The 57,671-nt window shown below is 44.2% G+C and carries 51 protein-coding genes and 1 other RNA gene (1 of these 52 running past the window's edge); 38 read left to right on the top strand and 14 right to left on the bottom strand.

What is annotated here, in order from left to right; genetic code table 11:
• Nucleotides 1-835: the final stretch of a protein translocase subunit SecD gene (gene secD, locus ACED53_RS07935; protein WP_009848282.1), read on the top strand. The gene continues 1,022 nt to the left of window position 1, outside the view; only the last 835 of its 1,857 coding nucleotides appear in the window; its start codon lies off the left edge, out of view; the stop codon is at nt 833-835.
• A 14-nt stretch (nt 836-849) separates the two neighbouring features.
• Nucleotides 850-1,797: a protein translocase subunit SecF gene (gene secF, locus ACED53_RS07930; protein WP_012603308.1), complete on the top strand. Its 948-nt coding sequence runs from the start codon at nt 850-852 to the stop codon at nt 1,795-1,797.
• A gap of 8 nt (nt 1,798-1,805) precedes the next feature.
• On the opposite strand, the gene ACED53_RS07925 is transcribed toward secF, so the two are convergent.
• The gene (locus ACED53_RS07925) at nt 1,806-1,964 is read right to left on the bottom strand and encodes a hypothetical protein (RefSeq protein WP_017099582.1); all 159 of its coding nucleotides are present in this window, start codon (nt 1,962-1,964) and stop codon (nt 1,806-1,808) included.
• Between the two features lie 187 nt (nt 1,965-2,151).
• Nucleotides 2,152-2,955: an inositol-1-monophosphatase gene (suhB, locus tag ACED53_RS07920; protein ID WP_009848284.1), complete on the bottom strand. Its 804-nt coding sequence runs from the start codon at nt 2,953-2,955 to the stop codon at nt 2,152-2,154.
• A gap of 181 nt (nt 2,956-3,136) precedes the next feature.
• Here suhB and trmJ point away from each other — a divergent pair, with 181 nt between their 5' ends.
• From trmJ to ACED53_RS07815, 21 genes are all read left to right on the top strand, one after another.
• Nucleotides 3,137-3,865 (top strand): tRNA (cytosine(32)/uridine(32)-2'-O)-methyltransferase TrmJ, encoded by a 729-nt coding sequence (trmJ, locus tag ACED53_RS07915; protein ID WP_017099583.1) that lies wholly within the window; start codon nt 3,137-3,139, stop codon nt 3,863-3,865.
• A 116-nt stretch (nt 3,866-3,981) separates the two neighbouring features.
• Nucleotides 3,982-4,503 carry a Fe-S cluster assembly transcriptional regulator IscR gene (iscR, locus tag ACED53_RS07910; protein WP_017099584.1) on the top strand — a complete coding sequence of 174 codons (522 nt, stop codon included), beginning with the start codon at nt 3,982-3,984 and terminating at the stop codon, nt 4,501-4,503.
• Between the two features lie 27 nt (nt 4,504-4,530).
• Nucleotides 4,531-5,745: an IscS subfamily cysteine desulfurase gene (locus ACED53_RS07905; RefSeq protein ID WP_009848287.1), complete on the top strand. Its 1,215-nt coding sequence runs from the start codon at nt 4,531-4,533 to the stop codon at nt 5,743-5,745.
• Between the two features lie 33 nt (nt 5,746-5,778).
• On the top strand, nt 5,779-6,156 hold the full coding sequence (iscU, locus tag ACED53_RS07900; protein ID WP_004735094.1) for a Fe-S cluster assembly scaffold IscU: 378 nt from the start codon (nt 5,779-5,781) through the stop codon (nt 6,154-6,156).
• Between the two features lie 101 nt (nt 6,157-6,257).
• Nucleotides 6,258-6,581, top strand: a complete 324-nt coding sequence (iscA, locus tag ACED53_RS07895; RefSeq protein ID WP_004735095.1) for an iron-sulfur cluster assembly protein IscA — start codon at nt 6,258-6,260, stop codon at nt 6,579-6,581.
• Nucleotides 6,582-6,661: 80 nt separating this feature from the next.
• On the top strand, nt 6,662-7,177 hold the full coding sequence (hscB, locus tag ACED53_RS07890; RefSeq protein WP_009848288.1) for a co-chaperone HscB: 516 nt from the start codon (nt 6,662-6,664) through the stop codon (nt 7,175-7,177).
• Between the two features lie 22 nt (nt 7,178-7,199).
• Nucleotides 7,200-9,050 carry a Fe-S protein assembly chaperone HscA gene (hscA, locus tag ACED53_RS07885; RefSeq protein WP_017099585.1) on the top strand — a complete coding sequence of 617 codons (1,851 nt, stop codon included), beginning with the start codon at nt 7,200-7,202 and terminating at the stop codon, nt 9,048-9,050.
• Nucleotides 9,051-9,070: 20 nt separating this feature from the next.
• Nucleotides 9,071-9,409 (top strand): ISC system 2Fe-2S type ferredoxin, encoded by a 339-nt coding sequence (gene fdx / locus ACED53_RS07880; protein WP_017098073.1) that lies wholly within the window; start codon nt 9,071-9,073, stop codon nt 9,407-9,409.
• 92 nt (nt 9,410-9,501) lie between these two features.
• Entirely contained in the window at nt 9,502-9,702 is a 201-nt protein-coding gene (gene iscX / locus ACED53_RS07875; protein WP_004735099.1) for a Fe-S cluster assembly protein IscX, read from the top strand.
• 206 nt (nt 9,703-9,908) lie between these two features.
• Nucleotides 9,909-11,204, top strand: coding sequence for an aminopeptidase PepB (gene pepB, locus ACED53_RS07870; RefSeq protein ID WP_017099586.1), 1,296 nt, complete (start codon nt 9,909-9,911; stop codon nt 11,202-11,204).
• Nucleotides 11,205-11,310: 106 nt separating this feature from the next.
• Nucleotides 11,311-11,745: a nucleoside-diphosphate kinase gene (gene ndk / locus ACED53_RS07865; RefSeq protein WP_004735101.1), complete on the top strand. Its 435-nt coding sequence runs from the start codon at nt 11,311-11,313 to the stop codon at nt 11,743-11,745.
• 422 nt (nt 11,746-12,167) lie between these two features.
• Entirely contained in the window at nt 12,168-13,310 is a 1,143-nt protein-coding gene (locus ACED53_RS07860; RefSeq protein ID WP_009848292.1) for a bifunctional tRNA (adenosine(37)-C2)-methyltransferase TrmG/ribosomal RNA large subunit methyltransferase RlmN, read from the top strand.
• A gap of 466 nt (nt 13,311-13,776) precedes the next feature.
• Nucleotides 13,777-14,733 (top strand): cytoskeleton protein RodZ, encoded by a 957-nt coding sequence (rodZ, locus tag ACED53_RS07855; RefSeq protein ID WP_017099587.1) that lies wholly within the window; start codon nt 13,777-13,779, stop codon nt 14,731-14,733.
• 7 nt (nt 14,734-14,740) lie between these two features.
• Complete coding sequence (gene ispG / locus ACED53_RS07850; protein ID WP_009848294.1) at nt 14,741-15,862, top strand: flavodoxin-dependent (E)-4-hydroxy-3-methylbut-2-enyl-diphosphate synthase; 1,122 nt, start codon at nt 14,741-14,743, stop codon at nt 15,860-15,862.
• Nucleotides 15,863-15,932: 70 nt separating this feature from the next.
• Nucleotides 15,933-17,201 carry a histidine--tRNA ligase gene (gene hisS, locus ACED53_RS07845; RefSeq protein ID WP_017099588.1) on the top strand — a complete coding sequence of 423 codons (1,269 nt, stop codon included), beginning with the start codon at nt 15,933-15,935 and terminating at the stop codon, nt 17,199-17,201.
• Between the two features lie 79 nt (nt 17,202-17,280).
• The gene (locus ACED53_RS07840; RefSeq protein WP_017099589.1) at nt 17,281-17,895 is read left to right on the top strand and encodes a YfgM family protein; all 615 of its coding nucleotides are present in this window, start codon (nt 17,281-17,283) and stop codon (nt 17,893-17,895) included.
• A gap of 10 nt (nt 17,896-17,905) precedes the next feature.
• Nucleotides 17,906-19,066 carry an outer membrane protein assembly factor BamB gene (gene bamB / locus ACED53_RS07835; RefSeq protein ID WP_009848297.1) on the top strand — a complete coding sequence of 387 codons (1,161 nt, stop codon included), beginning with the start codon at nt 17,906-17,908 and terminating at the stop codon, nt 19,064-19,066.
• Nucleotides 19,067-19,224: 158 nt separating this feature from the next.
• The gene (der, locus tag ACED53_RS07830) at nt 19,225-20,706 is read left to right on the top strand and encodes a ribosome biogenesis GTPase Der (protein ID WP_010440555.1); all 1,482 of its coding nucleotides are present in this window, start codon (nt 19,225-19,227) and stop codon (nt 20,704-20,706) included.
• A gap of 132 nt (nt 20,707-20,838) precedes the next feature.
• Complete coding sequence (locus ACED53_RS07825) at nt 20,839-21,759, top strand: metal-dependent hydrolase (RefSeq protein WP_017099590.1); 921 nt, start codon at nt 20,839-20,841, stop codon at nt 21,757-21,759.
• A 290-nt stretch (nt 21,760-22,049) separates the two neighbouring features.
• Complete coding sequence (locus ACED53_RS07820; protein ID WP_017099591.1) at nt 22,050-23,045, top strand: sensor domain-containing diguanylate cyclase; 996 nt, start codon at nt 22,050-22,052, stop codon at nt 23,043-23,045.
• Nucleotides 23,046-23,087: 42 nt separating this feature from the next.
• Complete coding sequence (locus tag ACED53_RS07815) at nt 23,088-23,315, top strand: zinc ribbon domain-containing protein (RefSeq protein ID WP_017099592.1); 228 nt, start codon at nt 23,088-23,090, stop codon at nt 23,313-23,315.
• Between the two features lie 89 nt (nt 23,316-23,404).
• On the opposite strand, the gene xseA is transcribed toward ACED53_RS07815, so the two are convergent.
• Complete coding sequence (gene xseA, locus ACED53_RS07810) at nt 23,405-24,751, bottom strand: exodeoxyribonuclease VII large subunit (RefSeq protein ID WP_017066420.1); 1,347 nt, start codon at nt 24,749-24,751, stop codon at nt 23,405-23,407.
• 271 nt (nt 24,752-25,022) lie between these two features.
• Here xseA and guaB point away from each other — a divergent pair, with 271 nt between their 5' ends.
• The 5 genes from guaB to ACED53_RS07785 all read left to right on the top strand — a co-directional run bounded on the left by guaB (nt 25,023) and on the right by ACED53_RS07785 (nt 31,859).
• The gene (gene guaB / locus ACED53_RS07805) at nt 25,023-26,486 is read left to right on the top strand and encodes an IMP dehydrogenase (protein WP_010440594.1); all 1,464 of its coding nucleotides are present in this window, start codon (nt 25,023-25,025) and stop codon (nt 26,484-26,486) included.
• A 202-nt stretch (nt 26,487-26,688) separates the two neighbouring features.
• Nucleotides 26,689-28,242: a glutamine-hydrolyzing GMP synthase gene (gene guaA, locus ACED53_RS07800; RefSeq protein WP_017099594.1), complete on the top strand. Its 1,554-nt coding sequence runs from the start codon at nt 26,689-26,691 to the stop codon at nt 28,240-28,242.
• 286 nt (nt 28,243-28,528) lie between these two features.
• A complete protein-coding gene (locus tag ACED53_RS07795; protein ID WP_017099595.1) occupies nt 28,529-30,241 on the top strand; it encodes a chitinase in 1,713 nt (570 codons plus the stop codon).
• A 142-nt stretch (nt 30,242-30,383) separates the two neighbouring features.
• Nucleotides 30,384-31,178: a hypothetical protein gene (locus ACED53_RS07790; RefSeq protein ID WP_017098063.1), complete on the top strand. Its 795-nt coding sequence runs from the start codon at nt 30,384-30,386 to the stop codon at nt 31,176-31,178.
• A gap of 87 nt (nt 31,179-31,265) precedes the next feature.
• Entirely contained in the window at nt 31,266-31,859 is a 594-nt protein-coding gene (locus ACED53_RS07785; RefSeq protein ID WP_017099596.1) for a GPR1/FUN34/YaaH family transporter, read from the top strand.
• Nucleotides 31,860-32,035: 176 nt separating this feature from the next.
• Here the strand turns inward: ACED53_RS07785 and ACED53_RS07780 are convergent, their stop codons facing one another.
• From ACED53_RS07780 to ACED53_RS07765, 4 genes are all read right to left on the bottom strand, one after another.
• The gene (locus ACED53_RS07780) at nt 32,036-33,583 is read right to left on the bottom strand and encodes a sodium:alanine symporter family protein (protein WP_009848307.1); all 1,548 of its coding nucleotides are present in this window, start codon (nt 33,581-33,583) and stop codon (nt 32,036-32,038) included.
• Nucleotides 33,584-34,054: 471 nt separating this feature from the next.
• Complete coding sequence (locus ACED53_RS07775; protein WP_017099597.1) at nt 34,055-35,440, bottom strand: MBL fold metallo-hydrolase; 1,386 nt, start codon at nt 35,438-35,440, stop codon at nt 34,055-34,057.
• 177 nt (nt 35,441-35,617) lie between these two features.
• Entirely contained in the window at nt 35,618-36,385 is a 768-nt protein-coding gene (locus tag ACED53_RS07770) for a 1-acylglycerol-3-phosphate O-acyltransferase (protein WP_017099598.1), read from the bottom strand.
• 197 nt (nt 36,386-36,582) lie between these two features.
• Nucleotides 36,583-37,521, bottom strand: coding sequence for a hypothetical protein (locus tag ACED53_RS07765; RefSeq protein ID WP_017099599.1), 939 nt, complete (start codon nt 37,519-37,521; stop codon nt 36,583-36,585).
• A 270-nt stretch (nt 37,522-37,791) separates the two neighbouring features.
• Between ACED53_RS07765 and ACED53_RS07760 the strand changes: the two genes are divergently transcribed.
• From ACED53_RS07760 to ACED53_RS07745, 4 genes are all read left to right on the top strand, one after another.
• A complete protein-coding gene (locus ACED53_RS07760) occupies nt 37,792-39,504 on the top strand; it encodes a bifunctional 2-polyprenyl-6-hydroxyphenol methylase/3-demethylubiquinol 3-O-methyltransferase UbiG (protein WP_017099600.1) in 1,713 nt (570 codons plus the stop codon).
• A 57-nt stretch (nt 39,505-39,561) separates the two neighbouring features.
• On the top strand, nt 39,562-40,290 hold the full coding sequence (locus ACED53_RS07755) for a DUF429 domain-containing protein (protein ID WP_017099601.1): 729 nt from the start codon (nt 39,562-39,564) through the stop codon (nt 40,288-40,290).
• Between the two features lie 98 nt (nt 40,291-40,388).
• Nucleotides 40,389-41,198: a M15 family metallopeptidase gene (locus tag ACED53_RS07750; protein WP_017099602.1), complete on the top strand. Its 810-nt coding sequence runs from the start codon at nt 40,389-40,391 to the stop codon at nt 41,196-41,198.
• 305 nt (nt 41,199-41,503) lie between these two features.
• A complete protein-coding gene (locus ACED53_RS07745) occupies nt 41,504-43,384 on the top strand; it encodes a RimK/LysX family protein (protein ID WP_017099603.1) in 1,881 nt (626 codons plus the stop codon).
• Nucleotides 43,385-43,516: 132 nt separating this feature from the next.
• Here the strand turns inward: ACED53_RS07745 and ACED53_RS07740 are convergent, their stop codons facing one another.
• From ACED53_RS07740 to smpB, 4 genes are all read right to left on the bottom strand, one after another.
• Nucleotides 43,517-44,851 carry a HipA domain-containing protein gene (locus ACED53_RS07740; RefSeq protein WP_017099604.1) on the bottom strand — a complete coding sequence of 445 codons (1,335 nt, stop codon included), beginning with the start codon at nt 44,849-44,851 and terminating at the stop codon, nt 43,517-43,519.
• On the bottom strand, nt 44,835-45,137 hold the full coding sequence (locus tag ACED53_RS07735; RefSeq protein ID WP_009848316.1) for a helix-turn-helix transcriptional regulator: 303 nt from the start codon (nt 45,135-45,137) through the stop codon (nt 44,835-44,837). The genes ACED53_RS07740 and ACED53_RS07735 overlap by 17 nt, the downstream gene beginning before the upstream one ends.
• 972 nt (nt 45,138-46,109) lie before the next feature.
• Nucleotides 46,110-46,476, bottom strand: a transfer-messenger RNA (tmRNA) gene (gene ssrA / locus ACED53_RS07730).
• A 66-nt stretch (nt 46,477-46,542) separates the two neighbouring features.
• A complete protein-coding gene (gene smpB, locus ACED53_RS07725; protein ID WP_004735156.1) occupies nt 46,543-47,028 on the bottom strand; it encodes an SsrA-binding protein SmpB in 486 nt (161 codons plus the stop codon).
• 119 nt (nt 47,029-47,147) lie between these two features.
• Between smpB and ACED53_RS07720 the strand changes: the two genes are divergently transcribed.
• Both ACED53_RS07720 and ACED53_RS07715 read left to right on the top strand, forming a co-directional pair.
• A complete protein-coding gene (locus ACED53_RS07720; RefSeq protein WP_017100074.1) occupies nt 47,148-47,576 on the top strand; it encodes an SRPBCC family protein in 429 nt (142 codons plus the stop codon).
• Nucleotides 47,577-47,579: 3 nt separating this feature from the next.
• The gene (locus ACED53_RS07715; RefSeq protein ID WP_017100073.1) at nt 47,580-47,891 is read left to right on the top strand and encodes an RnfH family protein; all 312 of its coding nucleotides are present in this window, start codon (nt 47,580-47,582) and stop codon (nt 47,889-47,891) included.
• 221 nt (nt 47,892-48,112) lie between these two features.
• Here ACED53_RS07715 and bamE read toward each other — a convergent pair whose 3' ends face one another.
• From bamE to nadK, 3 genes are all read right to left on the bottom strand, one after another.
• Nucleotides 48,113-48,472 (bottom strand): outer membrane protein assembly factor BamE, encoded by a 360-nt coding sequence (bamE, locus tag ACED53_RS07710; RefSeq protein ID WP_009848326.1) that lies wholly within the window; start codon nt 48,470-48,472, stop codon nt 48,113-48,115.
• Between the two features lie 167 nt (nt 48,473-48,639).
• A complete protein-coding gene (gene recN, locus ACED53_RS07705; protein WP_017100072.1) occupies nt 48,640-50,304 on the bottom strand; it encodes a DNA repair protein RecN in 1,665 nt (554 codons plus the stop codon).
• 294 nt (nt 50,305-50,598) lie between these two features.
• Nucleotides 50,599-51,483 (bottom strand): NAD(+) kinase, encoded by an 885-nt coding sequence (gene nadK / locus ACED53_RS07700; RefSeq protein ID WP_009848328.1) that lies wholly within the window; start codon nt 51,481-51,483, stop codon nt 50,599-50,601.
• A 143-nt stretch (nt 51,484-51,626) separates the two neighbouring features.
• Between nadK and grpE the strand changes: the two genes are divergently transcribed.
• The 4 genes from grpE (at nt 51,627) to dnaJ (ending at nt 57,558) form a co-directional block, all read left to right on the top strand.
• The gene (gene grpE / locus ACED53_RS07695; RefSeq protein WP_009848329.1) at nt 51,627-52,208 is read left to right on the top strand and encodes a nucleotide exchange factor GrpE; all 582 of its coding nucleotides are present in this window, start codon (nt 51,627-51,629) and stop codon (nt 52,206-52,208) included.
• A 388-nt stretch (nt 52,209-52,596) separates the two neighbouring features.
• Nucleotides 52,597-53,871 (top strand): dicarboxylate/amino acid:cation symporter, encoded by a 1,275-nt coding sequence (locus ACED53_RS07690; RefSeq protein WP_009848330.1) that lies wholly within the window; start codon nt 52,597-52,599, stop codon nt 53,869-53,871.
• Between the two features lie 337 nt (nt 53,872-54,208).
• Complete coding sequence (gene dnaK, locus ACED53_RS07685; protein WP_009848331.1) at nt 54,209-56,122, top strand: molecular chaperone DnaK; 1,914 nt, start codon at nt 54,209-54,211, stop codon at nt 56,120-56,122.
• Between the two features lie 290 nt (nt 56,123-56,412).
• Nucleotides 56,413-57,558 (top strand): molecular chaperone DnaJ, encoded by a 1,146-nt coding sequence (dnaJ, locus tag ACED53_RS07680; RefSeq protein ID WP_017100070.1) that lies wholly within the window; start codon nt 56,413-56,415, stop codon nt 57,556-57,558.
• The last annotated feature ends 113 nt before the right edge of the window (nt 57,559-57,671 follow it).

The following is a 57,671-nucleotide window of genomic DNA, read 5'->3' as shown; positions in this document are numbered from 1 at the left end:
CCCACAAGTTAACATCTCGCTAGACAGCGAAGGTGGTAGCAAGATGTCTACATTCTCTCGTCAAAATATCGGTAAGCTAATGGCAACCGTATTTGCAGAGTATAAAGACAGCGGTCGTAAAACACCTGAAGGCCGAGTGATCCTAAGTAAGCACGAAGAAGTGATTAACCAAGCGACGATTCAATCTGCGCTTGGCCGTAACTTCCGTATTACAGGTATCGACTCAACGGCTGAAGCTCATAACTTGGCACTTCTACTACGTGCAGGTGCATTGATTGCGCCTATCTCGATTGTAGAAGAACGTACGATTGGTCCATCTATGGGTCAACAAAACATCGATATGGGTATCATGGCGATGGTTTGGGGTATGGCTGCAGTAATGCTGTTTACACTGCTTTACTACCGTACTTTCGGTTTGATTGCGAACGTCGCTCTGATGGCTAACTTAGTGTTGATTATTGGTGTGATGTCGATGATTCCTGGCGCGACAATGACGCTACCAGGCATTGCCGGTATCGTATTGACGGTCGGTATGGCAGTCGATGCCAACGTTCTTATCTTTGAGCGTATACGTGAAGAACTTCGAGATGGACGTAGTCCACAACAAGCGATTCACCAAGGTTATGCAAACGCATTTAGTACAATCGCCGATGCCAACATCACCACACTACTAACAGCAATCATTCTATTTGCTGTCGGTACAGGTGCGATTAAAGGCTTCGCGGTAACGTTATCAATTGGTATCTTGACTTCAATGTTTACAGCTATTATCGGAACACGTTGTATCGTGAACCTGATGTATGGCGGCAAACGCGTTAAGAAACTGTCGATCTAAGGCTAGGAATTAATATGTTTCAGATTCTAAAAGCAGACAAAATGATCGACTTCATGCGTTGGTCAAAGGTTGCCTTTTTATTCTCAATCTTGATGATTGGTACTGCTATCTTCACCCTAACAACGAAATCGTTGAATTGGGGTCTAGATTTTACCGGCGGAACCCTGATTGAAGTGGGCTTTGAGGAGCCAGCAAACCTACCTGATATTCGAAGCGCACTAGAAGCTGAAGGCTTTGGTGATGCTACGGTTCAGAACTTTGGTTCTGCGCGTGAGGTAATGGTTCGTCTACGTCCACGTGATGGTGTTGCGGGCGAAACGCTTGGTAACCAAATCCTGTCTGCAATTAAAGATGGTACTGGTGAGCAAGTTGAGATGCGTCGTATCGAGTTCGTTGGTCCAAACGTGGGTGATGAACTAACAGAAGCTGGTGGCCTTGCTATCCTTGTTTCTCTTATCTGTATCTTGATCTACGTATCAGTGCGATTTGAATGGCGATTAGCTGCAGGTGCTGTATTAGCCCTAGCGCACGACGTTATCATCACACTAGGTGTGTTCTCTCTAATGCAAATTGAGGTCGACCTTACCATCGTAGCAGCCTTGCTAACGGTAGTCGGTTACTCCCTTAACGATACCATAGTGGTATTTGACCGTATTCGTGAGAACTTCCGTAAGATGCGTAAAGGCGAGGCACCTGAAGTGCTGAACAGCTCAATCACACAAACATTGAGCCGTACATTGATCACTTCTGGTACAACGTTATTCGTAGTTATCGCACTGTTCGTTCAGGGCGGCGCTATGATTCACGGCTTTGCGACTGCACTTCTACTGGGTATTACCGTTGGTACTTACTCTTCTATCTACGTTGCATCTGCACTAGCTATGAAGTTGGGTATTACGCGTGAACACCTAATGCCACCACAAGTGGACAAAGAAGGTGAAGAGTTTGACGAAATGCCTTAGGCCGCGGCTTAACAACTTTCGCTAAACCAAAAAAACCGCTGGGCAACTAGCGGTTTTTTTATGTCTGTATATTGTGGGTTAGCTTTTGTATCCGATTGCACATTGCCGTATTTGCCAATACCAATACCAATACCAATACCAATACCAATACCGATACCAAGTGCCAAAGTAGCTAAGTCACTATCTAGTGACGATCTAAATACAGCCGACAGAGCAGTGATTTGTGTTCACTGTAACTAACCGACATTTTGGTCGTATCTCGTATCTCGTATCGCGGATACAAAAAAGCCTCGCAATAGCGAGGCTTTGAAAATCTTCTGCTCTTAACTAAAGAGCATCAACGCAAGGTCTGAATTACTTCAGCATACCTTCGTTAGAGTTCTCACGAACGTGCTTAAGAATAGACTTAACACCACGTGCGCTTGAAGCAACAACATTACCAGAGGTCATGTAATCAGTGCCGCCAGCAAAGTCAGTCATGATAGCACCAGCTTCACGAGCGATTAGATCGCCAGCTGCTAGATCCCATGGCTTAAGGCCTAGTTCTAGGTAACCGTCAACACGGCCAGCCGCTAGGTAACATAGGTCAAGAGCTGGAGAACCAGTACGACGGAAATCAGCACAATCAACGAATAGACCAGAGATGATCTTCATGAAAGATTCAGAGTGTTGTTTTTGCTTGAATGGGAAACCAGTCGCTAGAACAGTACCTTGAAGGTCTTTTAGTTGAGTAACACGCATACGAGCGTTGTTAAGTTGAGCGCCAGCGCCACGTTGAGCTGTGAATAGCTCGTTTAGCATTGGGTCATAAACACAAGCAACTTCTGTACGACCGTTCATGCGAACAGCGATAGATACTGAGAAGTGAGGGAAACCTTTTACAAAGTTGTTGGTGCCATCTAGTGGGTCAACGATCCATTGTACGTCAGAATCTTTACCTTCAGTTAGGCCTGACTCTTCAGAAATAATGCTGTGCTCTGGGTAAGATGATTTGATTGTCTCAATGATCATGTACTCAGCTTCTTGAGCAATGTTAGTAACGTAATCATTGTTACCTTTTAGAGACGATTCGATCTTATCAGTTGTTTCTAGAGATTTAGCAATATGGTTGCCAGCTTTACGCGCAGCGCGTATCGCAATGTTTAGCATTGGATGCATATGGTTTTTCCCACAAGATGTTAAAGAACAGTTTAAAGCGGCGGCGAGTATACCAAAGTTTCCCCAAAAGGGAAGTGGTTATTTTTTGAACTCTTGATTTCACATTCCGAGAAGGGTCTGACCATTTTACTTAGCTATGTGTTAATATCTCGCGATTATTTTTAAAGTGGTGTCATATAGCATGTTAGACAATGTAAAAGTCGTTCTGGTTGGTACGTCTCATTCGGGAAATATCGGATCAGCAGCTCGCGCAATGAAAGTGATGGGTTTGAGTCAGTTAGTTCTTGTAGACCCTCAATGTGAAGTTGACGAGCAGACCTTAGCACTGGCTGCGGGTGCAGGTGACATCGCGGAAAACGCGACCATCGTTTCTACACTGGATGAAGCAGTAAAAGACTGTGGTTTGGTGGTTGGTTCGAGTGCTCGCTCTCGTACGCTTGAATGGCCAATGCTTGAGCCGCGTGAATGTGGACAAAAATTTGCAGTTGAAGGTCAAAAGCACCCTGTAGCGTTAGTGTTCGGCCGTGAGCGTACAGGCTTAACCAATGATGAACTTCAGAAGTGTCATTTCCATGTATGTATTCCTGCAAACCCCGAATACAGCTCACTAAACCTAGCAATGGCAGTACAGACTCTTAGCTATGAAGTGCGTGTAGCACACCTTGATATGGTGGCGAGCCAGTACCAGCCGCAGCAACAAGATGAGTACCCTCGTCACGAAGAACTAGAAATGTTCTATGAGCACCTTGAAAAAGTGATCATTGATACCCAATTTATCTCTATGGCTAAGCCGGGTCAGGTGATGAATAAGCTACGTCGTTTGTTCAGTCGAGCTCGTCCAGAGCTGCAAGAGATCAACACTCTACGCGGCATTTTGACTTCAATTGAGAAGAGCAAAAACGACAAATAAAGCCCATGCAAACCTTAAGGGTGAATACCTGACTAAAATAGTCAACTAAATACTTGACCAATTTAGTCGGGTATGGGAAAATTCCAACCACATAAACAATGTGGATACGGTGTGATATGAAACTTACATCTAAAGGAAGATATGCGGTAACAGCTATGCTAGATGTAGCACTGCATTCGCAAAAAAGCCCAGTTCCTCTGGCTGATATTTCAGAGCGACAAGGCATCTCGTTATCTTACTTAGAACAACTTTTTTCTAAGTTACGTAAAGCTGGCTTGGTTGCTAGTGTTCGTGGTCCTGGCGGTGGTTACCGTTTAGGTGCTGAAGCGGGCGACATCGCTGTCGGAACTGTAATTGCTGCAGTTGACGAATCAGTCGATGCAACTAAGTGTCACGGTCGAGCAGATTGCCAAGGCGGTACTCGTTGTTTAACTCACACTTTATGGCGTGATTTAAGCTCCCGAATCAGCAGCTTCTTAAACGACATTACGCTCGGTGAGCTAATGAAAGATAACGAAGTTTTAGAGATTTCTGATCGTCAAGATATCGATCTTGCGGTTAATAATGGTTTTGCACATAAAAATACGAGCACTACAACGATTAGTGCAGCACCTCACGGTGTTAATGCCCGCTCTTAGCGGTCAGTTTTTACATTGGAGTAGAAAATGAAACTGCCTATTTACTTTGACTATTCAGCTACATGCCCAGTCGATCCACGTGTTGCTGAAAAAATGGTTCAGTGCATGACGATGGACGGTAACTTCGGTAACCCTGCATCTCGTTCACACCGTTACGGCTGGCAGGCAGAAGAATCAGTAGATAATGCTCGTGAGCAAATTGCCGATCTACTAAATGCAGACCCACGTGAGATTGTTTTCACGTCAGGTGCTACAGAGTCAGATAACCTTGCTATCAAAGGTGCTGCGCACTTTTACGAGAAGAAAGGTAAGCACGTAATCACGTGCAAAACAGAACACAAAGCGGTTCTTGATCCATGTCGCCAATTAGAGCGTGAAGGTTTTGAGGTGACATACCTTGAGCCAGAAGCAAACGGCATCATTGATCTAGACAAGCTACAAGCTGCAATGCGTGAAGATACTGTTCTAGTTTCTATCATGCACGTAAACAACGAGATTGGTGTAATCCAAGATATCGGTGCAATCGGCGAATTATGTCGTGCACGCAAGATTATCTTCCACGTTGATGCGGCGCAGTCTGCGGGTAAAATCCCACTAGACGTAAAAGAGATGAAAGTTGATCTTATCTCTATGTCTGCACACAAAGCATACGGCCCTAAAGGCATCGGTGCTTTGTACGTTCGTCGTAAGCCACGTATTCGCCTTGAAGCGCAAATGCACGGTGGCGGTCATGAACGTGGTTTCCGTTCTGGTACGCTTGCTACTCACCAAATCGTGGGTATGGGCGAAGCGTTTGCTATCGCTAAGCAAGACATGCAGAAAGATTACGATCACGCACTAGCACTTCGTGAGCGCCTATTGAAAGGTGTTCAAGATCTAGAAGCAGTAACCGTAAACGGCGACTTAGACCAACGTGTACCACACAACCTAAACGTGAGCTTTGCTTTCGTTGAAGGTGAATCTCTGCTTATGTCTTTAAAAGACCTAGCGGTATCATCAGGTTCTGCATGTACATCAGCAAGCCTAGAGCCTTCATACGTTCTACGTGCTCTTGGTCTGAACGATGAACTGGCACACAGCTCAGTACGTTTCTCATTCGGCCGTTTCACAACGGAAGAAGAAATCGACTACGCGATTGCACAAATCCGTGTAGCGGTAAACAAATTACGCGACATGTCTCCTCTATGGGATATGTATAAAGAAGGGATTGATTTGAACACTGTTGAGTGGGCTCATCACTAATCTCACGGAAATAGAGGATTCGAGGTAACTATCATGGCATATAGCGAAAAAGTAATTGATCACTACGAAAACCCACGTAATGTAGGTTCGTTTGATAAAGAAGACCCAAGTGTAGGTAGCGGCATGGTTGGCGCACCGGCTTGTGGTGATGTAATGAAACTGCAAATCAAAGTATCTGCAGAAGGTATTATTGAAGACGCAAAATTCAAGACTTACGGTTGCGGTAGCGCAATCGCTTCTAGCTCACTAGTAACTGAGTGGGTTAAAGGTAAAAGTATTGATGAAGCAGCTGCTATTAAAAACTCTGAAATCGCAGAAGAGCTTGAGTTGCCACCAGTGAAAGTTCACTGTTCAATTCTTGCTGAAGATGCAATCAAAGCAGCTGTTGCGGATTACAAAAAGAAGCACTAATCGCTTCAATACCGTAATTACGTCGACAAAAAAGTAATATTTGGGAGCATCCTTTGTGCTCCCCCTGAGTTCTCAATTTATATAAAACACAAGGTTGTAGTATGGCCATCACCATGACAGATACGGCAGCAAGCCGAGTTCAAGCTTTCCTAGATAACCGTGGTAAAGGTCTCGGGTTACGCTTAGCAGTAAAAACTACTGGCTGTTCGGGTATGGCGTATGTACTGGAATTCGTTGACGAGCTTAACGAAGAAGACGAAGTGTTTGAGCATTCAGGTGTTAAGGTCATCATTGATCCAAAGAGCCTAGTATACCTTGATGGTACTGAGCTTGATTATGTAAAAGAAGGCCTAAACGAAGGTTTTGAATTCAACAACCCGAACGCGAAAGGCGAATGTGGTTGTGGTGAGAGCTTCAATGTTTAAACGCTTGAATCGTTAAGCGTTGTAAGCGAAGAATAAAATTAGGCTCTGAACAAAGAGCCTAAACTTAGGACCACCTTTACATGAATCATTTCGAATTATTTGGGCTACCACTTCAGTTTCAACTGGATGGTAGCCTTCTTTCTTCTCAGTTTAGAGATCTGCAACGCCAATTCCATCCTGATAAATTTGCGATAGCTTCTGAGCGTGACCGCTTATTAGCCGTGCAAAAAGCGGCACAAATCAACGATGCGTACCAGGTATTGAAGAATCCAATCAGCCGAGCAGAATACCTGCTAGTTCAACACGGTGAAGACATTCGTGGCGAACAACAAACCATGCAAGATCCGATGTTCCTGATGGAGCAAATGGAACTGCGTGAAGAGCTAGAAGATATCGCAGACAGTTCTGATCCCGAAGATGCGCTATTTGCATTTGAAGGCAAGGTTAGCAAAATGTATAAACAACAATTAAGCGCTATCCAACAAGAACTCGAAAGCGAAGCTTGGCTAGAAGCTGCAGACCGAGTAAGAAAGCTTAAGTTTATTGCAAAATTAAAGAATGAAATCGAATTAGTTGAAGATCGTTTGATCGGCTAGTTTGTATAACAAGGACACATCCATGGCACTACTTCAGATTGCAGAACCAGGGCAAAGCGCCGCTCCTCACCAGCACAAGCTTGCTGTGGGTATTGATTTAGGTACAACAAACTCGTTGGTTGCTGCAGTACGCAGTGGCGAGGCGAGCACACTCGTTGATCAACAAGGTCGAAGCATTTTACCTTCCGTTGTTCACTACCAGTCGGAATCTTATACGACTGGCGATGAAGCTCGTGCTAACGCGCAGACTGACCCTAAAAATACCATTATCTCAGTTAAGCGATTAATCGGTCGTTCACTGTCAGATATTCAACAGCGATACCCGTCTCTGCCATATCAGTTTGAAGAAAGTGATAATGGTTTACCTGTGATCCGCACAGAACAAGGCAACAAGAACCCAATCCAGGTTTCTGCTGATATTCTACGAGCGCTTGGCCAACGTGCTGAGTCTACGCTAGGCGGTGAGTTATCTGGCGCCGTAATTACGGTTCCTGCGTATTTTGATGATGCACAGCGTGCTGGTACGAAAGACGCGGCTCAACTTGCTGGTCTTCACGTGTTACGTCTTCTTAATGAACCTACTGCGGCAGCGATTGCTTACGGTCTGGATTCAGGTAAAGAAGGGGTGATTGCGGTTTATGACCTTGGCGGTGGCACGTTTGATATCTCTATCTTACGCCTGTCTAAAGGTGTTTTTGAAGTATTAGCAACGGGTGGCGACTCTGCATTAGGCGGAGACGACTTTGACCACTTGATCGCAGAGCACTTCCAAGAGCAAATGGGCTTATCAGAGCTAACCGCAGAACAGAATCGTATTCTTCTAGATGCAGCAACAGAAGCGAAGATTGGCTTATCTGAAGCTGAAAGCGTTAATGTTGAAGTGTTGGGTTGGGCTGGTTCATTAACTCGTGAAGAGTTTGAAGACATCATTAAGCCGCTTGTTAAGAAAACACTGCTTTCATGTCGTCGTGCATTGAAAGATGCTGAAGTTGACGCGGATGATGTTCTAGAAGTCGTGATGGTCGGCGGTTCAACTCGTACGTTACTTGTACGTGAAATGGTCGGTGACTTTTTTGGTCGTACGCCATTAACCAGCATTAACCCAGATGAAGTGGTTGCGATTGGCGCTTCTATCCAAGCGGATATCTTAGTCGGCAACAAGCCTGACTCTGAAATGCTGCTGCTTGATGTTATTCCTCTTTCCCTAGGTATCGAAACGATGGGTGGCTTGGTCGAAAAGATCATCCCACGCAATACCACGATCCCTGTTGCTCGCGCACAAGAATTTACCACGTTCAAAGACGGTCAAACTGCAATGACAGTACACACCGTGCAAGGTGAACGTGAGATGGTTGATGACTGTCGTTCATTGGCTCGTTTTGCTCTAAAAGGCATTCCACCAATGGCTGCTGGTGCGGCGCATATTCGTGTGACTTACCAAGTAGATGCTGATGGCCTGCTATCGGTGACTGCTATGGAGAAGAGCACAGGTGTTCAAGCTGAAATTCAGGTTAAACCGTCTTACGGCTTAAGCGATAATGAAGTGGCGAATATGCTGAAAGATTCGATGACGTTTGCTAAGGAAGACATGCAAGCGCGTGCTCTCGCTGAACAACGTGTAGAAGCAGATCGTGTTATCGAAGGTCTTATTGCAGCAATGCAAGCTGATGGCGATGAGCTGCTTGATGAGCAAGAAAAACAGCTCCTTCTGCAAGCTATTGAAGCACTGATTGAAGTGCGTAATGGCGAAAGCGCTGATGCCATCGAACTAGAAATTAAGAATACCGACAAAGCGAGCCAAGACTTTGCTTCTCGTCGTATGGATAAATCAATTCGAGCTGCACTGTCAGGTCAGTCAGTCGATAATATTTAATAGTTAGAGAATAGATAAACATGCCAAAGATTATTGTTTTACCTCACGAAGATCTATGTCCAGAAGGCGCTGTTTTAGAAGCAAAAACTGGTGAGACGGTTCTTGATGTTGCATTGAAGGCCGGTATTGGTATTGAACACGCATGTGAGAAGTCGTGTGCATGTACTACATGTCACGTCGTGATTCGTGAAGGTTTCGACTCTTTAGAAGAGAGTGATGACCTAGAAGACGACATGCTAGATAAAGCATGGGGTTTAGAGATGGAATCTCGCCTTGGTTGCCAAGCTAAAGTAGCTGATTCGGATCTTGTTGTAGAGATTCCAAAGTACACGTTGAACTTAGCTTCTGAAGAGCATTAAGAAGTAAGCTCGACTAAAACTGTTAGTAAAGCTGGCATAGAATATAAGTCACTAAGATGACAAATCGTCGCTGATAAAGATAAGGAAATGTTATGAGTTTGAAATGGATTGATTCGCGAGATATTGCGATTGAACTATGTGATTTATACCCAGATACCGATCCTAAAACAGTACGCTTCACGGACTTGCATCAATGGGTGCTAGATCTTGAAGATTTTGATGATGAGCCGAATCACTCGAATGAGAAAATTCTAGAGGCCATTATATTGTGCTGGATGGATGAGATGGATTAATCCTCTTGTCTAATCACTTGGTCGCGGGTTGGTATCAGTCCAATGTAAAACGCAGCCAAGTTAACAATTCTTACTAAAAAAAGCGGACCTTATGGTCCGTTTTTTTATCAAAATGACATTTTCCTCCTACATAATGCTAACATCAGTGCGCTAATAAAAAACAATCAGAATCACATACTCAAAGTGGTTCATGACAAGGAGAAATCATGTCTACACAGATGTCAGTATTTTTAAGTCAAGAAGCTGCCCAGCCTCAGTGGGGAGCAAGAGCTATTTTATCGTTCTCAGAAGCGGGAGCGACAATTCACATTGGTGAAGGCCACGATCTAGGCGCGGTTCAACGTGCGGGTCGTACGCTTGACGGACAAGGTATCGCATTGGTTGCACTTAGCGGTAAAGGCTGGGATCTAGAAAGTGTTTGGGCTTTTTACCAAGGCTACCGTGGACCAAAGAAAAAGAATGCATTGGAGTGGGATACTCTAGCTGAAGCTGATCAGGTTGAATTGGAAGCACGTATCCGCGCGACAGATTGGACGCGTGACATCATCAACAAAACGGCTGAAGAAGTTGCCCCTCGTCAATTAGCGACAATGGCAGCTGAATACATCAAGTCAGTGGCACCAGCAGGCACTGTTAAAGCGAAAATCGTTAAAGACAAAGATCTCCTAACTGAAGGTTGGGAAGGCATTTATGCGGTAGGCCGCGGCTCTGAACGTACTTCTGCAATGCTTCAACTGGACTTCAACCCTACCGGCGATGAAAACGCACCCGTGTTTGCTTGTCTTGTGGGTAAAGGTATCACTTTCGACTCAGGCGGTTACAGCATTAAGCCAGGTCAATTCATGACAGCAATGAAGGCTGACATGGGTGGCGCCGCGACTATTACCGGTGGTTTAGGTCTTGCGATTGAACGTGGCCTGAACAAGCGCATCAAGCTTATCTTATGTTGTGCAGAGAATATGATCTCTGGTCGTGCATTGAAGCTTGGCGACATCATTACTTACAAAAATGGTAAGACTGTCGAGATCATGAATACCGATGCGGAAGGTCGTTTAGTTTTGGCTGATGGCCTGATGTTCGCAAGCGCTCAGAATCCTGAGTTGATCATCGACTGTGCAACGCTAACTGGCGCGGCTAAAAATGCATTAGGTAACGACTACCACGCATTATTGAGCTTTGATGATGAGTTGTCTCATCAAGCACTAACGGCTGCGAACCAAGAGAAAGAAGGTCTATGGCCATTGCCGCTTGCTGATTTCCACCGTGGTATGTTGCCTTCAAACTTTGCTGATCTTTCAAACATCAGCTCTGGTGATTACACTCCGGGTGCAAGTACAGCTGCCGCGTTCCTTTCTTACTTTGTAGATGACTACAAAAAAGGTTGGATTCACATGGATTGCGCGGGTACTTACCGCAAGTCATCAAGTGATAAGTGGGCTGCAGGCGCGACCGGTATGGGTGTTCGTACACTGGCTCGTCTTCTTATCGACCAAGCAAAATAATAATAAGAGTGAGCGGTATTTCGATACCGCTTATTCATAAACTCAGATCGAATGATCTTAGTAATTTCAGTATTTAATAACAAAAAAATGAAGTGAAGGAATCCCTATGGCTCTAGAAAGAACGTTCTCAATTGTTAAGCCGGATGCAGTTAAGCGTAACCTTGTCGGTGAAATCTACCACCGCATTGAAAAAGCTGGCCTACAGATTATTGCCGCTAAAATGGTTTCTCTTACAGAAGCGCAAGCAAGTGGCTTCTATGCAGAACATGAAGGTAAAGAGTTCTTTGGACCACTAAAAGAGTTCATGACTTCTGGTCCTATCATGGTTCAAGTACTTGAAGGCGAAAATGCGATCGCTCGTTACCGTGAACTAATGGGTAAAACTAACCCAGAAGAAGCTGCATGCGGCACTATCCGTGCTGACTACGCAATCAGCATGCGTTACAACTCAGTACACGGCAGTGATAGCCCTGAATCTGCGGCTCGCGAAATCGAATTCTTCTTCCCAGAATCTGAAATTTGCCCGCGTCCAGCTGAATAAGCAGACAACAGCAAGTCTCAATAAAGGCTTCACTTCGGTGAAGCCTTTTTCATTTCTGGTGAGTTCTCGTGTCATTCCTGAGAGTGAAGAAGGAGCATATCAGGAGTCTGAGTTTACTATTGGAGATTCCAGATACCTCGTTCCTCGGTTCTGGAATGACGAACAAGTCGCGTTAGTAGGAGGTCGGAGAGGGTGCGAGTATTAGGTGGTTAAAGCCCGTCATTCCCGAAAGCGACGGAGGAGCGTAATCGGGAATCTCTCTTTGAATTGGCCGAACTTAAGCAGGTAAATTTGACTGTGTAAATTTTAATCACTTAAGTTTGAATGTCTTAGTAAACACAAGGTTTTACAGTGCTTGTTGAAGTTGCGTAAAGGCTGTACAATTCGCGCCCTTAATTATTGTTCCGTCATTGAGAGGCATCATGACCACAGCTAAAGTCAATCTACTCGATTTTGATCGTAAAGGTCTTCGTAAATTTTTCACAGAAGAACTGAATGAGAAAGCGTTTCGAGCAGAGCAAGTGATGAAGTGGATTTATCACTTCGGTGTCGATGACTTCGAACAAATGAACAACATCAACAAAAAGTTACGTGAGAAACTGCTGCATCGCTGTGAGATTGTTGCACCTATCGTTTCTGAAGCTCAGCACTCTGCGGATGGCACCATTAAATGGGCGATGAGCGTTGGTGACCAAGACGTTGAGACTGTATACATCCCAGATGGTGATCGTGCGACGCTATGTGTATCTTCGCAAGTAGGTTGTGCGCTTGAATGTAAATTCTGCTCTACGGCTCAACAAGGCTTCAACCGTAACCTGAAAGTTTCAGAGATCGTTGGTCAAATCTGGCGTGCAGCACGTGAAATCGGTTTAGAGAAAGAAACGGGTCGTCGTCCAATTACTAACGTCGTAATGATGGGTATGGGTGAACCTCTATTGAACATGAAGAACCTAATTCCATCATTGGAGCTGATGCTTGATGATCTGGGTTTCTCACTGTCTAAGCGTCGTGTAACAGTATCAACATCTGGTGTTGTTTCTGGTCTTGATCAGATGACAGATAACATCGATGTAGCTCTGGCGATTTCTCTACACGCACCAAACGATGCACTACGTAGCCAAATCATGCCAATCAACGACCGTTGGGATATCCAAGACTTCCTAGCATCGGTTCGTCGCTACATTGCTTCTTCAAATGCTAACCGCGGCAAAGTAACGGTTGAGTACGTTCTGTTGGATCATGTGAATGATGATATGGACCACGCTCGTGAACTTGCTGAGCTAATGAAAGATACGCCTTGTAAGATCAACTTGATTCCATTTAACCCTTATCCGGGTTCGCCTTATAAGAAGCCAAGCAACTCTCGTATTGATCGCTTCCAAAAAACGCTGATGGAATACAACTACACAGTTACGGTTCGTAAAACTCGTGGTGATGATATTGATGCCGCATGTGGTCAGCTGGTTGGTGATGTTATTGATAGAACCAAGCGTACTAAAATGCTGAAAGCCGCCTCTGAAGCTAACTTGATCGCAGGTGATGTGATTCAAGTAAAAGCGGTTTAAATACCATTTAGATCTAAACAAGCCAGAAGGATTCCTTCTGGCTTGTTGCTTTTCTGGAAGGTGAATTTCCAATAATTGGATTTTTTCCCCACGCTTTCTTACATTTTTCGTCAAATTTTGGACAAAACCATGAGCTGACGGTAAATTTTGTTTAAAGTGTTTTTGCCTTGCAATGGCATTAGCTTATGATTAACTCATCTTAAATTAAATTAAATTAAATTAAATTAAATTAATTTAAGTGCTCGCTTGTTACCCGATAATCATCAATGTGTCTATTTAGGTTGGCTACTTGATAAACTAGCTTCCTGAGAAGGTCATCCATAGTCAATGGGTGATGTTCGTCTTTAAGGGTTGATGATTTAGATAACAGGAAAAATTCCACATAAAGTGGGTTGTTAGATTGAGCTTAAACGACAATAAAAATGCTCTCATCAACCTGCGATAATACTTTAGAAGTTCACTCTCTATGAACACAGAACACGAAACACAAACAAAAGAAACTGTCGCTCCAGAAATCGAAGCGGGAACGCTGCTTAAAAATAAACGAGAATCTCTTGGTTTAACACAAAAGCAGATTTCTGATCGTTTAAAGCTGCGCGTTACGCTGATCCAACAAATTGAAGAAAACCAATTCGAGTCAGATCAAGTTGCAACCTTTATGCGTGGCTACATTCGTTCATACGCGAAATACGTCAATCTTGACGAAAAGGTCGTATTGAGTGCACTCCATCATGCTGGTGACGCTCAACATCAAGAACAAGAAATGTTGAGCTTTTCTCGTAAGACCAAAACCGAGAAGCACAACAGCCGTATTATGATCCTTACTTGGAGCATTTTTGCGGTAATTGCGGGTATCTCCTCACTGTGGTGGTGGCAGAACCAACAACAAGACACCCTATCTCAATCTTTAGCTAATACTGAAAGCTCAGAAGAGCTAGCTGTAGAAGAATCACTTGCCCCTGAATTCACCTCTTTAGAAGTGATTGAAGCTGAACAAAATGAAGAGGGTACTTCTGTTGTTGAAGGTACTGATGACCTTGCTGCGATAAGCGATGCGGAAGATTCTGTTACATCAACTGACGAAACTACAGCACAGCAAGCAACAGAGACAGAACCAACTGCTGAAGTTGCTGCTAATGCTGTTAATGCAGAAGCTGTTGAAGCAAGCACTGCGCCTGAAGCTGTGATTAACGAGTTAGTGATGCAGTTCTCTGCTGATTGCTGGATCCAAGTGAAAGATGCTTCGGGCAAAACCTTGTCGACTGGCATCAAAAAAGCAGGCCAGTCGTTAAATCTATCAGGAACTGCGCCATATAAAGTGATTCTAGGTGCGCCAGAGGGCGTATCGATGACATTTGCAAGTGAACCTGTCGACCTTTCTGGGTATACTTCAGGCAAAGTAGCTAGAATAACCTTACCTTAGAGTTAATATGCAACACGAATCTCCTATTATTCGTCGCAAATCAACCCGTATTTATGTGGGTGATGTGCCGATCGGTGATGGTGCACCAATTGCTGTGCAATCCATGACCAACACAAGAACAACAGATGTAGCCGCGACCGTTGCTCAAATTAGAGCTCTGGAAAAAGTTGGCGCTGATATCGTTCGCGTATCTGTACCGACTATGGATGCCGCTGAAGCCTTTAAGCTAATCAAGCAGCAGGTCTCTGTTCCTTTGGTTGCTGATATTCACTTCGACTACCGTATCGCACTTAAAGTGGCTGAATACGGCGTTGACTGTCTGCGTATCAACCCAGGTAACATCGGTAACGAAAGCCGCATTCGCTCTGTTGTGGATTGTGCTCGTGATATGAATATCCCGATTCGTATTGGTGTTAACGGCGGTTCTCTTGAAAAAGAGATCCAAGAGAAATACACAGAGCCTACAGCAGAAGCGCTTGTTGAATCTGCAATGCGTCACGTAGACATCCTAGACCGTTTGAACTTTGATCAATTTAAAGTCAGCGTTAAGGCGTCTGATGTATTCCTAGCCGTCGGTTCTTACCGTTTGCTTGCTAAGCAGATTGATCAACCTCTTCACCTTGGCATTACCGAAGCGGGTGGTGCGCGTGCAGGTTCTGTGAAGTCAGCGGTAGGTTTAGGCATGCTTCTCTCTGAAGGTATCGGCGATACGCTGCGTATTTCGCTCGCGGCTGATCCTGTTGAAGAGATCAAAGTTGGCTTTGATATTCTTAAATCTTTGCGCATTCGCTCGCGTGGCATCAACTTCATTGCGTGCCCGAGCTGTTCTCGTCAAGAGTTCGATGTTATTAACACCGTTAATGCCCTTGAAGAGCGCCTAGAAGACGTGATTACTCCAATGGATGTATCTATCATCGGTTGTGTGGTTAACGGCCCTGGTGAAGCTGAAGTGTCTCACTTAGGTCTAGCTGGTAGTGCACGTAAGAGTGCTTTCTACGAAGACGGTAAGCGTCAGAAAGAGCGCTTCGATAACGATGACCTTGTCGACAAACTTGAAGCTAAGATTCGTGCAAAAGCATCAGTGCTTGATAAAGCAAATCGCATTGATGTAGAAAACTTAGAAGATTAATACAACGCGATGGGGTGTGATTGTCTATTCGCACTGATACCTGGTCGTGAGAAATTACGGAATAAATACTGTGGCTAAAAATATCCAAGCAATTCGAGGCATGAACGACTGCCTTCCAACTCAATCACCACTGTGGCAGAAAGTAGAAAGCGCAGTTAAAAGTGTGGTGAGCGCATACGGTTACAACGAAGTACGTATGCCTATCGTTGAAGAAACAAACCTATTTAGCCGTGCGGTTGGTGAAGAGACAGACGTTGTTTCTAAAGAGATGTACACCTTTGATGACCGCAATGGTGACAGTCTAACGCTGCGTCCAGAAGGAACAGCAGGTTGTGTACGTTCATGTATTCAAAACAGCCTTATTAACCGTGATGAACAGCGCCTATGGTACATGGGCCCAATGTTCCGTCACGAGCGTCCTCAAAAAGGTCGTTACCGTCAATTCCACCAATGTGGTGTTGAAGTGTTTGGCCTAGACGGCCCAGACGTTGACGCTGAACTTATTATGATGACAGCACGTCTATGGCGTGAACTAGGTATCGATAAGCACGTTCGTCTTGAATTGAACTCAATCGGTTCTCAAGAAGATCGCGTAAGCTACCGTACTGCGTTAGTGGCTTTCCTTGAGCAACACATTGATGTGCTAGATGAAGACTGCAAACGTCGCATGCACACTAACCCTCTACGTGTTCTGGATACTAAGAACCCGGATGTTCAAGCTATCTTAGGTGACGCACCTCGACTATCTGAATATCTAGGTGAAGAATCGAAGCAACATTTTGCTGGTTTGTGTGAACTTCTTGACGCTGTTGGTATCGAATACCAAGTTAACGAGCGTCTAGTACGCGGCCTAGATTACTACAACCGCACCGTATTTGAGTGGATCACAGACAGCCTTGGTGCCCAAGGTACAGTATGTGGTGGTGGCCGTTACGATGGTCTTGTTGAACAACTCGGCGGCAAAGCAACCAATGCGGTTGGCTTCGCTATGGGTCTAGAGCGTCTAGTCCTTATGATGGAAACGCTAGAACTTACAGAAGTTCGTCGTAGTGTTGACGTATACATGGTTGCTGCTGGCGAAGGTACAATGATCGCGGGCATGCAGTTAGCGAATCAATTACGCGATAACGTTGAAGGCGTACGTGTGATGAACCACTTCGGTGGTGGTAACTTCAAGAAGCAATTCAAACGTGCTGACAAAGTAGGTGCTGTTGTGGCGTTGGTACTTGGTGAGAACGAGGTTGCTGACAATACAGTTGTGCTAAAAGATTTGGTTGGCGGTGTGCAAGAAACCGTGTCTCAAGCGGAAGTTGCAGAGAAAGTTGCTGCGCTAATCTAGTTAGCCATTGAGCAAACGCTCATCATGAATATTAACGTCAGCACTATGCTGGCGTTTAAAGAATTAAAGAGGACAGGAAGTGGAACTTTACGATAGCGAAGAGCAACAAGTTGAAGCCATTAAAGATTGGTGGAAAGAGAACGGTAAAGCCGTAATCTTTGGTGCGGTTATTGGTTTAGGTGGTCTATTCGGTTGGCGCTATTACCAAGACTCAGTCGTTGAAGCGCGTGAAGCAGCTTCAGAAAGCTACACCTCTGTAATTTCAGCTCTTGATACTAAGGGCGTTGATGCTCAATCTGATATTCAAGCTTTCATCGACGCAAACAAAGACGCTGAATACTCTGTTCTTGCTGCTATGCAATTAGCTAAAGCGCAAGTTCAAGCGGGTGACCTTGCAGCAGCACTTGAACAGCTTGAGTGGGCAAAATCGGCAACTAAGGACGCGGCATTAGCACCACTACTTACTTACCGTGTTGCTCGTATCAAAGCTGAGCAAGGTGAATTTGACGCAGCATTGACTGATCTTGAAGCGATGACTGACGAATCTTGGACTGGCCGTGTTGCTGAACTGCGTGGTGATATCTCACTTCGTAAAGGCGACACAGATGCAGCTTACAGTGCTTACTCTGAAGCTCAACAAGCTGCTGATGCGAGCCAAACGCTTCAAATCAAACTTGACGACCTAGCTAAATAAGGCGCTTTGAATGAAGAAGATGTTTCCAAAAGCGGCGTTGTGTGCGATTGCTCTTGGCCTGCTAGCGGGCTGTGCAAGTGAAGAAGACACCGTAATCATGGCACCAGTACCAACGGTAAACAGCGAGTTTACTCCTAGCCAGGAATGGTCTACGTCGGTTGGTGATGGTGTTGGTCACTACTTTTCAAAACTAACGCCGGAATTGGCTTACGACAAAGTATTTGTTGCAAGCCGTGAAGGTATGGTTAAAGCGCTTGACCCTGAAACAGGTAAAGAGCTTTGGAAAGTCGATCTTGAGAAAGAAGTACTGGCTCGTTTATCGGGTGGCTTAACGGCAGCTTACGGTAAGGTATTTGTTGGTTCTGAAAATGGCGAAGTGATCGCGCTGGATGAATCAACCGGTGAAGAGCTGTGGCGTGTATCAGTGAATGGTGAGGTGCTTGCATCCCCTGCAACTGAAAGCAACATGGTTATTGTTCATACCAGTCGTGGCATGTTGACCGCGTTAGATCAAGAAAGCGGTGAGCAAAAATGGACCATCAGTACCGAAGTACCAAGCCTAACACTTCGTGGCGATAGCTCGCCTGTTACTGTTTCAGGTGGTGTATTCTGGGGTACGGCAAATGGTCGTTTAGCCGCAGCTATCGTTGATCGTGGTCAGCTTATTTGGCAACAGCCAGTAGGCACGCCAAAAGGTGCAACGGAAATCGATCGTTTAGTTGATGTGGATGCATCACCGGTTGTTCTTGGTGGCACCCTGTATACCGTAGGTATCAATGGTCAGCTGATTGCTATCGATCTTCGTTCTGGTAAGCCAGTTTGGAAACGTAACTACTCGTCAGCGATTGATTTAGCGAGTGATGGTAGCCGTTTGTTCGTTGTGACTGACAAAGACCATGTGGTTGCGGTTGATGCGCGTAGTGGTACTGAACTGTGGAGCACTCCATTGTTAGAAAACCGCTTACTGACAGCACCTGCTATTATTAATGGTTATGTAGTTGTTGGTGATACTGAAGGTTATCTGCACTGGTTAGATCGTTCATCGGGTGAGTTTGTTGCTCAACAGTTGGTCGATGATAGCGGCTTTGCGGTTGCGCCAATTGAAATGCCTGAAGGCTACTTAGTGACGACTCGCAATGGCGATGTAAAGAAACTAACGATTAGCCAATAAAAGCGTGATATAATTCACAGTCGGCTCCTGGTTGGTAACAGCTAGGAGCCGTTTTGTTGTTATAAATTAATAAACCGTGTGGTTATAGGTAAGAGTTTAAACTTGCGATCAAGTGCTTACCTATAACTACATTTAGAGAAGAAATTGTAGAGGTTGTTATGGTACCTGTTGTTGCTCTAGTAGGGCGTCCGAACGTAGGTAAATCTACGTTATTTAACCGATTGACTCGAACTCGTGATGCATTGGTTGCGGATTTCCCTGGCTTAACGCGTGACCGTAAATACGGTCATGCTCATTTTAGCGAGCATGACTTTATTGTTATCGACACTGGTGGTATCGACGGTACCGAAGAAGGTGTTGAAACTAAAATGGCTGAACAGTCGCTAGCGGCGATTGATGAAGCTGATGTCGTTCTATTTATGGTAGATGGCCGTGCGGGTCTAACACCTTCAGACGTAGCTATTGCTAAGCACCTTCGTCAACTAGAAAAGCCTTCAATGCTAGTAGTAAACAAGGTTGATGGTATCGACCCTGATGCTGCAAGTGCTGATTTCTGGCAACTAGGCGTAGAAGACATGTACCAAATCGCTGCAGCGCACGGTCGTGGTGTAACTGCGTTGATTGATCTTGCTCTAAACCCATTCGCTGAAGCGTTAAAAGCTGAGAATGGCGAAGTAAGCGATTTAACTGAATTTGAAGACGAAGAAGAAGAGCAAGTTGATTTCACTGAAGAAGAAGCGGAAGAAGAATTCAAGCGCCTTCAAGATCAACCGATTAAGCTAGCGATCATTGGTCGTCCAAACGTAGGTAAATCAACACTAACTAACCGTATTCTTGGTGAAGAACGTGTTGTTGTTTACGATATGCCAGGTACAACTCGTGACTCTATCTACATTCCGATGCAGCGTGATGAGCGTGAATACGTTCTGATTGATACTGCGGGTGTTCGTCGCCGTAAAAATATCAACGAAACAGTTGAGAAGTTCTCAGTGGTTAAAACACTGAAAGCGATTGAAGATGCTAACGTTGTATTACTGCTTATCGATGCTCGCGAGAACATCTCAGATCAAGATCTAAGCTTGTTAGGCTTTGCGTTGAATGCTGGTCGTTCAATTGTTATTGCCGTAAACAAGTGGGATGGCCTAGATAACGACGTTAAAGATCGTGTTAAGAAAGAACTAGATCGTCGTTTAGGTTTCGTTGATTTCGCACGTATTCACTTTATCTCTGCACTTCACGGTACTGGTGTTGGTCACTTGTTTGAGTCTGTTCAAGAAGCTTATAAGTCAGCAACGACTCGTGTTGGTACTTCTGTACTTACTCGTATCATGAAGATGGCGACTGATGATCACCAACCACCTATGGTTCGTGGTCGTCGTGTTAAATTGAAATACGCGCACGCTGGTGGCTACAACCCACCGATTATCGTTATCCACGGTAACCAAGTACGTAACTTGCCAGATTCATACAAACGATTCTTGATGAACTACTACCGTCGTTCACTAGAAATTATGGGTACACCTATTCGAATTCAATTCCAGAACAGCGAAAACCCATTTGAAGCTAAGACTAACAAGCTGACAATTTCTCAAGAACGTAAACGTAAACGTATGATGAGCATGGTTAAAGGTCGTAAGTAAACCTTTCCAATAGATTTGATACCCGAGCCTGTCTCGGGTATTTTTTTAAGTAAAATTCACGTTATCTGATAATCGCGTCTTTGATTCCGTTATCAGCTAGCGACTTAGACTAGATTCCAAAAGAAGAATGATATGACCACTAGCGATCCAATGACACCAGCGACATCCATGAAACCAATAATAGTTATCACACCAACCATCACTCAATTTTGTCATCAAACTTGGTTGCTCAATGCAAAAGCGGTGTACGTTGAAAGTGACGACAGCAAAACTTACTTGATCACTGACGTGACACCTTTCCACCCTGTGAGTCATATTTGGCCCGATCACCCAGCAGACCGAGGTTTTGTCAGCGTAGGTGGTGAACAGTATATTGTTGAAGATTGCCTTGTCGGTGCAATAGAGCAATCTACTGGAAATCTTTATATTGCAGCAGATATCCCTGTTAAGCGTGATACGGAAGGGTGGGCGTTTGTGGTTGTCCACCAACTACCTGTATCAGCTTCTATTATTAAAATTGGCGATGAAGTTGAGTTGTCGGTTGATAAAGAGCACCAAGCCAGTTTGAGCCGCGGTCATAGTGCCGGACATATTGCCTTCTTAGCCTTGAATAAAGTATTAGCTGAGAGTTACTGGCGTAAAGATGCGGATAGAAAAGATCCACTCGGCAGCTATGACTTCAATAGCTACGCACAGGTGACTAGCTTTGTGACTCCAGAGTTGTGTACCGATAAGTATCGTTTAGGTAAAACATTGAAGAAACGTGGTCTGAACGTTGCTGACATGCTAACGAACCTTGATGGCATTGAGGCCAATATCAACCAGATGATTGCAGGCTGGCTTGCTGAATCGACTCTTGTAACGATGAGACTAGAAGGTGAGTCGTTAACAGACTCTCGCTACTGGGAATGGCAACTAGATGACGAGACTTTAGTGTCTATTCCGTGTGGTGGTACTCACATCGACAATACTTCAGAACTTAAGGCATTGTCGGTTAAGTTAACCCAATTAGATGACCAACATATCGAAATGCAGACGTGTGTCTCTCGATGATCTCAATTAAAGATCGAAAATAGATTGTTCTGCATTGTTGGTTTTATTCGTTTACTTCTAGTCATATATTCCATTGTAAATTGAAATGCAGTATATGTAACTTATGCTTTCGGTGTGTGGTGATATAAATATTCTTTTTGGGGTAGATCGCTGATCAAAGTAGATAAAGCAAAAGATCAACCTATGATCTTCGGTGGTGTGTTGTGGTAATTTAGTGTGTTAATATTGACCAGTATATAGGCTTGCATAAGAACAAGCTGTTCCCACCATATAATTGAAAGCTTTAGTGAATGAAACAACAATTTTTATTAGAAGGTCACCGAGCAGTAAACAGTTTGCTTCGAAAGCTTGCCCTTGGGTTGGATCGCAAAGAATTAAATCGCAAGATCATTCAACTCACCGAGCAGATTTTTGGTCAAAGGATGGCCTCTATCCTATTGCTAAACCCCGAATCGAATACATTACATTTAGAATATGCTCCAAACTTGCCTGATTTTTATAACCAGCAGATAGAAGGGGTGGGGGTTGGTGCCGGAATTGGTTCTTGTGGCGAAGCGGCGGCACTTAAGAAAGCTGTCATGGTCTCCAATATTAATGCACACCCGAATTGGATTCCTTTCTTAGCCTTAACCAATCAGGCCAATCTTCATGCATGTTGGTCAGTGCCAATCATCTCTTCACATGGTCACGTATTAGGTACCTTCGCAATTTACAGTCAGTACATCTCTGAACCTCATGAGTTTGAACTTGAGATCTTAGAGTTATTGGCTTCTCTGTATTCAGTCGCGCTTGAAAAGTATGAGTTAGAGAATCAACTCAACTTTTTTGCCAATCGGGACTCCCTAACACACAGTTTGAATCGCCGAGCATTGCTGAGAGAAGCCGAGCAGGTGTTAACTAACCGGTGTTTTACTGAAAAAGTGATGGCATGCCTGTTTGTTGATGTCGATAAATTTAAGTCAATAAACGATACGTTTGGCCACAGCTTTGGTGATGATGTGTTGTTAGCCGTTGCAAAAGTGCTTGATGAGGCAACGACTGCCTGTGCCAAGATAGGGCGCTATGGGGGCGATGAGTTTGTCGTGTTCTCTTGCTTTGATGATCAAGAAAGTGTGCTGAACTTTTATCGAAGCTTAGAAAGAACCTTGGAACAAGCGCTCTATATCGATGGCACTCAGTTTTCTGTCAGCGTTGGACTTTCTTATGATAAAGATCCTGAGTCATTGGAAGGCTTGATCGCACAAGCTGATAAGAACATGTACCAAATCAAGCAAGCTAAGTCTTAGCAGTAGTAGATTGTAAAAAAAGTAGTGAGTTAGGAAATGCTAATGAGTGAAAATATCTGCCCTAAGTGCCAATCAGAGCTAGGTTGGGATGGAAAGTATCACTGTGAAAGTTGTCAGGCACACTTTACTAAGGTTGGGTTTTGTCCTGAGTGCAGCAGCCAACTTGAGAAGCTTCAAGCCTGTGGTGCAGCGAGCTATTTTTGTAATGGTGAGTGTAATGAGCTTAAATCTAAATCGAGAGTAAAGTTCGAATTCCAACCAGCGGAATAGCCTTAAATTATTTGGTTTGAACGACAATCGGTGATGTTATACCAGAGACTCAATACCAAAGTGTTGGGTCTTTTTTGTATCTAATGAACCTAGAGCTCGCTCTTGGCGACTCTTGTTGTCACTTGCGACTCAATCACACCGTCTTCAACTTGAGTGGTGATCACTTCGCCTACTTCGACGTCGTTAATCGATGACACGGTCTTGCTCGATGCTGAATGAGTAATGCTGTAGCCACGCTTTAACGTGGCAAGTGGACTAACGGTCTCTAACTTCTCGGCAGCCATGGCTAGCTGGTGGCGAGTGGTCAGTAATGTCTTATCCATCGCATCCAATAGTTTTTGCTCTGAACGTTGTAGATGCAGTTTTTGTTCACCAAGGCGTTTCACTGGCGAGTTCAGCTGAAGCTGGTGCTGTTTGCGCTCAACACGCTGTGCATGCTGCTTTAGGTATTGAGTCATACCGCGACGCAAACGCATGTCTAGGTCATCAAGCTGCTGACTCTGCTTTTGCAGTTGGTAGCTCGGGTGTTGTTTCTCTAAGCGGTATTTCAACGTTTGAGTGGATTGTGCTTGTTTGATTAACACATGACGAATCGCACTGACTAAGCGAGCACGTTTAGAGGCATAAGCTTGCTCTTTATGACTGTTGTCACGGCTAACCAATTCTGCAGCTGCTGATGGCGTTGGAGCTCGCATATCTGCGACGAAATCGGCGATAGTGACATCAACTTCATGCCCAACGGCGCTGATAATCGGGATTTGGCTTGCAGCGATTGTGCGAGCTACGATCTCGTTATTGAAGCACCATAAGTCTTCTAACGAACCGCCGCCTCGGCCAACGATCAACACATCACACTCATTGCGCTCATTGGCACGCCCAATCGCCTGAGCAATTTGAATTGCCGCCTCTTCGCCTTGAACCATGGTTGGGTAAACCACAACAGGCAATGAAGGATCGCGTCTTTTCAGGACATCAAGAATATCAAACAGTGCTGCACCGGTTTTAGAGGTGATGACGCCAACGCGTTTTGGATGTTCAGGAAGCGGTTGCTTACTCGATTGAGCAAACAGGCCTTCAGCGGCAAGGTTCATCTTCAGCTTTTCAAACTCTTGCTGAAGCTTGCCGTCACCTTCTGGCTGCATGCTTTCGATGATCAGTTGATAATCACCGCGTGGCTCATAAAGAGATAGACGCGCTTTAACTAGCACTTGATTACCGTTCTGAGGCTTAAAAGTCACACGACGATTATTGCCACGAAACATAGCGCACTTAACTTGAGCGCGAGAGTCTTTAAGCGTGAGGTACCAGTGACCAGAGACAGGTGCAGAGAAATTTGAGATTTCACCAACGAGCCAGACTATTCCCATTTCGTTTTCTAATAGGAGACGAACCTCTGAATTGAGGCGAGAAACAGTAAAGATGTTTGGATTGGTCATAGAAGCGCTATCTATCCTTGAAGGAAGGTCTTTCTCTTGGAATCTCACTGGGCGTGAGTATGGAAGATAGCGGTAATATAATACATAGCAAGGGGGTAAATGCAAATTAAAAGTATAAAAATGTGTAGCCAAGCGATTTCGTTGGCCGTATAATCCGTCCGCAATATCTAATCCAAATGCAGTTTGATTTTCCTTAATTGGCTGCCCTCATTAGGCGAAACGATGAGATTGGATTGTTTCTTTTTACTCCTATTATTGTGAGATATTGCAAATGCTAAGAATTGCCAAAGAAGCGCTGACATTCGACGACGTACTGCTAGTGCCAGCACACTCCACCGTTCTCCCTAATACAGCTGATCTTCGCACTCAGTTGACGAAGAATATTTCCCTAAACATCCCAATGATCTCTGCATCGATGGATACTGTGACAGAAGCTCGCCTAGCGATTGCACTGGCACAAGAAGGAGGAATAGGCTTCATTCATAAGAACATGTCTATTGAACAGCAAGCTGAAATGGTTCGCCAGGTTAAAATTTACGAAGCAGGTGTGGTTTCTCACCCTGTTACTGTAAACCCTGACGCGACAATCGCTGATGTTGTAGCTCTTACTCAAAAACACGGCTTCGCCGGTTTCCCTGTTGTTACTGAAACAAACGAACTTGTTGGTATTATTACTGGCCGTGACGTTCGCTTTGTGACTGACCTTTCTAAGAAAGTTGACGTAGTAATGACGCCTAAAGCTCGCCTTGCTTCTGTTAAAGAAGGTGCAACTCGTGAAGAAGTTCAAGAGAAAATGCACGAAGCGCGTGTTGAAAAAGTTCTTGTTGTAAATGATGACTTCCAACTAACTGGAATGATCACTGCGAAAGATTTCCACAAAGCTGAACGTAAACCAAACGCTTGTAAAGATGAGCGCGGCAGCCTACGTGTAGGTGCAGCTGTTGGTGCTGGTGCTGGTAACGAAGAGCGCGTTGCTGCTCTAGTTGAAGCTGGCGTAGACGTTCTACTTATCGACTCTTCACACGGTCACTCTGAAGGCGTACTTAACCGTATCCGCGAAACTCGCGCTGCATACCCTGATCTACAAATCATCGGTGGTAACGTAGCAACTGGCGCTGGCGCTCGTGCTCTTATCGAAGCCGGTGTTAGTGCGGTTAAAGTAGGTATCGGCCCAGGTTCAATCTGTACGACTCGTATCGTTACTGGTGTTGGTGTTCCTCAAGTAACAGCAATCGCAGACGCGGCTGAAGTAGCTAACGAATACGGTATTCCAGTAATCGCAGATGGCGGCATTCGCTTCTCTGGCGATATCTGTAAAGCTATCGTTGCTGGCGCATCTTGTGTGATGGTTGGTTCAATGTTCGCGGGTACTGAAGAAGCTCCGGGTGAAGTTATCCTTTATAACGGTCGTTCTTACAAGTCTTACCGTGGTATGGGTTCTCTTGGCGCTATGTCTCAAGGTTCTTCTGACCGTTACTTCCAATCTGACAACGCTGCAGACAAGCTTGTTCCAGAAGGTATTGAAGGTCGTATCGCATACAAAGGTCGTCTAAAAGAGATCGTTCACCAACAGATGGGCGGTTTACGCTCAAGCATGGGCCTAACGGGTTCTGCAACTGTTGAAGATATGCGTACTAAAGCTGAGTTTGTTCGTATCTCTGGTGCGGGCATGAAAGAATCTCACGTACACGATGTTCAAATCACGAAAGAAGCACCTAACTACCGTTTAGGTTAATAATACGTCCAAACGTTTGAATAATGTGCTGATTTAGTCGGCACATTATTTTATCTACCGCCTGTTTTGCAGAAAGTCTGATTTTCTCAAAACACGAGGTTACAGATAACCAACGAAAACGTTTGCTTTATTTCTTGAAGAGTTAATCAGAGGTGAGTAAACTCGCCTCCGTTTTATCACATAGCCAATAAGACTGCTTACAATGACTAAAAATATTCATGACCAACGTATTCTAATTCTGGACTTCGGTTCTCAATACACACAGCTAGTAGCTCGTCGTATTCGTGAGATCGGTGTTTACTGTGAACTTTGGAGCTGGGACGTAGAAGAAGCGGATATTCGTGAATTCAATCCAGACGGTATCATCCTATCTGGTGGCCCTGAAAGTGTAACGGAAGAGAATTCTCCACGTGCACCTCAGTACGTATTTGATTCAGGTGTTCCTGTCTTCGGTATCTGCTACGGCATGCAAACTATGGCTGAGCAACTTGGCGGTAAAGTAGCAACATCTACTGAGCGCGAGTTCGGCTACGCGGCTGTACAAGTGACGGGTGAATCTGCACTTTTCGCCGACCTTGAGACAACTCAAGATGTTTGGATGAGCCACGGTGACAAAGTGGTTGAAATCCCTGCTGATTTCACAAAAATCGCAGAGACAGATACTTGCCCATACGCTGCAATGGCAAACGAAGAGAAGAAATACTACGGTGTTCAATTCCACCCAGAAGTAACGCACACTAAAAACGGCCTAAAAATGCTTGAGAACTTCGTTCTTAACGCGTGTGGTTGTGAAGGTCTGTGGACTTCAGCATCTATCATTGAAGATGCAGTTGCACGTATTAAAGAGCAAGTAGGTGACGACGAAGTTATCCTTGGTCTTTCTGGTGGTGTTGATTCATCAGTCGTAGCAATGCTTGCTCACCGCGCTATCGGCGACAAACTGACATGTGTATTTGTAGATAACGGCCTTCTTCGTTTAAACGAAGGTGAGCAGGTTATGGAGATGTTTGGTGACCAATTCGGCCTAAACATCATTAAAGTTGATGCGGAAGATCGTTTCCTTAACGCTCTGGAAGGCGAAGCTGAACCTGAAGCGAAACGTAAGATCATCGGTCACGTATTCGTAGATATCTTCGACGAAGAGTCTAAGAAACTGAAGAATGCTAAATGGCTTGCTCAGGGTACTATCTACCCAGACGTAATCGAGTCTGCAGCATCTAAGACAGGTAAAGCACACGTAATCAAATCTCACCACAACGTTGGTGGCCTTCCTGATGATATGGAAATGGGCCTTGTTGAGCCTCTACGTGAGCTGTTTAAAGATGAAGTACGTAAGATCGGCCTAGAGCTTGGTCTTCCATACAACATGCTTTACCGCCACCCATTCCCAGGTCCAGGTCTAGGTGTTCGTGTACTTGGTGAAGTGAAGAAAGAGTACTGTGATTTACTGCGTCGTGCTGATGCTATCTTCATTGAAGAGCTTCACGCTGCTGACCTTTACCACAAAGTATCTCAAGCATTCACGGTATTCCTACCTGTACGTTCAGTTGGCGTAATGGGCGATGGCCGTAAGTACGATTGGGTTGTATCTCTACGTGCAGTAGAAACTATCGACTTCATGACTGCTCACTGGGCACACTTACCATACGACTTCCTAGGTAAGGTATCTAACCGTATTATCAACGAAGTTAACGGCATTTCACGTGTTGTTTACGATATTTCTGGTAAGCCACCAGCAACTATCGAGTGGGAATAATCTCTTAGAGATTTAACCAGTTTTGATTAAGCTCTTAAGCCTCGAACTTTGTTCGAGGCTTTTTTCTTTTTATTTAGGAGATTAAGGATTTACATCTACAACGAGCAACCAAATCCGTTGGAAGTTAGATATCACCTCAAGAAACAATGAGACGTTTTGTTGTGTTGAAGGATACATAAAAGTGTCACTCGCACTTTTTATAAATTCACATGGTAACGACTGGCTCATTTCCCATGCGCCGCATACTCTTTGATGGACTTATTAAGGACAGATAAGAGAATCCATCATGTTAAAAATCAAATATTTGGCGACAGTCGTTGGCTGCACTTTAGCAGCACACAGTTACGCGTCTTTGAACATTCAACCTGATCCGCAAAACCCGAATGGCTACCTTGTTGAAAAGTCTGCACTGCAAGCTGCTGAACAAGCGAAAACATCCGATCCTATGTATGCGATCTGGTCACAAGCATTACAAACTCGTCCCAATAGTATTGTTGAAGCTATTGAACCGGGTTTAGCCTCGAATCCTGAAAATGTGAAACGAGTCGAGCGTGTATTCCCTCAATCTGAATGGGACTTCCTCACTCAGATGGCTGCGGCAGAATACACGTACACTCGCTTCTTACGGGCGATTGGTAAATTCCCAGCCTTCTGTGGAGAGTACACTGATGGCCGAGACTCAGACGCCATCTGTAAAAAATCCATCATCACGGCCTTTGCTCATTTCGCTCAAGAAACAGGCGGGCACATCGCAATAGATAACACCTCTGATAACCCATTAGCTCTAGAAGAGTGGCAGCAAGCGCTGGTGCATGTTCGAGAAATGGGTTGGTCAGAAGGTCAAGAGGGTTACACCACCGGTTGTGGTCAGAACGATTGGCAGAATGCACGTTGGCCTTGTGCGGCAGGGCAGGGTTACTTTGGACGTGGTGCTAAACAGCTTTCTTACCATTTTAACTACGGTGCGTTCTCGGAAGTTATGTTCGATGGTGATGCGACGGTTCTATTGAATAACCCAGGTTTGGTTGCTGATTCATGGTTGAACTTGGCTTCTGCTATCTGGTTCTTCCTTACACCTCAAGCTCCTAAACCTGCCATGCTGCACGTTATTGACCGCACTTGGACACCCTCTCAGCGTGAGTTGGATGCGGGAATTGGCTATGGGTTTGGTACCACAATCAACGTAATTAATGGTGGTATCGAGTGTGGTGAGCAGAACAAAGACAAAGGCCAACCGGTTAACCGAATTCGTTATAGGGAAGGATTAGCTGCGCATTATCTGATCCCTGTAGAAGCGGATGAAGCCAATACATGTTGGCAGCAAACGCCTTATGGAAGCTTGAACTTGAATGGTGCGACTGATGTGTTGTACACCAACTGGGATGGTAACTGGAAATACTACGCAGACCGCCCAGAAGGCTATTCATTTGAGTGTGAGCTTGTTGGTTTCCAAACCGCTTATTCAGCCTTGGTGGCCGGAGATTATGAGAAGTGTGTGACCAATTTTTATGGATCACATGCGAGTTGGCCAGAAGTGAAAGTGGTCGATAAGCTTGATCCGGTTGACCCTGGTACTAACCCCGGAGGCAATGGTTGGAGTGTAACGAAAGTTTACAATGCTGGCGACCAAGTCACTCACAACGGCGCGACTTATCAAGCTAAGTGGTGGACTCAAGGGGATGATCCTGCCAATGGCGGCCCTTGGAAATTAGTAGCGGGTGAGCCAACACCACCCGTAGTGACAGATCCATCGCCAGTTGTCCCTGCACCTGTCGATCCTGCTCCGGTAGACCCAACACCGGTTGAACCACCTGTGACTGAGCCGCCTGTCGTTGTTGATCCATCGGTGTTTATCACATGGCAAGCGGGTGTTAGCCAAGTGAGTAATGGCGACAAGGTGACACATAATGGCAAGTGCTTCGTAGCTAAAAACGGTCCAGGTGTCTGGGAAAGCCCTGTTCAATCGAACTGGTTCTGGGATGAAATTAGCTGTAAATAATTAAACTAAGCAAGCCTCTGTTATAAGAGGCTTGCTTGTTCAGTGACAGTTATACGACACTTCCCTTACTTTCTATTACAGTAGTGCTTTCCATTTATCGATAAACTGTGTTCGTGAATAATTCGATTACAGGGCAATTAAAATGAAGTTAAAGCTATCTATTCTTGCGTTATTGGTAACTGGAGTTACTGGGTGTAACAGTACGCCGCAGTCAGGTCTCGAGCAAAGTTTGGGCTGGGGTAATTATGGCAGTTTGAGTTTTGAAACGAGCTCTGAAGGTATTGTTGCTCAGCGTTATCAAGTATTAAAAAGTCCTGTAGGCCAAATCACGTCTATAGAGGAACAAGGTAACCAAATTCATGTTATTCAAACACTTGAAGGCGCTTTAATTAAAGGTGTCGATAGTACAGGCATTATGAATTACGAAGGCTGTATGGAGTCTGTTGGGGAAGTTGATGCTGCTGTTAATGCATACCCGTCAATCGTTCAATTCTTATTAAAGCAAGCTGCGCCTCAAGGTCCTAATTCTGTATCAACATCATTACCTTTCACTGTCTCAGAGTCAGCCAATAACGCTCAAATTTACATTGGTGAAGCAACTTCTGTAGAAATTGAAGGTGAAAGCTATCCTATCGGTCCTATGATCGAACTTTCTGCGCCGTGGGGGGCATCTGGCCAAATCACATCTGTAGATGCGACAACCTTTGAATTTTCATATTTTACGACTAACGATGGCCACAAAGATACGGTTGATATCCGTGGTGCATGGAGCCAAAGTATGGGCCCGATGGATAAGTTTAACCAAGAACCTTCGGGAGAGTGGTTAGCGTGTGTAAAGCCCGAGGTTCAAGCGGTCTTGATGGAACAAAGCCCTAAACGAGTTGGCGAGATACTTGAAATCATCACGAAAGCCGAACTGGCGAACGATGCAATCTAAGATTGCGATTTAGCGATCTATCTTTTTATGCCGTTCGGATTAAAATTTGCGTACAAATTTTATTAACTTTTTTTAAAGGCGCGCAAAATGTCAACAAAACTGGCGAACCCGGCACCACTTGGCCTAATGGGTTTCGGTATGACTACTATACTTCTTAATATCCATAACGCAGGTTTCTTTCCAATCGATTCAATGATTCTTGCTATGGGTATTTTTTACGGTGGTCTAAGCCAAGTTATCGTGGGCACAATGTGTTTCAAACGTGGTGACACGTTCGGTACAACTGCGTTTACTTCTTACGGTCTATTCTGGTTATCTTTGGTTGGTTTAATCGTAATGCCATACATGGGCCTACCAGCAAGTCCAGCAGCGTTTATGGGTTGGTACCTACTACTATGGGGCATCTTCACTGGCTTCATGTTCATTGGTTCTCTATGCTACCCAGTAGCGAAACAAGTAGTATTCGGTTCACTTACTATTTTGTTCTTCCTACTTGCCGCTCGTGATTTCACTGGCAGCGAACTGATCGGTACTATCGCTGGTTTTGAAGGTATCTTCTGTGGTGCGTCAGCTATCTACTTTGCGATGGCACAAGTAATCAACAACGAATATGGCCGCACAGTACTGCCAATCGGTGAGAAAAAAGCGCCTCAAATGACGGCTCAAGAGATCGTTGCTTAACGCTCTAGCTTGGGAACAGTTAGTTTGTTATAAGCAGTCAGTTCGTTATAAGTAATGAGCTCGTTATAAACTACGATTTTTATGAACAAAACAAAAGGGGTTAGCCGAAATGGCTAACCCCTTTTTTATGCGTTATTAATAGCGCGAGTTAAAGCGATCTATTTGCTAAGTCAAGCTTAAGCTGAAGGTTGCTCTACAGGTTTACTGTCTGCAACTTCAGATTCAGGAGACTTGCCAGTTTTACGCTTGTATTTCTCTTCCCAGTAAGTAGCACCTTTAATGCCTAGTTTTACAGGGTTGAATGTGTACTCAGTCACACCTTGTTTCTGCTGTTCTTCGTAGTCTGCTAAAGCCTTAAGCGCAGGCTTAGACATGAAGAATATGATCAGAATACCAACGATGTTTAACCATGCCATCAAGCCAACACCCACATCACCCATTGCCCATGCAAGGTTTGCTGTTTTAACGGTGCCATAGAAAACGGCACTAATAAGAACAAGCTTAAGTACGAACATCATGCCAGGGATCTTGATGGTACGACGTAGGTAAGCAATATTCGTTTCTGCGATGTAGTAGTAAGCAAGAATCGTTGTAAATGCGAAGAAGAACAGAGCAAATGCGATGAACGGCTTACCAATGCCTGGCAGTGCACTTTCAATAGCAAGCTGTGTAAATACGGGACCATTCGCACCGATGTTTGCTGCTAGGTTCTGAACAAGGAAGACACCTTCAGCGCCGCCGTGAACGTTGTAAGCACCAGTGATGATGATCATGAACGCTGTAGCAGAACATACTAGAAGAGTATCAATGTAGATAGAGAACGCTTGAACCAAACCTTGCTGAGCTGGGTGATCAACACTTGCCGCAGCTGCCGCGTGAGGACCAGTACCTTGACCCGCTTCGTTTGAGTAAACACCACGTTTAACACCCCAACCGATTGCAGCACCAAAGCCTGCCATAGGAGTGAATGCATCACCCAGAATCATTCCGAAAACAACAGGAACTTGGCTGATGTTTAGTAGGATGATAACGAATGCGATGATGATGTAAGCCAACGCCATGAATGGAACGACAATTTGTGTGAAGTTCGCGATACGTTTAACACCACCAAAGATGATGAAAGCAAGGATGATAGCAACAACAGTACCAGTGAAAATTTTAGCGAAACTGAATGTACCGATAGCTGTTTCAATCATATCACCTGAGCCAAATGCAGCTTCTACAGCATTACCTATACTGTTTGACTGAACACCTGGAAGCAAAATGCCACATGCAAAAATAGTCGCGATAGCGAAGATCCATGCGTACCACTTCTGACCCATTGCTTTTTCAATGTAGTAAGCCGGACCACCACGGAACTGGCCTTCATCTTCTTCTTTATAGATTTGCGCCAGCGTAGATTCTGCGTAAGCAGTCGCCGCGCCAAAGAAAGCTACCACCCACATCCAGAATACTGCACCTGGGCCACCGAAACCGATAGCGGCAGCAACACCTGCAATGTTACCTGTACCTACACGGCCAGACAGCGAAACGGCAAGAGCTTGGAAAGACGAGATGCCTTTTGATGAGCTTTTACCCGAAAGTAGCAAGCGCCACATTTCAAAGAAGTGACGGATTTGAACAAATCGAGTCATGATGGAGTAGAACAAACCTGCACCTAAACATAGGTAGATAAGTACTGGGCTCCAGATTATTCCATTCAAAAAATCAACGAACGACTGCATGAGTATTTTCCCTGTTAGTTTTGCTTATGATTGTTTTTCGAACAACACAATACTTCACTTGTAACCCGAGTGTTAAATTATTTAACTGCGCATTGGGATTACTGTGACATAAAGCAAGTTATAGAGGGTGTTTGTTAATGCTTAGTGCTAATTCGATAATCGTTCCATTTAACTTGTTATGCAACAGATTGTTGCGGCTGGTGTTTTGCAAAGTGAATAAATAGTGATTAATACAAAAGGGTGGGGAGGTGCGCAGAAGAAGGGTAGGTGTGCACAATAGACGAAATTGCGTAAAACAGCGGTGAAAATTGCTTAGCATGAACGGCTGATATAGGAGTGGTGAGATGGATTTGATTGGAATATATCACCTGCATCGAGTGATCTCGCAGGCCTAAGAAACTGTGCCTTTGAAGGCTCGATAATTCTGACCTTCATGTTTACTGAGTGAGAGTAGCTAGTTTGATGCCTGTTTCAAACAACCACAAACCCTCGCGCCTGTAATTCTTTAGCGAACTCAGACTGAGTATTTGGCTCACCGTGAATCAAATGCACCTCTTTTGGTGGAGTCGCGATGCCCTCTATAAATCGATTGAGATCCTCTTTATCGGCATGAGCAGAATAGCCAGACATGCCATGAATTTGAGCATTAACCTCAACGTCTTTGTTATCAATAGAAACTTGCATTTCGCCTTGTTGCAGCTCTCGTCCGAGCGTTCCGTGTGCTTGATAGCCCGCTAAAATCACATCCGTCCGTTGATCGGGAAGCAAAGCGGATAAGTAGTTCATTATCCTGCCGCCCTGACACATTCCAGAAGCTGCGACCACAATCGCGGGTTCACCTGTCGACTTAAGGCGATTAACGATTTTCTTGTGCATTCTATGTCCATCAACCGTAATGCACTGCTCAAAAGCGAGTGGGTGACGTTTCAGTTCAAGACGTTGCTTTGCTTCTTGCCCCCATAACTCTTTAAAGCGTCGGTATGAACGCGTCACCTTTTCTGCCATAGGCGAATCGAGGATGATAGGAATATCGCTGCTGAGTTGATGCTCAAAGATCAGCTGTTCGATATCAAATAGCAGTTCCTGTGTTCGACCGATGCTAAAAGCCGGAATTAGAATAACGCCGCCATCAAGTAACGAACGATCAATGATTGCTTTGAGGCGTTCAGAGCGTGAAGCAATATCGTCGTGCGTGCTAGTGCCGTAAGTCGACTCAATAAACAGATAGTCGGCTTGTTGTGGTGGTTTAGGATCCGGCAGCAGTGGCGTGTTACTAGGGCCCAAGTCGCCTGAAAAGACCACTACTTCTTGGTTGGGTAACTTAATCTCTATATAGGCCGAACCTAAGATATGCCCTGCAGGTTGAAAACGAGCATGCAGAGTATTTGGCCTATGGTGATCCTTTCCGTCGTTTTGCTGTTTAGAGACAATTGGAAACCATTCCCCATAAGGCTTAGGAGCAATCAACGAATGAATTTTTTTAAGGATGAGTTTGGATTGTTTATGACTGAGCCCTTGCAGTTTTAGGCCGTCTTCAATCATTAAAGGGGCGAGTTCAGCTGTCGCCTGAGTACAATAAATTGGTTGGTTAAAGCTACTGGCGAGTAACCAAGGTAATCGACCAATATGATCAATGTGAGTGTGGGTCAGCAGAAGAGCATTGAGGTGGGAAGTTTCAAACTCAATATCGAGAGGGCGAGCATCCGAACCTTGAATCTTTTTGCCTTGAAGATCTGAACCTTGGGACTCTTTACCTTGAAAAAGGCCACAATCGATGAGCACCGCTTGGCCTGAATCTCTTAGCTCGTGACAAGATCCAGTGACAGTATGTTTTCCTCCATGGTGAATCACTTCCATCGTTTACTCCCATTGCTCTTTAAAGCCATTAACGCCTGTTTTTATTTTGCGGATAAGCGCCGGCATGTAAAACAAGAACAATGAGAGTTGCGATCGTTGAGTGTCTTTTAAAGTAATTGAGCGATGACTCAGTGTATTCGTTGCGAGTTAGCTCTTGTTCCTTCTGTGACTACCTTGTTAGCGCGTAGAAGAACGGTCTGAATCCAGCTCTGGATTTTGTTGAGCCTCTATACGAGCCACTTCGGCATCAAGCTCTGCTATTTTTTCAGCCATAATTGCGTGACAGCTATTGGCTAATTCTCTAGCGTCGCTGATCTTGTATCCAGACACATCGATAGGTTTGAGCATCTCGGTGATCACAATGCCATTATTAACTCGGTTGAGGTCAATCTTATTGTGTGTGGTGCTGGTACACATCGGGGTGATAGGTACGCCAGCTTCAATCGCCATTCGAAAAGCGCCCGTTTTGAATGGCAGTAATCCACGCCCTTTACTGCGCGTTCCTTCAGGGTAAACCCAAACAGACAGATCTCGCTGGTGAATCGCTTCCGCCACTTGCTTGATGGTATCGCGTGCTTTGGACTTGTCTTCGCGGTTAATTAAAATATTACCGGTGATCCAATACAGCAGACCAAAGAAGGGCACGTACAACAAATCGCGTTTGCCTAAAGAAACCGTGCGAGGCCTTAACATTCCTGGGGCGGTCACAAAATCCAACACGCTTTGGTGGTTAGATATGTAGACACTCTTTTCTTGTGTCGGCGCATTATCTAGGCCTCTCTGTAGGATCTTTACCCCAACGAGTTTTTGTAATTGGTTGAACCAACGGCAAAAAACGTACACATGCTTTGGGTTTTTGGGGCTAAACAAGCAGTAACCAAAAGCACATAGAGTGGTGAAAATAATAAACACCGTCGCCAAAATAATACGAAGAACAGCAAGCACAATTCACTCCTTACTCACGACAAGATTGCAGTGATTAAATAGTTTTAGATGCTTGAAGTTTTCACTCTATTTAACCGAATTGCAACAATTAACTGCTATAGAGGGCTGTTTTTAGATCTTTATATAAAACAAGGACTAACAATGGGTGTTTGACACGTTCATCGAGCTTACACGTGTTCACCAGTAATGGCTTATGATCACCAATACTGTTTATTTGGATCCGATTTTTCTACCCATTCCGGATCTTGACGAGATTCTAAGTAGAGTTGTAGGCCGTTATAAGACATGAAAGCTGCAGGGCCCCCGAGGTGCTCGAAATAGTCAAAATAATCATCCTCGAGTGCGCAAAGGTGAGCTAAATCTATAACGTTATTCATCATTGCCCATTGAATAGCGAAAACCGGAGCCGTCGAACCTGAAATGCTGACCTCTTCGACATTTGGGTTGAACAGTGAATTGGCTTGCTCAAGCTCTATCTCTTCTTGTTCGGACTCCTGCTGTAACACCTCTTCGATGATCTCTGAGCGTTTGGTATTAGAGACATTCTTGTTTAGCTTGGCGATTCGTAGTGCGTAGCTAAAACGGTCTGTTGAAACGATGTCGACAAGTTGCGATAGCAGCTCTTTGTCTACGCCCGCAGCCTTAGTGAAATAATCGATACACGAATTGATTGATGCGTAACGAGTACCGTCAAACTCAAAGCCACTGGTTTCGTCGTATACCTCAAGTGGGATGTCATCAACCGACAAAGGCCAGCCTCTATAATCGACTCGTTGTTTGGCTATTTGATACATTTTCCAAGCACTACGGCCAAACCCGCCAAGCGTCGAGCCTGAAAAATCAGAATCAATAAGCTCTTGTTCCGTCCAGTTTTCACCGATGCCTAGGTGCTTTGCGTACTTATCGATGAGTGCGTGTTTTATCTGATCGCGCACCGCCCAAATTGAAGTCAGACTCTTGGAATAGTTAATTCTCGCACACTCCTTGCAAGCCGGCAGTGCTATCGGTGAATAGTCTATCTTGGCAATAGCTTGTGCAGTCTTAGGGAATTCAACAACATCATTGGAAGGTTCACCACAAAACCAACAGGTGTGGCGCAGGTTGAATGGGATGTCTATGTACGAGTATGTGGTCATTAGTCTTTATCAGCTAGGTACTTGAGGCGAGTTAATCATCTTCAAACAATTATCTCTGTTCGCACGTCAGCTTGCACCTTGTTTGTTTTTGTTTTGCTGACGAAACTGATTCGTGATGTGACTCGCCTGACGATCTCATTAGGTGGATATTGATATAAAACAGTCACTAACGATAAATATTGATTGGTGTGGCTGAACTTACATGACTTGCTAGCAATCGCCTAAGCTCCCCATTACTATTGAGATAGACTCCTAACCCCAATAGCGCATATGTCCTCATCGATTCCTTTTTACGATAAAAATGCTCACACACTTTGTGAACAGTACAACTCAGTGACGTTCGAGACGGTACATAAAAGCTGGCAAGCTTATTGGCCTTTAGAGGGCGATAAAGTACTAGATGTTGGTGCAGGAAGTGGTCGTGATGCGCTATGGATGCACAAAGCCGGAGCTGATGTTATTGCGATAGAACCAAGTGCTTCATTACGCGAACAAGGCTCGAAATATACAAGCCCAAGTGTTACCTGGGTTGATGATTCACTTCCCTCGCTTAGCCGCACTGAAAACCTCGGAATGCGTTTTGACTTGATATTGGTGAGCGCAGTATGGATGCATTTAGCCTCGTCTCATCGAGAGCGTGCATTTAGAAAGTTGTCTAACTTGCTGGCTCCAAATGGCAAGTTGGTGATAACTCTACGTCATGGGGAGTTTCAAGATAGTCGACAAGGCTATGAAGTCTCGGTTGAAGAGCTCGAGCGTTTATCAAAAAATAGCGCCTTGTTGGTTCGTCATGTTGATGATAGCCAAGATACATTGAACCGCAGTGAAGTGTGGTGGCAAACCGTGGTGATGACACTGCCAGACGATGGCTCCAGTGACTTGAACAAGGTGCGCCACATTATTGTGAATGACAATAAGTCGGCCACATACAAGTTGGCTTTGTTGAGAACATTACTGCGAATTGCGGATGCGCATTCAGGCGCCGTGATTGATCGAACGGATGGGAAAATTTCTCTACCAGTGGGCTTAGTTGCTCTGTATTGGGTAAGGCAGTTTAAGCGTTTGATTGATATCGATATAGAAGGCGCTGGAATTCAGCAAAATAGCAACACGAGTAAAGGCCTCGGATTTGTAAAAGAGGATGGTTGGAATAAACTCAAACATCTCAGTGCTGATGATCTAGCGATAGGCTCTATGTTTCTCGGCGATGAAGCCAAGGCACTACAGAAGCTGTTTTCACAAACGATCAGCACCATTAAATCAGGGCCTGTGACTTTTATTTATCAAGGCTCGAAAGACAACCGACTATTCGATATATACCCACCTCAGAAACGACGGAAGAGCCGAGAATCACTGGTCATTGATAGTGAGTTCTTAGAAAGCTTTGGCTATTTCACTCTCGATGAAAGCCTGTGGGAGTGCTTTAGAATCTACCACTCTTGGATTGAACCGCTGGTGGTGAATCAATGGGTCATGGAGATGCAGCGTTTCGAGTTGAACCGACAGCGAAGTATCTCACTACAGACGTATCACGACTGCTTGGTATGGATCGATCAAAACCACGATACTCGCGATGTGCGTAAACGTGTCGAACAACTTAGATCTGAACGTGCCGATATTGTCAGTGTCTGGAGTGGAAAATCATTAAAAAATGAGTATCACGTTGATCACTGCTTGCCTTTTGCTTATTGGCCGAATAACGACAAGTGGAACCTCTTTCCGACCACAAGCAAAGAGAACCTAAGCAAAAGTGACAAAGTTCCTACGGCTGAAAAACTTCGAGCGTCTAAGTTTCGTATTCTCGAATGGTGGCAATTGGCGTGGAGCGATTCGGCTCATTTTGAACAACAATTCTTCTCAGAAGCCGCTCTTTCGTTACCTAACATCCCTGCGAAGTGTCGAGACTTTGAAGAGGTGTTCGATGCAATGGGTTTACAGGTACGTGGCGTGAAAAGCCGACTGTTAATTAATGAGTGGCACTGATCATTAAGTGGCTAGTTATCCCAAATAACCCTCAACAAACTAATCATCGAGAACACAATGAAATACATCGGAATTGATGGCTGCAAGGCGGGTTGGATTGCTTGGATTGTCTCAGACAATGAGGTACCTGCGTTTAAAGTGGTAAACACCCTCGATGAGTTGGTTGATGAATTTGCAGGTTCGATGACGTTAATCGACATGCCAATTGGCTTTAGCGATTCACTGACTCCAGATAGATTATGCGATAAAGCGGCAAGGCGTTTTCTCACCAGTAAGCGTGGCTCTTCCGTTTTTCCTGTTCCGTGTCGTGAGGCGGTTTACCAAACCGATTACATTGCGGCGTGTAGTGCCAATGTGGAGCAGCTCGATAAGAAGTTTTCTAAACAGACTTGGGGAATTGTGCCCAAGATCCGCGAGCTTGATGAGCTCATTGAAACTCATCCCAATCTTTCTATCAGGGAATCACATCCTGAAGTTGTGTTTGCAGCATTGAAAGGTGAACCGCTGACGTTTTCAAAACGAACACAAGAAGGCAAAGAGGAAAGGCTTTCTATTATTCAGCAACTTGCCCCTCAGTGGTGTGACTGCTTGTCGTTGTCCATTTCAAATACCAAGCGTAAAGACGTCGCGATAGATGATATTTACGATGCTTTTGTACTGATGTTGATTGCCTATTACGCTCCGCAATTATCGACCTTACCTGAACTTTCTGATGTTGGTGGAGAAGCTGACAAGGATCAGAACGGACGAGTTAGAGAGATTGTCTATTGGAATAAAGCGCGCTAACAAATCGTGCGCTCAACTTGGCTTAATATGCTATTTTCCAACTTATGTTACTTTCCAACTTCTGCTACTTTTCACTCTTATTATTTTGAGTCTTTGATATGAAACGTTTTATTGTCGGCTGTCTGGCCACTGTGCTCAGTGCTGCGAGTTATGCTCAAGTTGCGCCTATATCTCAATGGCAATGCGATATGATGAAAAAGAACAATGTATTGAGCAGCGGTGCGCCTGTTGGTTGTGAGCGGTTATCTAAAGTGGATTTCGATTTCATTAATTTCAAAGGGGAGACGCAACAGGGCAATATGATCGTGCTTGATGTTATTGCGCCAGCTGTTGAACAAATCTTTTCAGAGCTTAAACAGCGCAATTTTCCTCTTCATTCCGCTCGCCTAATGCGTGAATTCAGAGGTGATGATAGCGCCTCAATGGACGCGAACAACAGCAGCGCCTTTAACGCTCGTCCTATTACAGGCGGAGGAGGTTGGTCGAAACATGCCTATGGTGTGGCAATGGACATCAACCCAGTTCAAAACCCTTTCTTAGAGTTTGATAGCAACGGAAGAATCACGGTAAAGCCTTCACAATCTGCGACTCGCTATGTGAACCGTACTCGTTTTCGGGCGCGTGAGGAAATAGAACGCCGAGGCATGGCAGAAGATGTGGTTGAGCTGTTTGCTCATCACGGATTTATGATCTGGGGAGGGGATTGGAATAGCCCAATCGATACTCAGCATTTTGAGGTCGGCTCAAGAAAATTCGTTAACCAACTGCTCTCTAAACCACAACTTGAAGCCAAAGTGTTATTTGAGCGCTACGTCGAATCTTATCGACAGTGCTATCTCAAAAATAAAGGTGAGAACGCAGAAAAAGCTCGGGCTATCTGTGCAAAGAAAACAGTCGGCACTTTTTAGTGCTATGTTTATCTAGAATCGTTTGTGTTTTAGCAAGTTAAACTCGCTTCAGGTGTGTTTTGAATCGCTAAGGTCAGCGCTTGTCGTTGGCCTTTTTGGTATTTATTTTTTCAATAGAACACCACATATTGAAAAGGTTATCGGGTATCCAATGGTCAATAATCGATAAGCGAATGCTGCGCTAAGTCATCGGTTTGTCATCGAAAAACTCATAGCGTTAACGTTATGTGAGAACCATTGCTGGTGGGGGAACTATTTTCCGAATCGCCAGTATTATTAGTGAACTGATCACAACGGACCAACTAATGAAAAAGATACCTTTGGCTCTAACTCTTTTAAGCACTCTACTTTTTTCACAGTATTCTTTGGCTACAGACACTTCACACACCACTCAAAATCCGACCTACGAACTCGATGGTAAGGCGGTATTAGGGCGTACAGAGAATGTATACCTATCTAGCGTTCAAGGGCTAAAAGACGTTCCTTTCATTGGTAAAATCGATACCGGTGCAGAAACCACTTCTATGCATGCGGAAGACATTCATGTGAAGAGCTCTAATGCCGACTACAAAAACCTCAAAGACAAAGAGTTGATGGCGGCGTTAACCGAAGACCTGTTGAACAATTCCGATGTTGATTACGATGATTGGGATGGCAGCACCTTTGCGAAATATGAAGCTGTGGTCTCTTTCAAGGTTCAAAACCCACGTACGGGTGACATGGTATTAATCGAAGCGCCTTTAGAGCGTGTCAGCATAATACGCAGCCGCACCAGCAGCACGCCTTTGCTTCGCCCTACTGTCAAAATGTCGCTGACCATTGCGGATCAAGAGTTAAAAACAGACGTTAACCTGACCGACAGAAGCCACTTCTCTGCGCCAGTATTGATCGGCAAAACCTTCCTTGCGGATAACGCACTGGTGTTTGCTGGTTACGACTATTTGCAGGAGCAGGAAAACGCGACGGTTGTTGGCCGAAAAGAGGTGATGTCTATCTCGGGAATGGCGATGAACGCGACCTTCTCATTAAAAAATCGCTACAGCATTCTTCATGCGAAAGAGATCGATGTAGATAAGAAGAACAGTGAAGTGACGTTTGATATGTTCGACAACGATGGTAAGCAGAAAGAGATGACACTGCCATTAGTTCGTATGTTAAGTGTAGGTGGTAAAAAAAGACCTTTGGTGTATGTGCCGGTTCAACTCGATGAAAACACAACTAAAGACGTTCTGGTGTACCTACGTGACCGTTCGAATAGCAGCTCACAGCTCAGATTGGGCACTGATACAGCAAGTGAGCTTTTTATGATTGACACCAGTGCTGAGAATATTCTTTCAGAAGGATCTGAGAATTTCAGAGATGTCACGAAAAAGACTGAGCCACTGATTATCTCACCGGAAGAAGATATCACATTAGATGGTTTCCCTATGAAGGCTGTTGCTTCATTTACTGTCAACACGCCTTTGTTGAAGGTCGACAGTTTTGAAATGACAGGTAAAGGCAAAGAGGCTTCTGTTGAATTTTATCTTACAGATGTAAATGGTGAGAAGCAGAAGATAACAAAGCCAATTATTAAGAAGCTTAAGGTCGGTGATGATACTCGCCCGGTTGTAAGTGGTGAGTTTTTGGGAGCTGGTAAAGTTCGCCAACAAGAGTTTGCTATCGATGTGCTTAACAGCAATGAAAAAGAAGCGTACTTCATTCTAGGTAAGAAGATGGCGAAAGATGGGGTATATGTGAATACTCGATCTGATTATCTTTTGAAATCGGAGCCTTTATTTAAAGTAGGGCACATCGAGGTTGTTGAAGTCAACGGCATGAAGTTCCCGGCCAAGTTGGATACTGGCGCAGATGTCAGCTCAATGAACGCAGTCAACATCAAACGATTTAAGAAAGACGGCCAAGACATGGTGAGCTTTACCTATCAAAACAACCAAGGCGATAAGCAAGATTTCACCAAGCCAGTGATTGATGTAATGCGCATCAAAGCCAAGAAAGGCGAGAAGGTAAACATTCGCCCTGTGGTCGAAATGAAGGTGAAGTTAGGTGGCTTAGAGAAAGAGGTGAGGGTAAACCTTCAAGATCGCTCTCGCTTTGAATACAGCATGATCCTAGGTAAGAACTTCTTGAAGCACGGCGCAGTAGTCAGTAGCGATGAAGATTATGTGCTAGGTGATATGGAGTAACACCTAAACTTATCTAATTTCTATCGGTTCAACTTCCTCATCAGTAACTGAACTGGCTGCGTTAATTATCAAGTAGAAAGCACAAAGAGCTTTTGCTTTTTGTGCTTTCTATATTCTGATTAGATAGCTTATCTATAAGTTAAAGCTCAATTTCAGTGATGAGTGATGAGTGATGAGTGGTGATTGTTTAAGGAAGTGCTTACATCTAGCCACAACGATTTCACGGTATCGGTTTAAATAAGGTAATTGTGAATCAGAAGTCGGAGTGACGAGAGATATAGCATCATCAATGTTGTTTATAATGTCATTTGCGATCTTTACTAGGCTTTGTTGAAGCAATTTTGGTGAAATACCACAATCGTCAGCAAACTCTACAAGTTGGTAGGCATTAATAGAATCTGAGTCAAATTCATCCCCAATTGCCATCGCAAGATCCTGCTCAAATTCAGGGTACATCCTTACATTGACTAGATCGTAAAGTGGCGTTGGTGTTAAGCCCGATTTTTGGACAAAGAAACTGAAGTTTTTGCCATGTGCATCTGCGTTATAAATGCAGAGATTGAACATTGCCCACTTTAGGATCGCTAGTTTTGCCACTAATGGGTTTTCACATTGCTCTGTTACCGAAAAAAGTCGGGTGAAGCTGACACCATCACGAATATGACTGACATCTCTTTGTTTACCTAAGTTTCGTTCATACTTTCTATCGACACCTAGGTTACAAGCTTGACTGGCATCGATCATATGCCTTCGTTTCACACTTGTTGAGCTAAATAGCTTTCGATCAAATCTCTCTACAATTAAGGCTGGAAATTGGTCAAAATACCGCAACTCAACATCAGCAACATCTAGTTCAACTAGCTTCGCTAACTTCATCGTCACAAATTCATTTATGACAAGGTGTTGTTGGTCATTTTTTTCGAACTTCACAATATGAGTTGAGCATAGTTCACCCTCTCCAAACCCTAAGTTTCCATCGATAGATAAAACGTTTAGCTTAGATTGAACCCCCGCTACTGATAGTCTTGGTTTTCCTTCCCATATTTCTAAATACCAAAGCTCAGGGTCAGATAGTTTCTTAATTAATTCACTATCGTTGATTGGGTTGAAAGAGGTTTCAGTTTGAACTGGAGAAACACCTTCAGATAAGAACATCATTGCACCTGATGTATCTGTTCCAATACCACCAACTTGTGCAAATACGTTTGAACGTGATACGCCAAGAAAGTCGATCAAATAATCTAACCCTTTATTTTCAGGGAGCAAATTCTGTAAGAACCTCCTGATATTGACTGATGGTATATCAGAGTTAAATGGAAGGTGTGGCGATATGGGAAACCCATTATCAATCCAATCTTGCTTGTAGATTACAGATAGAGCATCACTTTCTTTACTCAGTGATAGTTTGCCTATGACTTGCTGGCTATAGACTATATCGAGGATGTATTGATTAGACCCAGACGTCATTACCTTTCTCCTGTGATGAGACTGAAGCATCTAAGTCTTGCCATGGTTGTATCGATATCTTTATTCCTAGAGCAGACACAACTTTCATTAAAGAGGTTAGTTTAATATCGGAGCTGCCTTGTTCAATTTTTATGTAGGTTTGTTTTGAAACACCAGAAAGCAATGCTGCATCTTGCTGAGTGATTTTACTTTGAGTTCTTTTTGCTTTGATCGCCTCACCAAGTAGTGATGGTGTGAACACCTGGCTTAGATCTGGTGACTCAGTTGCTTTTACTTTCTTAACCATAGAACCTCCATATAGCATGATGCAATAAAGTATGTCTTAGTAGACTTTTAAGTTATTTATACGTAGATTTTAAATAAAAGTCTATTAAAGTTCACTTTTATGGTGAATACATTGAGTTATCACATAAAAGTCTACAGTAGTGAGCTTTTATGCTTACAAACTTGGCGATCTTATTAAAAGTCTAATGTGATTTACTTTATGTAATGAAAGAACAATAGAAAACTCAAAGCCATGGGGCTTTGAGATACCTAAAGTATGGCTAACTCTCTATCGGAGGTCGTTCAAGTATTGTGTGTAATACAAAGGCATTACACATTGTCTTGCTCTCACTTCTTGTTTCAACCTTTACTGTCAGGTCTAAGGCTTGAATGATTTTAAACATGGTAGAGAGCGTGGCTTTATCTGGTCTAGTTTCAAAGTTAGAAATGGTAGCTTGCTTTATGCGACTCTCTTTGCCACTTCGAACTGAGTCCATTTATTTTTTTGCGTATTAGCAATAAAGTATTGGCTAATTGTTGTGGGCTATAAATCACAAGTTGTCACTTCATATTATGAGGCTTGACCCCCATTAGAGGATATTGGCCGTGCTATCCCAACAAAGGGATATATATAACTTTATACCTTTCAGGGGATAATCAAAGCCTTTAGCTTAAAGAGGTATTGCAAGAAGGTGGATACCAGCCTTTATTAGACTTGTCGCTAAGTTTTTCTGCGATTGGCGATTATCCATGCGGGTAAGGTGAGGTGATGGTTACACGTAAGTAGATCAAATATGCCACATAAAAGTTAATTAGAAATACTGACTTTGAAGCGCATGAGATGGTTCGAAACTAAAGTCATGGGAATCAAAAGCACTTTACACCGTGCGTCACCCTGTGAATGAAAGGTAGCGCGTTTAGTACCGACAGCATAATTGATGATTATAAAATACAAAAAGGGCCAACTCTTTCGAGTTGGCCCTTTCCAAACGTTTGGTGGAGCTGGCGGGAGTTGAACCCGCGTCCAAAAATCATTCATCATTGGTACTACATGCTTAGTCGATCTTTAATTTCACCAGCAACCTGCGAACCGACACGCTAGTTAAAGGCTAACCTGAATTGTTATTCGCGCTTTTCCTCTCAGGTGGGAGAATCCGCGCTAGCTAGTTTGGGTTTGATCTCTTATTGGTCCCCGTCTTACGAGCGGAAGCTAGGGTAAGAGAGCTCTGAGCAGGTTATTAAGCTGCTAGTGCGTAGTTTTCGTCGTTTGCGACTATTTTTTTGCGGCTTTTAACGTGGCCAACCGCCCCACGGCATGCACCTCAGACTTCAAAATTCCTGTCGAATCCTAAATCAGCCCCAAGTGTTATTTGCATAGTACCAGAAAAGCTTTGCCTGTCTAGCACTGTGCGTTTAAGTGCTTAAAATTAACGCAAATTACTCTTCATAATTCGTGCTTTATCTCTCGCCCAATCTTTTTCTTTCATATCAGTACGTTTATCGTGCAGCTTTTTACCTTTCGCTACGCCAACTTTAATCTTCGCCCAAGAGCGAGACCAGTAAAGCGCGGTTGCGACAAGTGTCATGCCTTCACGGTTAATACGACCGATAAGGTTGTCGAGTTCTTTTCTCGACATTAGTAGTTTACGGATGCGTGTTGGGTTCGCCACGATATGAGTACTCGCTTGAGTTAGCGGAGTGATCGTCATACCACTGATGAATGCTTCGCCGTCTCGGATGTAGACGTAGCTTTCTGCGATATTGGTTTTGCCTTCACGTAGGGATTTTACTTCCCAGCCTTGTAGCTCAAGCCCCGCTTCTATCTCATCATCGATGAAATATTCGTGGCGAGCTTTCTTATTAAGCGCAATGGTATTACTACCGGCTTTTGATTTTGATTTATTCTTTGCCATAATGGCCTCATTATACGGATTGCACCCTAGTTGGGGAATCCTTTTTATTTGCGCTCTGGCCCAATACAATTAAAATTGCAGTTTGTGTTAATGTAACGCTGTCTTTAACAGGAGTCTATATGCCAAAGGTTACTCGTTCAGCATTAGTGTCGTTTAGTGCCGACCAGATGTTCAGCTTGGTCAATGATGTTGCTCGTTATCACGAGTTTTTGCCAGGGTGTTCTGGTTCACGTGTGATCGAATCTTCAGATTCAACTATGGTGGCTTCGGTTGATGTCTCTAAAGCTGGTATTAGCAAAACATTTACCACATCTAACCGCTTAGCGGATGGTGCTGAGATCTTGATGGAGCTGGTGGACGGCCCGTTTAAAAAGCTACAGGGCGGTTGGTATTTTACTCCGCTCGATGAGCAAGCGTGTAAGGTTGAGCTTAAGTTAGAGTTTGAATTCTCTAGCCGAATGATTGAAATGGCATTTGGTAAGGTTTTCAATGAGCTGACGAGTAATATGGTCACTGCTTTTACTCAACGCGCGAAACAGGTCTACTAAGCCATGACTATTGAATCGGATATGATCCACGTTGAGGTTGTGTTTGCACTTCCGCATGAACAGCGTGTGTTTAATTTAGTAGTAAACAAGCACGCGACCGTTGAAGAGATCATTGCGCAGTCTGGCGTTTTGGAATTGTACCCAGAGATCGACTTAGCAAAAAACAAGGTTGGCGTATTCAGCCGTAACGTTAAGCTAGATGCGACGGTGCGTGATAAAGATCGTATCGAAATATACCGAGCACTGTTAGCCGATCCAAAAGAGATTCGCCGTAAGCGTGCTGAGCAAGCAAAAGCGGCCGCAGCTAAATCGTAATGCCAAACAAGTTTGACTAAGAAGAGAGCTCGCTATATTGGCGAGCTTTTTTGTGCTTGCTGGTTAGACAACGCAGATAATTTGTTAGCAGATATTAAAAAGCCTACTCGTGTGAAGTGAGCAGGCTTTTGCGATTCTTGCTTTGTCGACCTATAGCTTTGTCGACTGATAGCTTTATCGGCTAAGAGCTTTGTTGACTGGAAAGCTTTGTTAGTTGAAAGCTAGCGAAGGCTTTCGAAGAACTCATCACTGGCTTCAAAGTCACCATTGATCGTTACTAGAGTGCCTGTGGCATCAAAGTTCACGACAAGGTTTTTCTGGATAGGGTCGTTATGGCCTTTTTGGTGGTGGTAAATGTAGTACCACGTATCTGGATAGCCATTTTCGATAAGCATAGGTGAGCCCATAACGTAACGAACTTGTGTTTTTGTCATGCCAAACTTTAGCTGATCGACAGCTTCTTGTTCAACATAGTTACCCTGATTGATGTCAATTCGATAAACCAACTTCTCTAGTAGAGAGCAACCGGTCAACATTGTTAGTGCTAGTGGAACTGCAACTAACCACTTTTTAATTCGCATAGTTTGAGATCTTTCTTCGCTAAAATACTGCCTGATAATAAACAAGCTCCAGCAAGAAGTAAAAAGCTCCTTGCGCTTTGAGCTTGTTATGACTGGCAATTTTGAATTAAGTTGCAAAATTGCCAAGAATTTTCGGTAAATTATCAGAAAGTTGCCGAATATGTAACCTATGCTGCGATTAATAACTCTTTTGCGTTGGCCAGTGTCGATTCGGTAATCTGGCTGCCACCAAGCAGTCGAGCAAGCTCTGAAACGCGTTGTTGCTCATCAAGCGTGTGCATTTGAGTTTCGGTTTTACCTGATTTCGTGTTCTTGGCAACAAACAGCTGTTGGTGACCGCAACCTGCCACTTGAGGTAGGTGCGTCACACACATAACTTGGGTTGATTCGCCCAGCTTACGTAGCATTTTTCCGACAACCGCAGCCGTTGGTCCACTGATACCCACATCGACTTCATCGAAAATAAGGCTTGGTGTATCCACTTTTTGCGCTGTGATCACCTGAATCGCCAGTGAGATTCGTGATAACTCACCACCAGAGGCCACTTTAGCGATCGGCTGCATTGGTTGGCCTGGGTTGGTCGAAACAATGAATGTCACGTTATCCATACCCAATGGGGAAGGGTGCGTGTTGGTGTTGTTTACTTCAATGGCAAACTGCGCTTTTTCCATGCTCAGTTCGTGCATGCTTTGCGTGATCAGCTTGTTGAGTTCTTTTGCGTAACGAATTCGAGATTTATGAAGCTTCTCTGATTTAGCCACGAACGATTGGTATTGGTTTTCTACTTCGTTGGCTAATTCTTCCAACTTTTCATCAGAGCAATCAAGCGCTTCAACTTGTTGTAATAAGTCTTGATGATGCTTATAGAGCTCTTCTGGCAACACGTGATGTTTACGAGACATCGACATTACTTTTGAGAAACGCTCTTCAACGTAAGCCATACGACCTGGATCGACATCAATGCCATCTAGGTATGTTCTTAACTCGTTATTGGTTTCTTCTATCTGAATAATGGCTTCAGACAATAAGTTTGGTAACTCAGCCAATCTTTCATCTAGCTCCGCTAACTGAATTAAGGAGTTATTGGCCGATTGCAGAATACCAAGCGCATTAACTTCTTCGCCTTCATAAATAAGCTCGATAGCTTGTTGGCAGGTTGTGGCCAGTTCTCCGCTATTGGAGAGGCGCTTATGCTCTTGTTCGAGGTCTTCATATTCTTCCTCCCCAATAGACAGCTCATTTAACTCTTTGATTTGGTATTCAAGAAGTTGTTTTTGAGCTTGGTTTTGCTGGCTATTTTCACGTAACTCTTTTAAGTGGTTATCGGCTTGTCGCCAGGCTTGGTAAGCATTACGTGTCGATTTCAATAGGTTCAAGTGACCTGCGTATTGATCAAGCATGGCCATTTGGTAGTCGCTTTTCATCAACTGATGGTGCGCGTGCTGACCATGAATGTTGATCAACAGCTGTCCAAGCGATTTTAATTGTGAAAGAGGCACGGGACTGCCGTTGATGAATGCGCGAGAACGACCTTCTTTAGAGATGGTTCTGCGTAGGATGCATTCACCGCCATCAAGCAGTTCATTGTCTTCTAACCAGCGGGTAGCATGCAGATTGTTCTCAAGTAAAAAAGCGGCACTGACTTCGGTTTTTTCTTCACCTTGTCGAACCATTCCTGCATCAGATCTTCCTCCAAGACACAAGCCTAAAGCGTCGATAGCGATAGATTTACCCGCACCAGTTTCTCCGGTGATTGTTGTCATGCCTTTAGAGAGTTCTAGCTGTAAAGACTTAACAATAGCGAAATTATTAACACTTAGATGAGCCAGCATTTTTATTTACCTGTATAACTGAACAATACTGTATATAAGCTCAGTATATACTGTTTCTTTATACAGTAAAGTCGACAGGTGAAAATTTTTTGTGACCGATCTCAGAATTGAGCGCGTCCGTAGATCACTGAAACCGCTATAGATTCCCAACTCAGTCGTTCCTCCCTCTTGAGAATGACGGTATAAGCAAATTGACGAGAAGCGAGAGCCGACGGGCTTTCTATGGGCAATAAAAAAGGCTGACGAACGTCGTCAGCCTTTCATAATTCGGTTACTTCTGGAGCTTTTATTCTTTTAGAACAGCTTACTCGACCAACCTAGTTTGTTACGTAGAACATGGTAGTAATTGTAATCTTTAGGGTGGATCAGCTTGAGCACATTCGGGCTTTGGTAAATATGGATCTCATCGCCAGGGGAAACCGGTAGCGAGATTTGACCATCACAACTGACTTCCTGAGTTCCGCGGTTATCAGGCGATACAATCAGCTTGATACGACGCTTTCCATCCACCACAAGTGGTCGGCTTGAAAGGGTGTGCGGGAACATCGGTACTAATGAAATTGCATTTAAGCTTGATGACAGGATAGGACCACCACCAGAAAGTGAATAGGCGGTTGAACCTGTCGGTGTTGAGACGATCAAGCCATCAGAACGCTGTGAGAAGGCGAAGCTGTCATCGATATACACTTCGAACTCGATCATATGTGCGACTTGACCGGGGTGAAGTACTGCTTCGTTGAGTGCGGCGTTGTGGCTTTTTATTTGGCCATGACGATGAATTTCAGTTTCAAGTAAGAAGCGCTCTTCTTCCATGAATTCACCCTTGAGTACATCAGTAAGCGCACTCTGGAAGTTTTCAGGATTAAGATCGGTAAGGAAACCTAGGTTTCCTCGGTTTACGCCAATCACTGAAATATCGAAACGTGACAAGATTCTAGCGGCACCGAGCATATTTCCGTCACCACCCACCACAATGGCGAGATCGGCGCGTTTACCTAATTCAATTAGGCTAGAAAAATGTTCTTGTGGGATATCGTCTAAAATTGTAGCGAGTCTGTCATCCACAAACACTTGATAACCCTCAGTACTTAACCACTGATAGAGCTCTCTATGAGTCTGAATTGCTTGCTGATCTCGAGGTTTACCAATAATGGCGATGACTTCAAATGGCTTTTTCATAACGTTTCCAAACGAATTAGGCTTGAATCAAAATTCTTCATCCCCATAATAAAGGCAAGTTGAACGTCTATGCGAGTGTTTTATATCAATTTGGGGTGCAAACACACCTGTCACTTGCATTGAAAACGAATTCTGGAGAGATCATGAGCAACGAAGAAAACAAAGTAACGGAAGAAGAGCTAGATCAAATCATTGCTGAAGCTGAGAAAGTTGAAGAAGCTGAGCTAAATGAAGAGTCTGTTGATGAGCAAGAAGCAAAAATCGCTCAACTAGAAGCTGCACTACTTTCTAGCGAATCTAAAGTGAAAGAGCAGCAAGATTCTGTTCTTCGCGCAAAAGCTGAAGTTGAAAACATGCGTCGCCGTAGCGAGCAAGAAATTGATAAGGCGCGTAAATTCGCTTTGAACAAGTTTGCTGAAGGTCTACTTCCTGTCATCGACAACCTAGAGCGTGCAATGCAAGCGGCAGATGCTGAAAACGAAGTGGTTAAGCCACTGTTTGAAGGTGTTGAGCTAACGCACAAAACGTTCGTAGACACAGTTGCTAAGTTTGGTCTTAAAGAGATCAACCCTGAAGGTGAAGTGTTCAATCCTGAATTCCACCAAGCGATGTCTATCCAAGAAAGTCCAGATCACGAATCAAACACGGTTATGTTCGTAATGCAAAAAGGTTACGAGTTAAACGGTCGTGTGGTTCGCCCTGCGATGGTTATGGTTGCTAAGTAATGACGTGTTACGCTGCCAAGTGATTGAGTCGCGCATTGACTGAGTAAGTCGCGGCGACAAAATAAATCACTGGTTTACGTAAAATGAAAAGAGAGGCATATGCCTCTCTTTTTTTGTGCCTATAACTTGAGAACCCACGTAAATAGTCATCAAAACCGCATTAAGAATGTTGTTCCTTTTATATTGCCCAGAACAATGATTTAGAGTTTTATATTATGAAACTGGTTGTTAATTAAGAAATGTTTTGATGTCACACTTGTAATGTTTTTGTAAATAAATGCTTTTAATTGTTATCTTTGTATGTAAAATCCACTGCGATATAGCGATTTGACTCGCATATATAACTATAAAAGTACAAATTTCAAACACAACAAACTGGAGAAGAACGATGGATAAATCGCTCTCAAGTAAGATTTTTGTAGGCTTGTTTGCCGGCCTACTTATTGGTACTGCTATTCAGTACCTATTCAACGGTATTGCAGTATTTGATACTTACCTGCTAGGTCTAGCAGAAGGTGTCGGTGGTATGTTTGTCTCTTTGATCAAACTATTGGTTGTTCCACTGGTATACGTATCTATCGTTTGCGGAATTGTTGAATTGAAAGACATCCGTTCTTTCGGTCGCCTAGGTGGTAAAACTTTTGCTCTTTACATTATCAACACCATCATCGCGATTTCTGCAGCCCTAACTGTTGGCCTTATTTTCCAACCGGGTGCTGGCGCAGATTTAGCCGGAACGATCTCTGAGACAGTTCAACTAACAACAACTGAAACTCCAGATATCTTCTCTCTTGTTGTGAACATCGTTCCTAGCAACCCAGTTCAGGCGTTTGCAAGCGGCGACATGCTACAGATCATCTTCATGGCAATTTTGACTGGTCTTGCTATTCAGGCTCTTGATTCACGTGGCGGTCCAGCGATCAAAACGTTCAAGATGGCTAACGAAATCATGATGAAGCTTATCGGCCTAGTAATGAGCTTGGCGCCATTTGGTGTATTCGCTCTGATGATTCAACTAGGTGCGACACTGAACGCTGAGACACTTATGTCTGTAGCGGGCTATGTAGCGCTTGTTGTTGCGATGCTAGTGTTCTGGATTTTCTTCTTCTACCCAATGATGGTTGGTATCGCGACAGGTATTACGCCTAAGCAATTCCTACGTGCAACTCGTGAGCAAATCCTTTTCTCACTATCGACGGCAAGCTCGAACGCGACTATCCCAGTAACGATGCGCACTCTAACTGAAAAGCTTGGTGTATCAAGATCTGTGGCAGGCTTCGGTGTACCACTGGGTGCGACAATGAACATGTCTGGTGTCTCTATCTACATCGCACTCGCGACAATGTTCGTAGCAAACGCATTCGGTCAACCAATCAACACGGCTGACATCTTTACTCTGGGTCTAACTATCTTGCTACTGTCTATCGGTGCTGGTGGTGTTCCAGGTGGTGGTGTTGTAATGGTAGGTGTTCTATTGCACCAACTAGGTTTACCACCAGAAGGTCTAGCTATCATTGCTGCGGTAGACCGTATCAACGATATGTTCTGTACTTCTTCTAACGTAGTAGGTGATACAGCGGTTAACACTATCGTTGCTAAGTCTGAAGGCGAAATCGGCGTTGAAACAAACGAAGAAGCTGAGCTAAAGAAAGCAGAAGCGTAATCAGAGATTTTCCTCTATAGATGAAATCTAAGTGGAAAGCCTGAATAGACAAACGGAGCCTAAGTGGCTCCGTTTTTTATTGGGTGATAAACCCAGTTACTGGGCTTATGTGAAGGTAATGATATGTATTCGTGTCTAACCATTCCTTTTATCAAAATAAATGTGAAAAAATCCAGTATCCCCCTTGAAAAGGATTCGTGAGCCCTTATCTATGGTGCATACGAAAGCAAATTACATTTGCACTTAAATTTGTGTATTAGGGTTGAATCCCTGATTACTACCCCCCACATAGTGGGTATAGCAAAAAACTAAATAGAATTTATTCGGAGAAAGCCTGATGGGTCGAATCATTGGTATTGATTTAGGTACTACTAACTCTTGTGTTGCTGTTCTTGACGGTGACAAACCACGCGTATTAGAAAATGCTGAAGGCGAACGCACAACAGCATCGGTAATCGCATACACTGAAGGCGAGACGCTAGTTGGTCAACCTGCGAAACGTCAAGCTGTTACTAACCCTCAAAACACGCTATACGCGATTAAGCGTCTAATCGGTCGTCGTTTTGAAGATGAAGAAGTTCAACGCGATATCGAAATCATGCCTTTTAACATTGTTAAAGCTGATAACGGTGATGCATGGGTTGAAGCGCAAGGCCAAAAAATGGCTGCTCCTCAAGTATCTGCTGAAGTTCTTAAGAAAATGAAGAAAACAGCTGAAGACTTCCTAGGCGAAGAAGTAACTGGCGCAGTAGTAACTGTTCCTGCTTACTTCAACGATGCTCAACGTCAAGCAACGAAAGATGCTGGCCGTATCGCTGGTCTAGATGTTAAACGTATCATCAACGAACCTACTGCTGCTGCTCTGGCTTATGGCCTAGACAAGCAAGGTGGTGATCGCACTATCGCTGTATACGACCTTGGTGGTGGTACATTCGATATCTCTATCATCGAAATCGATGAAGTAGAAGGCGAGAAGACTTTCGAAGTTCTTTCAACTAACGGTGATACTCACCTTGGTGGTGAAGATTTCGATAACCGCATGATCAACTACCTAGTAGATGAGTTCAAGAAAGAGCAAGGTATTGACCTTAAAGCTGATCCACTAGCAATGCAGCGTGTTAAAGAAGCAGCAGAAAAAGCGAAAATCGAGCTTTCTTCTACGACTCAAACTGACGTAAACCTACCTTACGTTACTGCTGATGCGACTGGTCCTAAGCACATGAACATCAAAGTGACTCGTGCGAAGCTTGAGTCTCTAGTTGAAGACCTAGTTCAACGTTCTCTTGAGCCACTAAAAGTTGCTCTAGCAGATGCTGACCTATCTGTAGGCGAAATCACTGACGTTATCCTAGTGGGTGGTCAGACTCGTATGCCTATGGTTCAAGCTAAAGTAACTGAATTCTTCGGTAAAGAGCCACGTAAAGACGTGAACCCTGACGAAGCTGTTGCAATGGGTGCTGCTGTTCAAGGTGGTGTACTAGCTGGTGAAGTTAAAGACGTTCTTCTTCTAGACGTTACTCCTCTATCTTTCGGTATCGAAACGATGGGCGGCGTAATGACTAAGCTTATCGAGAAAAACACAACTATCCCTACTAAAGCGGATCAAGTGTTCTCTACAGCTGAAGACAACCAAAGCGCAGTAACTATCCACGTTCTTCAAGGTGAGCGTAAGCAAGCGACTTACAACAAGTCTCTTGGTCAGTTCAACCTAGAAGGTATCCAACCAGCACCACGTGGCATGCCACAAGTTGAAGTAACATTCGACCTAGATGCTGATGGTATCCTGAACGTATCTGCTAAAGATAAAGCGACAGGTAAAGAGCAGAAGATCACTATCCAAGCATCAGGCGGTTTGTCTGAGGAAGAGATCGAAGCAATGGTTCAAGAAGCAGAAGCTAACAAAGAAGCTGACAAGAAGTTCGAAGAGCTAGTAACTGCACGTAACCAAGCTGACCAAATGATTCACGGCACTAAGAAGCAAGTAGAAGAAGCTGGTGAAGCTCTACCTGCAGACGAGAAAGCTAAAATCGAAGCAGCTATCGAAGCTCTTGAATCAGTTAAGTCTGGTGACGACAAAGAAGCTATCGACGCTAAAGTTCAAGAACTTATGCAAGCAGCTCAAAAGCTAATGGAAATTGCTCAACAGAAAGCTCAAGCTGAACAAGCTGGTGCTGACGCTGGTGAACAACCTAAGCAAGACGACGATGTTGTTGACGCAGAGTTTGAAGAAGTTAAAGAAGACAAAAAATAATTTTTCGTCGCTATAACACGTGATTTCTGCGTCGAAGGTACTCACTTACACTTGTAAGCTCCGTGCCTTCTCCTTGAACTAACGTGTTTTAGCTTAGAAAAAGTCGTTTTTCGATTTCTAAAGATACGGGCGTCAGAGGTAACTCTCACGCCCGTAAATTTGTATTTAGACTTGTCGATCTAGATAATAGCTTTATTCGGCGTTTCAGCCGACAGAACTTTTATCTAGATTGATACACAGACTGCTGAAGTGATCATTCGGCAGTAGCAATTATTTTGGTGACCTAGAACATGTCAAAACGTGATTTTTACGAAGTATTAGGCGTAAGCCGCGATGCATCAGAGCGCGATATTAAAAAAGCGTACAAACGCTTAGCGATGAAATTCCACCCGGACCGTAATCAGGGTGATGAAAGCGCAGCAGACAAATTTAAAGAAGTAAAAGTAGCGTACGAGATCCTAACCGATGCTCAAAAGAAAGCAGCTTACGACCAATACGGCCACGCAGCTTTTGAACAAGGTGGCATGGGTGGCGGCGGTTACGGCGGCGGTGGCCAAGGTGACTTCGGCGATATCTTCGGTGACGTATTTGGCGATATCTTCGGCGGCGGTCGTCGTGGCGGCGGTCAAGCGCGTGCTCAACGTGGTTCTGATTTGCGTTACAACATGGAGCTTTCTCTAGAAGAAGCCGTTCGTGGTGTATCTAAAGAGATTGAAGTACCAACACTTGTTGAATGTGACATTTGTGATGGTAGCGGCGCGAAAGCGGGTTCTTCTGCACAAACGTGTGGTACTTGTCATGGCCACGGCCAGGTACAAATGCGCCAAGGTTTCTTTGCGGTTCAACAGACTTGTCCTACTTGTAATGGTAAAGGCAAGATCATCAAAGACCCATGTAACTCATGTCATGGCCAAGGTCGTAAACAGAAGACGAAAACGCTTAACGTTAAGATCCCAGCAGGTGTTGATACTGGTGATCGCATTCGTCTATCTGGCGAAGGCGAAGCAGGGGAGCACGGCGCTCCAGCTGGCGACTTGTACGTACAAGTACACGTAAAAGAGCACAATATCTTTGAGCGTGACGGCAACAACCTTTACTGCGAAGTGCCAGTAAGCTTCTCTATGGCTGCTTTAGGTGGTGAAGTTGAAGTTCCAACACTCGATGGCCGTGTAAACCTTAAAGTGCCAGAAGAGACACAAACGGGCCGTATGTTCCGTATGCGTGGCAAAGGCGTGAAAGGCGTTCGTGGCGGCGGTGTGGGTGACCTAATCGTTAAGCTAGTGGTTGAAACACCGGTTAAGCTAAGCTCTCGTCAAAAAGAACTACTGCGCGAATTTGAAGAAACATGTTGTGGTGAAGCTGCAAGCAAGCACAAGCCAAAATCTGAAGGTTTCTTCAGCGGCGTGAAAAACTTCTTTGATGACCTAACTAAGTAATCAGTTCAGTGATTTGGTAGCTTAAGTTACTAATAAAAAATAAAACCTGCTCATGTAGCTAATGCCGTTCACTTAAGAGTGAACGGCATTTTTGTTCTTAGCATACCGTTGTG

Source organism: Vibrio sp. 1F169 (assembly GCF_041439605.1).
GTDB classification, from domain to species: domain Bacteria; phylum Pseudomonadota; class Gammaproteobacteria; order Enterobacterales; family Vibrionaceae; genus Vibrio; species Vibrio tasmaniensis_A.
The sequence above is the reverse complement of the archived record's forward strand: the minus strand, read 5'-3'. Positions and strand labels throughout refer to the sequence as shown.

What these genes read in the sequence shown, in the direction of transcription:
- xseA (WP_017066420.1), bottom strand. Translation starts at nt 24,751, where the DNA reads ATGACCAATCCAAACATCTTTACTGTTTCTCGCCTCAATTCAGAGGTT.
- trmJ (WP_017099583.1), top strand. Translation starts at nt 3,137, where the DNA reads ATGTTAGACAATGTAAAAGTCGTTCTGGTTGGTACGTCTCATTCGGGA.
- ACED53_RS07905 (WP_009848287.1), top strand. Translation starts at nt 4,531, where the DNA reads ATGAAACTGCCTATTTACTTTGACTATTCAGCTACATGCCCAGTCGAT.
- hscB (WP_009848288.1), top strand. Translation starts at nt 6,662, where the DNA reads ATGAATCATTTCGAATTATTTGGGCTACCACTTCAGTTTCAACTGGAT.
- dnaK (WP_009848331.1), top strand. Translation starts at nt 54,209, where the DNA reads ATGGGTCGAATCATTGGTATTGATTTAGGTACTACTAACTCTTGTGTT.
- ispG (WP_009848294.1), top strand. Translation starts at nt 14,741, where the DNA reads ATGCAACACGAATCTCCTATTATTCGTCGCAAATCAACCCGTATTTAT.
- guaA (WP_017099594.1), top strand. Translation starts at nt 26,689, where the DNA reads ATGACTAAAAATATTCATGACCAACGTATTCTAATTCTGGACTTCGGT.
- iscX (WP_004735099.1), top strand. Translation starts at nt 9,502, where the DNA reads ATGAGTTTGAAATGGATTGATTCGCGAGATATTGCGATTGAACTATGT.
- ACED53_RS07715 (WP_017100073.1), top strand. Translation starts at nt 47,580, where the DNA reads ATGACTATTGAATCGGATATGATCCACGTTGAGGTTGTGTTTGCACTT.
- ACED53_RS07760 (WP_017099600.1), top strand. Translation starts at nt 37,792, where the DNA reads ATGTCCTCATCGATTCCTTTTTACGATAAAAATGCTCACACACTTTGT.
- ACED53_RS07775 (WP_017099597.1), bottom strand. Translation starts at nt 35,440, where the DNA reads ATGGAAGTGATTCACCATGGAGGAAAACATACTGTCACTGGATCTTGT.
- ACED53_RS07795 (WP_017099595.1), top strand. Translation starts at nt 28,529, where the DNA reads ATGTTAAAAATCAAATATTTGGCGACAGTCGTTGGCTGCACTTTAGCA.
- ACED53_RS07750 (WP_017099602.1), top strand. Translation starts at nt 40,389, where the DNA reads ATGAAACGTTTTATTGTCGGCTGTCTGGCCACTGTGCTCAGTGCTGCG.
- secF (WP_012603308.1), top strand. Translation starts at nt 850, where the DNA reads ATGTTTCAGATTCTAAAAGCAGACAAAATGATCGACTTCATGCGTTGG.
- ACED53_RS07780 (WP_009848307.1), bottom strand. Translation starts at nt 33,583, where the DNA reads ATGCAGTCGTTCGTTGATTTTTTGAATGGAATAATCTGGAGCCCAGTA.
- ACED53_RS07765 (WP_017099599.1), bottom strand. Translation starts at nt 37,521, where the DNA reads ATGACCACATACTCGTACATAGACATCCCATTCAACCTGCGCCACACC.
- ACED53_RS07820 (WP_017099591.1), top strand. Translation starts at nt 22,050, where the DNA reads ATGAAACAACAATTTTTATTAGAAGGTCACCGAGCAGTAAACAGTTTG.
- recN (WP_017100072.1), bottom strand. Translation starts at nt 50,304, where the DNA reads ATGCTGGCTCATCTAAGTGTTAATAATTTCGCTATTGTTAAGTCTTTA.
- suhB (WP_009848284.1), bottom strand. Translation starts at nt 2,955, where the DNA reads ATGCATCCAATGCTAAACATTGCGATACGCGCTGCGCGTAAAGCTGGC.
- ACED53_RS07720 (WP_017100074.1), top strand. Translation starts at nt 47,148, where the DNA reads ATGCCAAAGGTTACTCGTTCAGCATTAGTGTCGTTTAGTGCCGACCAG.
- guaB (WP_010440594.1), top strand. Translation starts at nt 25,023, where the DNA reads ATGCTAAGAATTGCCAAAGAAGCGCTGACATTCGACGACGTACTGCTA.
- ACED53_RS07785 (WP_017099596.1), top strand. Translation starts at nt 31,266, where the DNA reads ATGTCAACAAAACTGGCGAACCCGGCACCACTTGGCCTAATGGGTTTC.
- nadK (WP_009848328.1), bottom strand. Translation starts at nt 51,483, where the DNA reads ATGAAAAAGCCATTTGAAGTCATCGCCATTATTGGTAAACCTCGAGAT.
- ACED53_RS07740 (WP_017099604.1), bottom strand. Translation starts at nt 44,851, where the DNA reads ATGACGTCTGGGTCTAATCAATACATCCTCGATATAGTCTATAGCCAG.
- ndk (WP_004735101.1), top strand. Translation starts at nt 11,311, where the DNA reads ATGGCTCTAGAAAGAACGTTCTCAATTGTTAAGCCGGATGCAGTTAAG.
- hscA (WP_017099585.1), top strand. Translation starts at nt 7,200, where the DNA reads ATGGCACTACTTCAGATTGCAGAACCAGGGCAAAGCGCCGCTCCTCAC.
- ACED53_RS07755 (WP_017099601.1), top strand. Translation starts at nt 39,562, where the DNA reads ATGAAATACATCGGAATTGATGGCTGCAAGGCGGGTTGGATTGCTTGG.
- grpE (WP_009848329.1), top strand. Translation starts at nt 51,627, where the DNA reads ATGAGCAACGAAGAAAACAAAGTAACGGAAGAAGAGCTAGATCAAATC.
- ACED53_RS07815 (WP_017099592.1), top strand. Translation starts at nt 23,088, where the DNA reads ATGAGTGAAAATATCTGCCCTAAGTGCCAATCAGAGCTAGGTTGGGAT.
- ACED53_RS07745 (WP_017099603.1), top strand. Translation starts at nt 41,504, where the DNA reads ATGAAAAAGATACCTTTGGCTCTAACTCTTTTAAGCACTCTACTTTTT.
- iscR (WP_017099584.1), top strand. Translation starts at nt 3,982, where the DNA reads ATGAAACTTACATCTAAAGGAAGATATGCGGTAACAGCTATGCTAGAT.
- pepB (WP_017099586.1), top strand. Translation starts at nt 9,909, where the DNA reads ATGTCTACACAGATGTCAGTATTTTTAAGTCAAGAAGCTGCCCAGCCT.
- ACED53_RS07735 (WP_009848316.1), bottom strand. Translation starts at nt 45,137, where the DNA reads ATGGTTAAGAAAGTAAAAGCAACTGAGTCACCAGATCTAAGCCAGGTG.
- der (WP_010440555.1), top strand. Translation starts at nt 19,225, where the DNA reads ATGGTACCTGTTGTTGCTCTAGTAGGGCGTCCGAACGTAGGTAAATCT.
- ACED53_RS07825 (WP_017099590.1), top strand. Translation starts at nt 20,839, where the DNA reads ATGACCACTAGCGATCCAATGACACCAGCGACATCCATGAAACCAATA.
- bamB (WP_009848297.1), top strand. Translation starts at nt 17,906, where the DNA reads ATGAAGAAGATGTTTCCAAAAGCGGCGTTGTGTGCGATTGCTCTTGGC.
- bamE (WP_009848326.1), bottom strand. Translation starts at nt 48,472, where the DNA reads ATGCGAATTAAAAAGTGGTTAGTTGCAGTTCCACTAGCACTAACAATG.
- iscA (WP_004735095.1), top strand. Translation starts at nt 6,258, where the DNA reads ATGGCCATCACCATGACAGATACGGCAGCAAGCCGAGTTCAAGCTTTC.
- ACED53_RS07790 (WP_017098063.1), top strand. Translation starts at nt 30,384, where the DNA reads ATGAAGTTAAAGCTATCTATTCTTGCGTTATTGGTAACTGGAGTTACT.
- iscU (WP_004735094.1), top strand. Translation starts at nt 5,779, where the DNA reads ATGGCATATAGCGAAAAAGTAATTGATCACTACGAAAACCCACGTAAT.
- fdx (WP_017098073.1), top strand. Translation starts at nt 9,071, where the DNA reads ATGCCAAAGATTATTGTTTTACCTCACGAAGATCTATGTCCAGAAGGC.
- smpB (WP_004735156.1), bottom strand. Translation starts at nt 47,028, where the DNA reads ATGGCAAAGAATAAATCAAAATCAAAAGCCGGTAGTAATACCATTGCG.
- dnaJ (WP_017100070.1), top strand. Translation starts at nt 56,413, where the DNA reads ATGTCAAAACGTGATTTTTACGAAGTATTAGGCGTAAGCCGCGATGCA.
- ACED53_RS07690 (WP_009848330.1), top strand. Translation starts at nt 52,597, where the DNA reads ATGGATAAATCGCTCTCAAGTAAGATTTTTGTAGGCTTGTTTGCCGGC.
- ACED53_RS07860 (WP_009848292.1), top strand. Translation starts at nt 12,168, where the DNA reads ATGACCACAGCTAAAGTCAATCTACTCGATTTTGATCGTAAAGGTCTT.
- rodZ (WP_017099587.1), top strand. Translation starts at nt 13,777, where the DNA reads ATGAACACAGAACACGAAACACAAACAAAAGAAACTGTCGCTCCAGAA.